General features: G+C 42.0%; 56 protein-coding genes and 1 tRNA gene (2 of these 57 cut by a window edge). 20 read left to right on the forward strand and 37 right to left on the reverse strand.

The annotated features are described in order from the left end of the window. Window positions 1-429 carry the start of an electron transfer flavoprotein subunit alpha/FixB family protein gene (locus PGR74_RS09045; protein WP_041502899.1) on the reverse strand. Its footprint begins 591 nt before the window's first position, so the window shows 429 of its 1,020 coding nt (coding positions 1-429); it begins with the start codon at window positions 427-429; its stop codon lies off the left edge, out of view. Between the two features lie 31 nt (window positions 430-460). Beyond that, window positions 461-1,333, reverse strand: coding sequence for an electron transfer flavoprotein subunit beta/FixA family protein (locus PGR74_RS09050; protein WP_041502898.1), 873 nt, complete (start codon window positions 1,331-1,333; stop codon window positions 461-463). A 381-nt stretch (window positions 1,334-1,714) separates the two neighbouring features. On the opposite strand from PGR74_RS09050, the gene lpdA reads away from it, so the two are divergent. From lpdA to PGR74_RS09075, 5 genes are all read left to right on the forward strand, one after another. Continuing rightward, complete coding sequence (gene lpdA / locus PGR74_RS09055; RefSeq protein WP_041502897.1) at window positions 1,715-3,106, forward strand: dihydrolipoyl dehydrogenase; 1,392 nt, start codon at window positions 1,715-1,717, stop codon at window positions 3,104-3,106. 126 nt (window positions 3,107-3,232) lie between these two features. Beyond that, the gene (locus PGR74_RS09060) at window positions 3,233-4,612 is read left to right on the forward strand and encodes an aminopeptidase C (RefSeq protein ID WP_041502896.1); all 1,380 of its coding nucleotides are present in this window, start codon (window positions 3,233-3,235) and stop codon (window positions 4,610-4,612) included. A 176-nt stretch (window positions 4,613-4,788) separates the two neighbouring features. Further along, a complete protein-coding gene (locus PGR74_RS09065; protein WP_041502895.1) occupies window positions 4,789-6,081 on the forward strand; it encodes a UDP-N-acetylmuramoyl-tripeptide--D-alanyl-D-alanine ligase in 1,293 nt (430 codons plus the stop codon). 10 nt (window positions 6,082-6,091) lie between these two features. Next, a complete protein-coding gene (locus PGR74_RS09070; RefSeq protein WP_041502894.1) occupies window positions 6,092-6,838 on the forward strand; it encodes a polyprenol monophosphomannose synthase in 747 nt (248 codons plus the stop codon). A gap of 21 nt (window positions 6,839-6,859) precedes the next feature. Continuing rightward, window positions 6,860-8,194: a dihydroorotase gene (locus tag PGR74_RS09075; RefSeq protein ID WP_041502893.1), complete on the forward strand. Its 1,335-nt coding sequence runs from the start codon at window positions 6,860-6,862 to the stop codon at window positions 8,192-8,194. Here PGR74_RS09075 and PGR74_RS09080 read toward each other — a convergent pair. Together PGR74_RS09080 and purD are read right to left on the reverse strand one after the other, a co-directional pair. Beyond that, window positions 8,191-9,165, reverse strand: coding sequence for a hypothetical protein (locus tag PGR74_RS09080; RefSeq protein ID WP_041504669.1), 975 nt, complete (start codon window positions 9,163-9,165; stop codon window positions 8,191-8,193). The genes PGR74_RS09075 and PGR74_RS09080 overlap by 4 nt on opposite strands. A gap of 17 nt (window positions 9,166-9,182) precedes the next feature. Next, on the reverse strand, window positions 9,183-10,451 hold the full coding sequence (gene purD, locus PGR74_RS09085) for a phosphoribosylamine--glycine ligase (protein ID WP_041502891.1): 1,269 nt from the start codon (window positions 10,449-10,451) through the stop codon (window positions 9,183-9,185). A gap of 166 nt (window positions 10,452-10,617) precedes the next feature. Between purD and PGR74_RS09090 the strand changes: the two genes are divergently transcribed. Next, on the forward strand, window positions 10,618-11,193 hold the full coding sequence (locus PGR74_RS09090) for a Fic/DOC family protein (RefSeq protein WP_041502890.1): 576 nt from the start codon (window positions 10,618-10,620) through the stop codon (window positions 11,191-11,193). On the opposite strand, the gene PGR74_RS09095 is transcribed toward PGR74_RS09090, so the two are convergent. The 4 genes from PGR74_RS09095 to PGR74_RS09110 all read right to left on the reverse strand — a co-directional run bounded on the left by PGR74_RS09095 (window position 11,174) and on the right by PGR74_RS09110 (window position 13,402). After that, window positions 11,174-11,344 (reverse strand): hypothetical protein, encoded by a 171-nt coding sequence (locus PGR74_RS09095; protein ID WP_154665528.1) that lies wholly within the window; start codon window positions 11,342-11,344, stop codon window positions 11,174-11,176. The two genes, PGR74_RS09090 and PGR74_RS09095, sit on opposite strands and share 20 nt — an antisense overlap. Window positions 11,345-11,481: 137 nt before the next feature. Next, a complete protein-coding gene (locus tag PGR74_RS09100) occupies window positions 11,482-12,165 on the reverse strand; it encodes a DUF2461 domain-containing protein (RefSeq protein ID WP_041502968.1) in 684 nt (227 codons plus the stop codon). 8 nt (window positions 12,166-12,173) lie between these two features. Next, window positions 12,174-12,725 (reverse strand): cob(I)yrinic acid a,c-diamide adenosyltransferase, encoded by a 552-nt coding sequence (locus tag PGR74_RS09105; RefSeq protein ID WP_041502889.1) that lies wholly within the window; start codon window positions 12,723-12,725, stop codon window positions 12,174-12,176. A gap of 59 nt (window positions 12,726-12,784) precedes the next feature. After that, window positions 12,785-13,402, reverse strand: coding sequence for a hypothetical protein (locus tag PGR74_RS09110; RefSeq protein ID WP_041502888.1), 618 nt, complete (start codon window positions 13,400-13,402; stop codon window positions 12,785-12,787). Window positions 13,403-13,547: 145 nt separating this feature from the next. On the opposite strand from PGR74_RS09110, the gene recG reads away from it, so the two are divergent. Then, window positions 13,548-15,659: an ATP-dependent DNA helicase RecG gene (gene recG, locus PGR74_RS09115; RefSeq protein WP_041502887.1), complete on the forward strand. Its 2,112-nt coding sequence runs from the start codon at window positions 13,548-13,550 to the stop codon at window positions 15,657-15,659. A 435-nt stretch (window positions 15,660-16,094) separates the two neighbouring features. Here recG and PGR74_RS09120 read toward each other — a convergent pair whose 3' ends face one another. The 7 genes from PGR74_RS09120 to PGR74_RS09150 all read right to left on the reverse strand — a co-directional run bounded on the left by PGR74_RS09120 (window position 16,095) and on the right by PGR74_RS09150 (window position 21,624). After that, window positions 16,095-16,577, reverse strand: coding sequence for a DUF3332 domain-containing protein (locus tag PGR74_RS09120; RefSeq protein WP_041502886.1), 483 nt, complete (start codon window positions 16,575-16,577; stop codon window positions 16,095-16,097). Window positions 16,578-16,643: 66 nt separating this feature from the next. After that, window positions 16,644-18,056, reverse strand: coding sequence for an aspartate ammonia-lyase (gene aspA / locus PGR74_RS09125; protein ID WP_041502885.1), 1,413 nt, complete (start codon window positions 18,054-18,056; stop codon window positions 16,644-16,646). Between the two features lie 288 nt (window positions 18,057-18,344). Further along, window positions 18,345-18,857, reverse strand: a complete 513-nt coding sequence (locus tag PGR74_RS09130) for a DUF4494 domain-containing protein (RefSeq protein WP_041502884.1) — start codon at window positions 18,855-18,857, stop codon at window positions 18,345-18,347. Between the two features lie 97 nt (window positions 18,858-18,954). Next, window positions 18,955-19,296, reverse strand: coding sequence for an RNA recognition motif domain-containing protein (locus tag PGR74_RS09135; RefSeq protein ID WP_041502883.1), 342 nt, complete (start codon window positions 19,294-19,296; stop codon window positions 18,955-18,957). 219 nt (window positions 19,297-19,515) lie between these two features. Further along, complete coding sequence (locus PGR74_RS09140; protein ID WP_041504664.1) at window positions 19,516-20,622, reverse strand: pyridoxal phosphate-dependent aminotransferase; 1,107 nt, start codon at window positions 20,620-20,622, stop codon at window positions 19,516-19,518. Window positions 20,623-20,640: 18 nt separating this feature from the next. Beyond that, window positions 20,641-21,102: a DUF4268 domain-containing protein gene (locus tag PGR74_RS09145; RefSeq protein ID WP_110688593.1), complete on the reverse strand. Its 462-nt coding sequence runs from the start codon at window positions 21,100-21,102 to the stop codon at window positions 20,641-20,643. A 39-nt stretch (window positions 21,103-21,141) separates the two neighbouring features. Beyond that, the gene (locus PGR74_RS09150) at window positions 21,142-21,624 is read right to left on the reverse strand and encodes a tyrosine-protein phosphatase (protein ID WP_235375047.1); all 483 of its coding nucleotides are present in this window, start codon (window positions 21,622-21,624) and stop codon (window positions 21,142-21,144) included. A 113-nt stretch (window positions 21,625-21,737) separates the two neighbouring features. Here PGR74_RS09150 and PGR74_RS09155 point away from each other — a divergent pair, with 113 nt between their 5' ends. The 3 genes from PGR74_RS09155 to PGR74_RS09165 all read left to right on the forward strand — a co-directional run bounded on the left by PGR74_RS09155 (window position 21,738) and on the right by PGR74_RS09165 (window position 25,022). Then, a complete protein-coding gene (locus tag PGR74_RS09155; protein ID WP_041502879.1) occupies window positions 21,738-22,343 on the forward strand; it encodes a ribonuclease HII in 606 nt (201 codons plus the stop codon). 42 nt (window positions 22,344-22,385) lie between these two features. Then, window positions 22,386-23,903, forward strand: coding sequence for a GH3 auxin-responsive promoter family protein (locus PGR74_RS09160; protein ID WP_041502878.1), 1,518 nt, complete (start codon window positions 22,386-22,388; stop codon window positions 23,901-23,903). Between the two features lie 99 nt (window positions 23,904-24,002). Continuing rightward, a complete protein-coding gene (locus PGR74_RS09165) occupies window positions 24,003-25,022 on the forward strand; it encodes an META domain-containing protein (RefSeq protein WP_041502877.1) in 1,020 nt (339 codons plus the stop codon). A gap of 44 nt (window positions 25,023-25,066) precedes the next feature. On the opposite strand, the gene PGR74_RS09170 is transcribed toward PGR74_RS09165, so the two are convergent. Next, window positions 25,067-27,244 (reverse strand): glutamine synthetase III family protein, encoded by a 2,178-nt coding sequence (locus PGR74_RS09170; RefSeq protein ID WP_041502876.1) that lies wholly within the window; start codon window positions 27,242-27,244, stop codon window positions 25,067-25,069. Between the two features lie 234 nt (window positions 27,245-27,478). On the opposite strand from PGR74_RS09170, the gene PGR74_RS09175 reads away from it, so the two are divergent. Together PGR74_RS09175 and PGR74_RS09180 are read left to right on the forward strand one after the other, a co-directional pair. Further along, window positions 27,479-28,360 carry a pyridoxamine kinase gene (locus tag PGR74_RS09175; RefSeq protein WP_041502967.1) on the forward strand — a complete coding sequence of 294 codons (882 nt, stop codon included), beginning with the start codon at window positions 27,479-27,481 and terminating at the stop codon, window positions 28,358-28,360. Then, window positions 28,357-29,181 carry an HAD-IIB family hydrolase gene (locus tag PGR74_RS09180; RefSeq protein WP_110688592.1) on the forward strand — a complete coding sequence of 275 codons (825 nt, stop codon included), beginning with the start codon at window positions 28,357-28,359 and terminating at the stop codon, window positions 29,179-29,181. Before PGR74_RS09175 ends, PGR74_RS09180 begins: the two co-directional genes overlap by 4 nt. 5 nt (window positions 29,182-29,186) lie before the next feature. Here PGR74_RS09180 and PGR74_RS09185 read toward each other — a convergent pair whose 3' ends face one another. From PGR74_RS09185 to PGR74_RS09215, 7 genes are all read right to left on the reverse strand, one after another. Beyond that, a complete protein-coding gene (locus PGR74_RS09185) occupies window positions 29,187-30,626 on the reverse strand; it encodes a hypothetical protein (protein ID WP_041502874.1) in 1,440 nt (479 codons plus the stop codon). Further along, a complete protein-coding gene (locus tag PGR74_RS09190) occupies window positions 30,626-31,747 on the reverse strand; it encodes a hypothetical protein (RefSeq protein ID WP_146216423.1) in 1,122 nt (373 codons plus the stop codon). Before PGR74_RS09190 ends, PGR74_RS09185 begins: the two co-directional genes overlap by 1 nt. After that, the gene (locus PGR74_RS09195) at window positions 31,692-32,402 is read right to left on the reverse strand and encodes an ABC transporter permease (protein WP_110688591.1); all 711 of its coding nucleotides are present in this window, start codon (window positions 32,400-32,402) and stop codon (window positions 31,692-31,694) included. Before PGR74_RS09195 ends, PGR74_RS09190 begins: the two co-directional genes overlap by 56 nt. A gap of 287 nt (window positions 32,403-32,689) precedes the next feature. After that, window positions 32,690-32,926, reverse strand: a complete 237-nt coding sequence (locus PGR74_RS09200; protein ID WP_041502870.1) for a hypothetical protein — start codon at window positions 32,924-32,926, stop codon at window positions 32,690-32,692. Between the two features lie 237 nt (window positions 32,927-33,163). Then, on the reverse strand, window positions 33,164-33,991 hold the full coding sequence (pyrF, locus tag PGR74_RS09205; protein WP_041502869.1) for an orotidine-5'-phosphate decarboxylase: 828 nt from the start codon (window positions 33,989-33,991) through the stop codon (window positions 33,164-33,166). A 150-nt stretch (window positions 33,992-34,141) separates the two neighbouring features. Next, window positions 34,142-35,227, reverse strand: a complete 1,086-nt coding sequence (prfA, locus tag PGR74_RS09210; protein ID WP_041502966.1) for a peptide chain release factor 1 — start codon at window positions 35,225-35,227, stop codon at window positions 34,142-34,144. A gap of 186 nt (window positions 35,228-35,413) precedes the next feature. Beyond that, window positions 35,414-35,668, reverse strand: a complete 255-nt coding sequence (locus PGR74_RS09215) for a helix-turn-helix domain-containing protein (RefSeq protein WP_052649333.1) — start codon at window positions 35,666-35,668, stop codon at window positions 35,414-35,416. A gap of 85 nt (window positions 35,669-35,753) precedes the next feature. Between PGR74_RS09215 and PGR74_RS09220 the strand changes: the two genes are divergently transcribed. After that, a complete protein-coding gene (locus PGR74_RS09220; protein WP_041502868.1) occupies window positions 35,754-36,371 on the forward strand; it encodes a hypothetical protein in 618 nt (205 codons plus the stop codon). A 185-nt stretch (window positions 36,372-36,556) separates the two neighbouring features. Here the strand turns inward: PGR74_RS09220 and PGR74_RS09225 are convergent, their stop codons facing one another. The 3 genes from PGR74_RS09225 to PGR74_RS09235 form a co-directional block, all read right to left on the reverse strand. Then, complete coding sequence (locus PGR74_RS09225; RefSeq protein WP_041502964.1) at window positions 36,557-37,549, reverse strand: NAD-dependent epimerase/dehydratase family protein; 993 nt, start codon at window positions 37,547-37,549, stop codon at window positions 36,557-36,559. 9 nt (window positions 37,550-37,558) lie between these two features. Further along, entirely contained in the window at window positions 37,559-37,969 is a 411-nt protein-coding gene (locus PGR74_RS09230) for an OsmC family protein (RefSeq protein WP_041502867.1), read from the reverse strand. A gap of 223 nt (window positions 37,970-38,192) precedes the next feature. Next, window positions 38,193-38,543 (reverse strand): YraN family protein, encoded by a 351-nt coding sequence (locus tag PGR74_RS09235; protein WP_041502866.1) that lies wholly within the window; start codon window positions 38,541-38,543, stop codon window positions 38,193-38,195. A gap of 307 nt (window positions 38,544-38,850) precedes the next feature. Here PGR74_RS09235 and PGR74_RS09240 point away from each other — a divergent pair, with 307 nt between their 5' ends. Then, window positions 38,851-39,657 (forward strand): glycogen/starch synthase, encoded by an 807-nt coding sequence (locus PGR74_RS09240; protein WP_041502865.1) that lies wholly within the window; start codon window positions 38,851-38,853, stop codon window positions 39,655-39,657. A 46-nt stretch (window positions 39,658-39,703) separates the two neighbouring features. Further along, on the forward strand, window positions 39,704-41,542 hold the full coding sequence (gene glmS, locus PGR74_RS09245) for a glutamine--fructose-6-phosphate transaminase (isomerizing) (protein ID WP_041502864.1): 1,839 nt from the start codon (window positions 39,704-39,706) through the stop codon (window positions 41,540-41,542). A gap of 405 nt (window positions 41,543-41,947) precedes the next feature. Here the strand turns inward: glmS and PGR74_RS09250 are convergent, their stop codons facing one another. Together PGR74_RS09250 and galE are read right to left on the reverse strand one after the other, a co-directional pair. Then, on the reverse strand, window positions 41,948-42,766 hold the full coding sequence (locus PGR74_RS09250; protein WP_041502963.1) for an EFR1 family ferrodoxin: 819 nt from the start codon (window positions 42,764-42,766) through the stop codon (window positions 41,948-41,950). Beyond that, a complete protein-coding gene (galE, locus tag PGR74_RS09255) occupies window positions 42,763-43,788 on the reverse strand; it encodes a UDP-glucose 4-epimerase GalE (protein ID WP_041502863.1) in 1,026 nt (341 codons plus the stop codon). Before galE ends, PGR74_RS09250 begins: the two co-directional genes overlap by 4 nt. A 126-nt stretch (window positions 43,789-43,914) precedes the next feature. On the opposite strand from galE, the gene PGR74_RS09260 reads away from it, so the two are divergent. Beyond that, complete coding sequence (locus PGR74_RS09260) at window positions 43,915-44,592, forward strand: hypothetical protein (RefSeq protein WP_041502862.1); 678 nt, start codon at window positions 43,915-43,917, stop codon at window positions 44,590-44,592. Here PGR74_RS09260 and pssA read toward each other — a convergent pair. Then, window positions 44,582-45,319 (reverse strand): CDP-diacylglycerol--serine O-phosphatidyltransferase, encoded by a 738-nt coding sequence (gene pssA, locus PGR74_RS09265; RefSeq protein ID WP_041502861.1) that lies wholly within the window; start codon window positions 45,317-45,319, stop codon window positions 44,582-44,584. The genes PGR74_RS09260 and pssA overlap by 11 nt on opposite strands. A 91-nt stretch (window positions 45,320-45,410) precedes the next feature. Between pssA and PGR74_RS09270 the strand changes: the two genes are divergently transcribed. After that, complete coding sequence (locus tag PGR74_RS09270) at window positions 45,411-46,421, forward strand: glycosyltransferase family 9 protein (protein WP_041502860.1); 1,011 nt, start codon at window positions 45,411-45,413, stop codon at window positions 46,419-46,421. 3 nt (window positions 46,422-46,424) lie between these two features. Here PGR74_RS09270 and PGR74_RS09275 read toward each other — a convergent pair whose 3' ends face one another. Together PGR74_RS09275 and rlmH are read right to left on the reverse strand one after the other, a co-directional pair. After that, window positions 46,425-50,063 carry a sensor histidine kinase gene (locus PGR74_RS09275; protein ID WP_110688590.1) on the reverse strand — a complete coding sequence of 1,213 codons (3,639 nt, stop codon included), beginning with the start codon at window positions 50,061-50,063 and terminating at the stop codon, window positions 46,425-46,427. Between the two features lie 11 nt (window positions 50,064-50,074). Continuing rightward, window positions 50,075-50,548 carry a 23S rRNA (pseudouridine(1915)-N(3))-methyltransferase RlmH gene (rlmH, locus tag PGR74_RS09280; protein WP_041502859.1) on the reverse strand — a complete coding sequence of 158 codons (474 nt, stop codon included), beginning with the start codon at window positions 50,546-50,548 and terminating at the stop codon, window positions 50,075-50,077. A 218-nt stretch (window positions 50,549-50,766) separates the two neighbouring features. On the opposite strand from rlmH, the gene PGR74_RS09285 reads away from it, so the two are divergent. Continuing rightward, window positions 50,767-50,840: transfer RNA gene (locus PGR74_RS09285), tRNA-Ile, on the forward strand. A 191-nt stretch (window positions 50,841-51,031) separates the two neighbouring features. Here PGR74_RS09285 and PGR74_RS09290 read toward each other — a convergent pair. From PGR74_RS09290 to PGR74_RS09305, 4 genes are read right to left on the reverse strand one after another with little or no spacing between them, the layout of a single operon-like run. Continuing rightward, on the reverse strand, window positions 51,032-52,141 hold the full coding sequence (locus PGR74_RS09290; RefSeq protein ID WP_041502858.1) for a DUF4595 domain-containing protein: 1,110 nt from the start codon (window positions 52,139-52,141) through the stop codon (window positions 51,032-51,034). Window positions 52,142-52,194: 53 nt separating this feature from the next. Further along, entirely contained in the window at window positions 52,195-52,512 is a 318-nt protein-coding gene (locus PGR74_RS09295) for a hypothetical protein (protein ID WP_041502857.1), read from the reverse strand. Window positions 52,513-52,514: 2 nt separating this feature from the next. Further along, on the reverse strand, window positions 52,515-52,748 hold the full coding sequence (locus tag PGR74_RS09300; protein ID WP_041502856.1) for a hypothetical protein: 234 nt from the start codon (window positions 52,746-52,748) through the stop codon (window positions 52,515-52,517). Window positions 52,749-52,762: 14 nt separating this feature from the next. After that, a complete protein-coding gene (locus tag PGR74_RS09305) occupies window positions 52,763-53,455 on the reverse strand; it encodes a hypothetical protein (RefSeq protein ID WP_041502855.1) in 693 nt (230 codons plus the stop codon). Between the two features lie 275 nt (window positions 53,456-53,730). On the opposite strand from PGR74_RS09305, the gene PGR74_RS09310 reads away from it, so the two are divergent. After that, window positions 53,731-54,924 carry a serine/threonine-protein kinase gene (locus PGR74_RS09310; RefSeq protein WP_041504647.1) on the forward strand — a complete coding sequence of 398 codons (1,194 nt, stop codon included), beginning with the start codon at window positions 53,731-53,733 and terminating at the stop codon, window positions 54,922-54,924. 9 nt (window positions 54,925-54,933) lie between these two features. Here PGR74_RS09310 and PGR74_RS09315 read toward each other — a convergent pair whose 3' ends face one another. Then, window positions 54,934-56,199: an ATP-binding protein gene (locus PGR74_RS09315; RefSeq protein WP_041504646.1), complete on the reverse strand. Its 1,266-nt coding sequence runs from the start codon at window positions 56,197-56,199 to the stop codon at window positions 54,934-54,936. Between the two features lie 144 nt (window positions 56,200-56,343). Next, a complete protein-coding gene (locus PGR74_RS09320) occupies window positions 56,344-56,913 on the reverse strand; it encodes a hypothetical protein (protein ID WP_052634470.1) in 570 nt (189 codons plus the stop codon). 396 nt (window positions 56,914-57,309) lie between these two features. Here PGR74_RS09320 and PGR74_RS09325 point away from each other — a divergent pair, with 396 nt between their 5' ends. Further along, a protein-coding gene (locus PGR74_RS09325) for a carboxypeptidase-like regulatory domain-containing protein (protein ID WP_041502851.1) crosses the window boundary here: on the forward strand, window positions 57,310-57,671 show its 5' portion. It continues 61 nt past the right edge of the window; 362 of the gene's 423 nt are visible here — the first part of the coding sequence; the start codon lies at window positions 57,310-57,312; the stop codon falls past the right edge of the window.

The following is a 57,671-nucleotide window of genomic DNA, read 5'->3' on the forward strand; positions in this document are numbered from 1 at the left end:
CTGATACAGCAGGTTCTCGTATTTCTTGCCGCTCTTGGCATCCGAGTACTCCCCTATCTCCAAGCTGGTACAGTCAGCCGTCAATCCGCTATGCAGGAAAGAAGAGACACGAGGTCCCAAATCGCGCCCCACGCTGGTAGCTCCCATCAAAGCGATCTGCGGTTTTTCCTGCTCGAACAAACGCACCAACATCTTCGTGTGAGGCAACGTCGTGTAAGGAGCCAAACGAGTATCATCGCCAACCCATACCACATCTGCTCCGTAAGGAAATATCTGTTTCTCTATATCTTTTAACCCGTGTCCTAAAGCAATAGCTTCCAGCTTTACACCTAATTTATTGGCAAGAGTCCGTCCCTTCGTCAGCAACTCCAAGCTGACATCGGCAACCGTACTCTCCTCTATCTCGCAATATACAAATACACTATTCATATCTTAGATTTTAGATTTTCAATCTCTTCACTTATCCGATTGTATGGTTGGTAATCAATTCCTTCATCATCTCATCGATTTCTGCATCGCTTCCGGCCAGCACCTTAGCCTCTTTTGCCTGGAATACAACATTCTCGATAGTCTTCACCTTCGTCGGAGATCCGCTCAATCCCAAATCCTCCGCGTTACTGGTAATATCATTAACGCTCCATTCCGTTAACTTCAAGTAAGGACGTTCGTTAACCAACGTGATATAATCCTCTCCGGCTTCCTGGGCCTCCTGAGTAGCTTTCGCGTATTTATATTTCATCACGAAACGAGCATTTCTCGGACGGCAAGGGGCAGCAGAACCGTTTACCGTAACCACGCAAGGCAGCGGACACTCGACCACCTCTATACCTCTTTCCAAACGACGTTTGATTGTCAATTTCCTGCCATCGCATTTTTGAATTTCCTCCGCGTAAGTCACTTGCGGCAACTCTAATTTTTCCGCAACCTGAGGGCCGACCTGAGCCGTATCTCCATCGATAGCCTGACGACCGCAAATAATCAGATCGTACTCCAAATTGTGCAGAGCGCAAGACAGAGCATAAGAAGTAGCCAACGTATCCGAACCGGCAAAAGCCCGATCCGACAACAAATATCCACCATCAGCACCCCTGTACATCGCCTCGCGAATGATCTCCGCAGCGCGTCCCGGTCCCATGGTCAATACATGAACAGTAGTCCCCTCAATTGTATCTTTTAAACGTAAAGCCTGCTCCAAAGCATTCAAATCCTCCGGATTGAAGATGGCAGGTAAAGCTGCCCTGTTTACAGTTCCGTCTGCTTTCATCGCATCTTTTCCCACATTTCTCGTGTCGGGAACCTGCTTAGCAAGAACAACAATTTTTAGTCCTTTCATATAAATCCAATTTTATGTTTAAAGCGACATGAAATATCCTAATCATCTTTTTACCAATAAATTCATACCAATACTATTGACAGAATACTCCATATACAGTTGTATTAACACTATTTCTTTCAAGTGCGTAAAGATAGTATTTCAAGTTATAAATACAAAATTTTAACTCGTTCGCCTCCTATCCCCGTTACCAAAGAATAAAAACGGATACAAGAGCAGCGGACCCCTCTACCGAAACTTATTTTCCCTTTCCGTATTCATCTATTTTTTTGCATTTTTCAGAAAACGAAGTCGTTTATTTTCCGATTTTAAACTATTCCTCTAAATTTGTAGCGCAAATGATTGCGTCAAAAATTATTTACACTATAAACAAACTAAAATATGAAATACGACTTACTCGTAATAGGTAGCGGTCCCGGAGGATACGTGGCTGCCATTCGCGCTTCCCAACTGGGGATGAAAGTGGCCGTTGTCGAACGTGCCGAATTAGGTGGAATCTGTTTGAATTGGGGATGTATCCCGACCAAATCCTTGTTGAAATCGGCACAAGTATTGGAATACGCTCGCCATGCCGCCGATTACGGAATAAAGATCGAACAGGCCGAACCGGATTTTGAAGCCATCATCGCCAGAAGCCGGGGAGTTGCCGACAAAATGAGTAAAGGAATCCAATACCTATTCAAAAAGAATAACATTACCGTTATCGAGGGACACGGTAAACTGACTCCGGATAAAAAGGTAGAAGTAACTCCCCGCGAAGGAGAAAAAAGTATCGTGGAGGCAGACCACATCCTGTTAGCAACAGGAGCCCGCTCCCGTCAGCTTCCCAACATTCCGCAAGACGGCAAACGTATCATCGGTTACCGTCAGGCTTTGACTCTCGACCACAAACCGGCATCGATGATCGTCGTGGGATCCGGAGCGATCGGTTCCGAATTGGCCTTCTTCTACAACGCCATGGGCACCAAAGTAACGTTAGTAGAATTTTTACCTAACATTCTCCCGTTAGAAGACGAAGAGGTATCCAAACAAGTAGGACGTTCGTTTAAAAAAGCAGGTATTGAAGTTATGGTAAAATCTTCAGTAGAAAGCGTCGACACGACCGGCGAACTTTTAAAAGCGAACATCAAAAATAAAAAAGGCGAGATAGAGGTACACGAAGCAGAGATCGTACTCTCGGCTGTCGGCATCTCCCCTAACGTGGAAAATATCGGTTTGGAAGAACTCGGAATCGAAATGGATCGGGGAAAAATAAAAGTAGACGAATATTACCGTACGAATGTCGAAGGGATCTACGCCATCGGAGATATAGTCCCGGGCCCCGCCTTGGCTCACGTATCTTCAGCCGAAGCCATTTGCTGTGTCGAACACATAGCGGGAGTCCATACCGAACCCATCGATTATTCCAATATTCCCGGCTGTACCTACACGACACCGGAAGTTGCCTCGGTAGGATTGAACGAAGCCAAAGCCGTTGAAGCGGGGTATGAAATCAAAATCGGGAAATTCCCATTCAGCGCTTCAGGCAAGGCAAGTGCCGCCGGAGCCAATGAAGGATTCATCAAATTAATATTCAACGCTGCCGACAACACCCTGTTAGGAGCTCATATGGTAGGAACGAACGTAACCGAGATGATTGCCGAAATGGTACTGGCCCGGAAACTGAAAGCCTCCGGACACGACATTATTAAAACCATCCATCCTCATCCGACGATGAGCGAAGCCGTCATGGAGGCCGCTGCCGCTGCCTACGACGAGGTAATACATATATAGAATTGTAGATTAAAAGATTCTGAGATTAGAAGATTATAAGATTAAATGATTTGAATCACTAAATCACAGAATCACTAAATCACAGAATCTCTCTGGCTTAAAATTAAAACGATTAAAAATGATTTTATGAAGATAACACTATTAACAGGTGCTTTATTGATGATCGGAGCCTCATTATGCGCTCAGACGATCACGGAAAAAGAGTTAAAAGAAATTCAGGGAAGTTTCAAAAAAGATCCTTCCACGAAAGCCATTCAAAATATCTTGACAAACGACAAGAATATCCGGGATAATGCCCTTAACCGGGAACTTCAGGGCAAAATAGACCACTATTTCAAGTACCGGGTAGATGTCAAAGGGATCACCGATCAACACAGTTCCGGACGTTGCTGGATGTTTACCTCCATGAACGTATTACGTCCCGACATCATCAAGAAATATCACTTAAATGATTTTGACTTCTCTCATAACTACCTCTATTTCTGGGATATGTTTGAGAAATCCAACCTTTTTTTAGAGAATATCATTGCCACGGCAGGCAAACCGATGGACGACCGGGAAGTGACCTTCTTTTTCTCGGCACCCGTTAACGATGGTGGCGTATGGAATCTGTATTACAATTTAGGAGAAAAATACGGGGTCGTGCCCAAGTCCGTCATGCCCGAGACGGCTCATTCCGATAACACGGCAGCCATGGGGTCTCTTATCAATGAAAGACTTCGCAAAGGGGGCTATACCTTACGGGAAATGGCCGCTCAAGGCAAAAAAACGAAAGCCCTGGAAACAGAAAAAATCTCTATCTTAAAAGATATATATCGTATTCTGGCCCTTTGTCTCGGAGAACCTCCTACCCAATTTACCTGGCGGTACACGGATAAAGACGGGAACATCAAAGAACTGGCCAATTACACGCCGAAGCAGTTCTACGAGGAGATCACCCCGGAAGATTACGATCCGAAAAATTACATTATGATCATGAATGATCCGACTCGGGAATATTACAAACTCTACGAGATTAAAAACTACCGGAACACCGTCGAAGGAATCAACTGGGTATACCTGAATCTCCCGAACGAGGAGATTAAAAAAGCAGCCGTTGCTTCCATTAAAAACAACGAAGCCATGTACTCTTCCTGTGATGTGGGCAAGTTTCTCAACCGGGAAACAGGAATCATGGACCCGGATATGTACGACTACAACTCGTTGATGGGTGTTGACTTCAAAATGGACAAAAAAGCACGGATTCTAACCCGCCAAAGCGGTTCTTCTCACGCGATGACTTTAGTGGGAGTAGATACGGATGCCAACGACCAGCCGTTAAAATGGGAGTTTGAAAATAGCTGGGGACCCTCTACAGGACACAACGGTTACTTGACTTTCACGGACAAATGGTTCGACGAGTATATTTTCCGTATTGTTATCCATAAAAAATACTTAAGTGACAAAGCAATCAATAGCTTAGACCAGAAACCCACGCAATTGCCGGTTTGGGATTATATGTTCTGATAACAGTCCGATAAAGAAGATACAAATGCAGCCTGGTTTTATATTTTCCAGGCTGCATTTTTCTTTTTGTCGCTTATTTCAATCGATTTTTGAAATTACAATATCAAAAAACAACCATCTTTCGGCAGAGAGATTTATATTTTTATAAATTTGTATCTTGGTAAAGACAAACAAGCATGGATACAATTGCAACTGTGTACGAAGCGTTCAGTAAAGGCGGACGAATAGTTACCGACTCCCGGGAAGTGAAGGAAGGAGATATTTTTATCGCGTTAAAAGGAGAAAATCATAATGGCAATGCCTTTGCAGCAACGGCGATCAGGCAAGGAGCCGCTTTCGCGGTAACGGATGAAGCAGAGTACGCCACCGACGAGAAATGTTTATCGGTTCCCGATACGCTTCGGTTTCTTCAGGAATTGGCCCGGTACCACCGCCGGAAACTGCATGTACCGATTCTCGGTATTACCGGTACCAACGGAAAAACGACCACGAAGGAACTTTGTTATGCTGTCCTTTCTAAAAAATTTAAGACGGTGGCCACACAAGGTAATTTCAACAATCACATCGGAGTCCCGTTAACCTTGTTAAGCATGGACACTTCCACGGAATTGGGAATTGTCGAAATGGGTGCCAACCACCCGGGAGAGATCAAAACCTTATGCGACATTGCAGAACCGGATTACGGTATTATTACCAATATCGGATACGCGCATTTGGAAGGCTTCGGATCATACGAGAATATCATACGCACGAAAAACGAATTATACGAGGCGATCGGAGCCCGAAAAGGGACCCTCTTCGTGAATGGCTCCGACAAGTTGCTGATGGGATTGGCCGATAACCAATCGAAAATCACTTACGGCACGTCCGATTGTTTTGCCAACGGAGAGATTTTACAAACCATCCCTTACTTAGTCTACTCCCTAAAGACCCGAAAAGGGCATCTCTACGTGAAAACCAAGTTGATCGGCGGATACAATTTCGACAATGCCATGGCAGCTTCCGCCGTCGGCCTTTATTTCGATATCGATCCGCTACGGATCAAAGAAGCCATTGAAAACTATTCACCATCCAACATGCGTTCTCAGCTTGTAAAAACTAAAGATAATACGCTTATCCTCGATGCTTACAATGCCAACCCCAGCAGTATGAAGGTTTCTGTTTCCAATTTCGCGGAAATGACAGGAGAACATAAACTGGTAATTATCGGACAAATGAGAGAGTTAGGAGACATGTCGGACGGAGCTCACGAAGAAGTTCTCGATTTATTGGCGGCAAAACAGCTTCATCATGCATTTATAGTCGGCGAAAATTTTGAACCGTTCATAAATAAATATACTTTTATAAATTATTTCCCCAACACGGAAACATTAATAGAATATCTCAAAAAGAATAAAGTCACCGCTTCATTCATTTTAATTAAAGGCTCCCGAGGAAATAAATTAGAGAAAATTGTCGAATACCTGTAAAAAGCAACATATGAACGACAGACTTGTCATCATACCCACCTACAACGAAAAAGAGAATATTGAAAATATCCTCCGTTATGTATTTAAACTCGAACCTTCGTTCGATGTCCTGGTGATCGAGGATAACTCTCCGGATGGAACCGCCCTGATTATCAAAAATCTGCAAAAAGAATTCCCTCAACTTTTCATGATCGAAAGAAAAGGGAAATTAGGTCTGGGTACCGCTTACATTACAGGCTTCAAATGGGCATTGGAACACAACTACAACTATATCTTCGAAATGGATGCCGATTTTTCTCATAATCCCGATGACCTGATTAAACTTTACAAAGCCTGTCAAAGCGGAGAAGGGGATATGGCTATCGGTTCCCGTTACGTTACCGGAGTAAACGTGGTCAACTGGCCCATGGGACGAGTTCTAATGTCCTATTTCGCTTCCAAATACGTGAAATTCATTACCGGCATGAGAATAAACGATGCCACGGCCGGTTTCGTATGTTACACTCGTAAAGTACTGGAATCCATAGATCTGGACAATATCCGTTTCAAAGGATACGCCTTTCAGATTGAAATGAAATTCACCGCCTGGACCATGGGATTCAAACTGAAAGAGGTTCCTATTATATTCACCGACCGTACAGAGGGGACATCCAAGATGAACGGTGGAATTTTTAACGAAGCCTTTTGGGGGGTCATCACCATGAAACTCCGCAGTTTAGGAAAAAAGAAAAACGCCAATCGAAACGAAGCACACTAAAATTCCGTAACCTCATTATCTATGAAAACACTTATTCAAAACGGAACATTGGTCAATGAAGGAAGAGTATTCCGGGCCGATATTCTTATCGACAACGATACCATTGAAACCATCGAGGAAAAAGGGATCGCATCCCTTTCCGATGATGTTCAAATCATAGATGCAGAAGGGAAATACGTCATTCCGGGAGTTATCGACGATCAGGTGCATTTTCGCGAACCGGGACTTACCCGGAAAGGAGACATCGGTGAAGGAAGCCGGGCTGCCGCCGCGGGAGGAGTCACCTCCTTCATGGACATGCCCAATGTTATTCCACCCACGACAACAAACGAGTTACTGAAGGAGAAACAACATATTGCCCGTCGAAATTCATTAGTTAACTACTCTTTTTACATAGGAGCGACCTTAGATAACATAGAAGAGATTAAAAAAGTCGATCCGAAAACAACCTGCGGAATAAAAATATTCATGGGTTCCTCTACCGGCAACATGCTTGTGGATAACATAGAAGTTCTCGAGAAAATTTTTGCAGAATCTCCCCTTCTAATCGCCACACACTGCGAAGATACCCCCACGATCAACCGGAACCTGGAACTCTACAAGCAACGTTACGGCGAAGATATTCCTCCGGCCTGCCACCCGCTGATCAGAAGCCGGGAATGTTGCTACATTAGCTCTTCCTTAGCCGCACGTTTGGCCCGGAAACATCATAGCAGACTGCATATTCTCCACTTAAGCACGAAAGAAGAATTGGAGCTGTTAGATCAAGGCTCACGAAAAGAAAAACGCATCACGGGAGAAGTTTGCATCCATCATCTCTGGTTCAACGACGAAGCCTATTCGAGCAAGGGAAACCGGGTAAAATGGAACCCCGCCATCAAGACAGAAGCGGATAGACAGGCTTTGTTACGGGCTCTTAATTCCAATCGGTTAGACATCATTGCTACCGACCACGCACCTCACCTTCCGGAAGAAAAAAACGGAGTATACACGAAAGCCGCCAGCGGAGGCCCGATGGTTCAGCACTCTTTGCCCGTTATGTTACAACTGATGGAAAACGGAGAAATAACCATAGAAAATATCGTGGATAAAATGTGCCACGCACCAGCGGATATTTTTCGTATACAACAACGCGGATATCTTCGCGAAGGATACAAAGCCGATATCGTGATCGTAGAAAAAAATCCATGGACCGTGACGAAAGAGAATCTATTGTATAAATGCGGATGGTCGCCTCTCGAGGGAACGACACTCTCTTACCGGGTAAACACGACCATAGTCAACGGGCATACGGTCTACCAAGAAGGGAAATTCGACGAAACCCATCGGGGAGAACTATTAACCTTCGAGGGTTAACCGAAGATCAACCATCCACAGGCAACCAACAGCAGAAGGAATAGCATATTTCCCGCCCACTTGGTATGATGAGAAATAAAGTATTGCGAAAACAAATAGACTAAAGGAATTGCCACTATATACATTCCCCCGTAACATGAACAGGGAATAATAAACATGGAACCTCCCAAAAAGAAAAGCATCGACAACATGGAAAGCAACCCTCGCCGCTGAGCCACGATTACCGTGGGATAATTGATCAACACGTTACCGAAAGAAGCAAAAATCAATATGCCTATAATAATAAACACGATCGGTTTTGCCGATACGATCTGTATAAAAGAATCTCCTTCCCATATTTTATCCCAAAAAAGGGTGAATAATCCACCCGAATCCCCGGACAGGAAATAATACCCCCAAACTAAAAAAAACATGGTTCCAAATCCCAACAAGAGGGCAACCATATCTTTCAATGTAGCCCTTCCCGAAAAAGGCAATACGACCACGGCCCACGGGACGAGAGCGAACAAATCGGGACAAAGCAATACAGACAGGGCAATAAAAAAACCGAAATTGAATACCGGAGCATTCGTCTTAAAATGCACGATAGCCGATTGCAGGTAGGCCACGGCCAAAGCGACAAAAAATGCCGCAAATAAATAGGCATTTACCCCGTAATGGCATAAAACGCCAACGGTCAATAAAGAGTAGAGAAAAGAAGGCAAAACGGAAACATGGGATAAAAACTTATAACGGTCGGCAATGAAAAAGAGCAAAAAAGCAAGAGATAAAAGCAATAGCAAACCGACCTTATCAAGCCAGAAACTCCCCTCGTACGCTTCCAAAAAAGATAACGATATCAATCCGTCGATGCCACACGGCGTGTACTCTCCTCCCAACCAATAACGAAAAAATGCTATACCTATCACTAAAAACGGTAACAGGTACAGCATATATATACTTTTCGACTTTATTATGGCATTCAGACTCATGCTTTATGGTTTACTATTTAAAGATCCGCCCCTATGTCCCTTCTGAAATTTTTTCCCGCAAAACGAATCTTTTCAACATTCTTATAGGACAATGCCAACGCCTCCTTTTTCGTATGACCGAAAGAGCTGACAGCAATTACCCGCCCTCCGTTCGTCACGATATTCCCTTCCGACACTTTCGTCCCGGCATGAAAAACCAGACTATCATCCGCACTCTCTATTCCGGTAATTACCTCACCTTTTTTATAAGCTCCCGGATAACCTTCGGAGACTAACATCACCGTGGTACAAAACCGGGGATCCAATTCTAAAGCGATGTCCCGTATTCCTCCCTTGGCCGTGGCTTCAAACAGAGTCAATACATCCGTTTTTACCCGGGGCATAACCACTTCCGTTTCAGGATCTCCCATACGTACATTATACTCGATCACGTAAGGCTCACCCCCGACATTCATCAGTCCGAAAAAGATAAACCCGCGATAATCGATTCCGTCCGCTTGCAAACCCTCCACCGTCGGACGAATTATCCGTTCCTCCACTTTACGGTTAAAAGCATCGTCGGCAAAAGGCACCGGAGAGACAGCTCCCATTCCACCCGTGTTCAAACCGGTATCACCCTCTCCTATTCTTTTGTAATCCTTAGCGGATCCCAATATTTTATAATCCTTTCCGTCAGTCAAAACGAAAACCGAAAGCTCGATCCCCTTTAAAAACTCCTCGATAACCACCCGGCTTCCCGCTTTCCCGAATTTCCCGCCTAACATCAAATTCAACTCCCGCACAGCTTCATCCAAATCTTCCAGGATCAACACCCCCTTACCGGCAGCCAGTCCGTCCGCTTTTAAAACATAAGGAGACCTCATCCCTTTCAAAAAAGCAATCCCCTCCTGAAGATTATCCCGTGTTACCGTAAAATAAGCTGCCGTAGGAATGGCATGCTTCATCATAAATTCCTTCGCAAAATCTTTACTTCCCTCCAGTACCGCCCCGGCCTTACCCGGTCCGACAAGCATCAAACCGGTAAAACGTCCGTCTGCTTCAAAATAGTCCCGGATTCCTTCCACCAAAGGATCTTCCGGCCCTACAACAATCATCTCTATCTCTTTCTCCAATACGAATTCGGCCAACGCGGGAAAATCCGTCACTTGAATATCGACATTTTTAGCCAACCTATCCGTCCCCGCGTTCCCTGGGGCTACATATAACTCGGTCAATCTCGGACTTTGATTTATTTTCCAGGCCAATGCATGTTCACGACCTCCGCTACCTAATAGTAATACCTTCATCTTTTGTCTTATTTAACGGTTTATCCTTTAAATAGAAAGCTGTTAAACACATAAACTATTTTAAATTAGCGCAAAGATAGTTCTTAATCAGAAACCGTTAAGCATAAATCATAAATAAATTTGGTTTATTACGGCATTTCCCTACCTTTGTTAAAAATCAACGGCCATGACCAGATACACCACCGATGGTAATGAAAGCGAAATTCTGCAAAATTTGCTTGGTCTTACCGATCAAGAGGCCATTCACAATGCTGAATTTGAAGGTTTTCTAATGGCTGAAATCATTTTCACGGAACAACTCTCACCCCAGACACGCTTTACCGTAAAATACATCCAGAGTATCCATTGCATGGCATTAAAGCACCTCTACCAGTTTGCCGGAAAATTTCGTAGCGTCAATATGTCCAAGGGAGGCTTTGTCTTTCCGGCAGCCCGCTTTATTGCCGAGAACATGGTCCGTTTCGAACAAGAGATATTGTCCGGACTTCCGGATCGCTACCCGAACAAAAAGAGACTGATTAAAGATATAGCCATCGTACACGGGGAGTTGCTTTTTATTCATCCTTTCCGAGAAGGTAATGGCCGTACGGCCCGAATATTGGCCAATCTCATGGCCCGCAAACAAGGCTATCCGGGTTTGGATTTCAATCGCATCGATTTCGAGCAATACATAATCGCCGTTCAGCAAGTAGCCAAGCGGGATTACACTCGGATGGAACAAATTATTTCTTCTGCATTATGAGTTTCCGATCTACCTGTTCCAATATCGTATAGGCTGTTTTTTCCTGAATCTCTATTCCTTCCAAACGAAAGGACGCAATCATGCCTTGTAATATCTCTTCTCTCACGGCAGTTAATGTTTTAACAGGCATCTCTTCTATTACTTTTTCCATGTAACAAATATACGAATTTTTCTACTAACGACCAAAGATTTAAACACAAAAAAATCCATCAAAATCCTCATTATCGGCATATTATACTGTACACGCACGAGTCAGACAGGAAGGTCGCTCCGAGATACGCAAATCGACTAATATATCCGGGGTGTATAACCGCCTTGCATGGACTCGTCGACGGTGTAATTCAGGAATCGATTAAAGGGCAGAAGCAGCTTTAAACGTTCCGCACACCTTTTCACAAGTCGATCCTCCTCCCAGAATCCGTCGGAAATACGGTTCGTTACCGTGTAGGTTTTGTATTTCAATAATTCGGCTTCCGGAAAATCTTTAGGAAAAGGAACAGGCACTTTCTTTAATTTTTCCCCGTCCATATAATAGTACTTCTCGAATTCCGGATTACGGATAATAGCAAGGAATTCTTCCACATTATCATACACATCCCGCCTTAACGCTTTCAGCATCGCCGGAGAAGGACACCAGATTCCCCCCGCAAACAGGGATCCTTCCGGCTCAATATGTACATAATAACCTCCCCTCGGATTCATTTTTCCCCCTTTCACCATAAAAGCACCTATATGCGTCTTATAAGGAGTTTTATCCGCGGCGAAACGCGTATCCCGGTATATTCGAAAAATACAATCCTTTACCAGCAATCCATCGATCTCCGGATCAAATTCGGCTATCTCCTGTATCAACTCTCGAATAAACTCTTCATGAATAGCTTTTATTTTCAAATAACGGGATTTATTCGCCTGAAACCATTCCCGATTATTGTTCTCTTTCAAATCACTCAAAAAACTCAATACCTCTTTCATCGCTTTTCTTATTTTGTCGGCTCCCATTTCATCTCATCGACACGAAGATCGTGTGCCAATTTTCTCGATAAAACAAAAAGATAATCCGATAAACGGTTCATGTAGCGCGTAATCACTTCATCCACCTCTATCGTCTCACTCATATCTAATATCCGACGCTCCACCCGTCGACAAACAGTTCGGGCAATATGACAGGCCGACACTGCCGGGTCTCCCCCGGGTAGCACGAAGAATCTCATGGGGGGCAAAACCTCGTCCATCCGGTCTATTGCCTTTTCCAAAAACTCTATATCCTCCGATGTGCAAGGAAGTTGCTGCTGCAAATCCGAAACCGTCGCATCTGTTGCCAAATTGGCCCCCACGACAAACAATACATTCTGAATGCGAACGATCTCCTCTATACTCTCTTCCGGAATTGAATAAGAACGAATCATTCCCAAATGAGCGTTCAGTTCATCCACGCCCCCATACGCCTCCAATCTCACGTTATTCTTAGGTACCCGCGTGCCTCCGATCAAAGAAGTGGTTCCCTTGTCCCCGGTTTTCGTGTATACTTTCATCTTATATTAAATTTTAGATTCATAACTCCAGACTCCCCCTATCCGGCATGCAGTCCCCTTTAAATAATCATATTGTATCTCCCTCTTTGCAACCGGTTATCGAAGAACAACATTCCGTACCACATCATATCAATCGAAACCGTACACTCTTTCCTCCATTGTCTCCACAATTGAGCATTCAACGGTTTCTTGTAAATATCCGTGATAATAACACAAAGCGGTCCTTCCTTTCTTTCTTTCAACAGAGATTCGCATGCCGCACTCCAAACCCCGTCGAGCTCCCGTCCCAAAAACATCATGTCCAACGGAACTTCGCCGATAGAGGCCGGTTCTACTTTTTCATACCGCTCTCCCTTAAACTCCTTTCCCTTATAAAAAAGACGCATATCCCTGGAAACAGCTTCCAAATAAGAGATAACAAACGGATTCTCCAACCCCAATAACAAGACATTCCGATAAGACAGGTAATCCGACAAGCGGAAAAGCAAACGGCATAATTTCTTTTCGCTGCTTCGTAACTTAGCCCTTGTTTCTATTCGCTCGAAATCATAGTAGAGGTTTCTCTCTTTAATCACATTCGTAATCAAATCGAATACGAAAGGAGAGTGGACGCCGAATCCTCTTTTATGCCTGAAGCGAATGGCATGTTTCACTCGTTGTTTCAAATAATTATACATCTCAATTTTTCCTCATAGTCATCGAATACGACCTTGTCGCTCTTTCATTCAAAACTCCGAACAACGAAATTAAAATTTATTCCCGACTTGCTCAACAAAGTCATCTATTTTTTTTATTTTCGTTCGACAAATAAAGTATAAACACATCTTTTCTGTTTTGGAAATAGCCGGATTAAATATTAAATTTTTACCTGGAGTGGGTCCTAAACGGGCCTCTTTACTCGAACAAGAATTAAATATCTGCAGCTACGAGGATATGCTTTATCATATCCCTTACAAATACATCGATCGTACCCGGTTATACACGATAAGAGAGTTGAATGCTCAACTACCCTATATCCAGATTAAAGCAAAAATATCCCGATTAACCGCCGTCGGAGCCGGGAAACAAAAACGAATGGTGGCGACGGCAAGTGACGGCACGGGAGAACTGGAGCTCGTCTGGTTCAAAGGATACAAATACTTGGATAGTCAAATCTTACCCGATAAAGAATACCTGATATTCGGGAAGCCGAGTGTATTCAACCAACAGCTAAATATCGTTCATCCGGAAATAGATCTCTACGAAGCGAATGCCAAACAACTGGTAGGGTTTCAGGCTGTTTATCCTACCACGGAAAAAATGAAAAAAAGTTTCCTCACGTCGAGAGTCATCAGCAAAATTCAGGCAGGCATATTCAAAAACCTGAACGGACGCATCGCGGAAACTTTACCGGCTTGGTTTATCAAAAAACACAATTTGATCTATCTTCACGATGCCCTTTTCAACATACATTTTCCCGAAAATCCGGAATTACTTCGAAAAGCACAATACCGGTTAAAATTCGAAGAATTATTCTATATCCAACTGAATATTCTTAAACTGAAATTCAACCGCAAAGTTTCATTCAGGGGACATCCGTTCCATGTCGTCGGAGATTACTTCAATAACTTCTATCATAACCTCCTCCCGTTCCCCTTGACGGACGCCCAAAAGCGAGTGATCAAAGAGATCCGGCTGGATTGCGGCTCAGGCAAGCAGATGAATCGCCTCCTGCAAGGAGACGTGGGAAGCGGCAAAACATTGGTAGCCGTCATGTGCATGTTGATCGCCTTAGACAACGGCTATCAAGCCTGTATCATGGCTCCGACCGAAATTTTAGCCGCTCAGCATTACGAAACCATAACACAAATGCTGAAAGACACTCCTATTAGCGTAGCCTTGTTAACAGGCTCCACCAAAAAGAAAGAACGGGACATTATACATGAAGCATTATCCGACGGCCGATTGCAAATTCTCGTCGGCACGCATGCCCTTTTGGAGGATGTCGTATGCTTCAACAACGTCGGATTGGTCGTTATCGACGAACAACACCGTTTCGGTGTAGCGCAACGCGCCAAATTATGGCAAAAAAACAATACCCCTCCCCATATGTTAGTTATGACGGCAACCCCCATTCCCCGCACCCTGGCCATGACCCTCTACGGGGACCTGGATGTTTCCGTCATCGATCAACTTCCCCCGGGAAGAAAACCTATTACTACCTACCATACGTTCGAGAGTAAACGAAACGACGTTTACAAATTCATTCTAAAAGAATTAAAGGCCGGCAGACAAGCTTATATCGTGTATCCGCTGATTTCCGAATCCGAAAAAATGGACTATAGAAACTTAGAGGAGGGATACGAACAGGTATATCAATTTTTCGCACCTCGCGGATACCAATCCGTTATCGTTCACGGGAAACTCAAACCGGCAGAAAAAGAGGCCCAAATGCATTATTTCGTCTCCGGGAAAGCTCAAATACTCGTTGCAACTACCGTAATCGAAGTAGGGGTAAATGTCCCCAATGCCTCCATCATGGTTATCGAAAGTGCAGAACGTTTCGGACTCTCCCAACTACATCAACTTCGGGGACGTGTCGGTAGAGGTGCCGATCAATCCTATTGCATACTGATGACCTCCTACAAACTCTCCAACGATTCCCGCAAACGCATCGAAACCATGACTTCCACGAACGATGGCTTTGAAATAGCCGAAGCAGACTTAAAACTCCGGGGACCGGGAGACATCGAAGGAACCCAACAAAGCGGGCTGAGCTGCAACCTCAGGGTAGCCAACCTCGGAAAAGACGGCATGATACTCAATGAAGCCGCCCAAGCCGCCCATGCCCTCCTTGAAGCCGACCCCAATCTTTCAAAAGAGGAAAACCTGGTTTTCGCTTCCCAAGTCAAACGTCTTTTCAAAACCAAAATCAATTGGAGATACATCAGCTGACAATTGACGATTGTAGATTAAAAGATTTAGGGATTGGGAGATATAATGATTAGGAGATTAGGAGATTAGGTGATTTAGTGATTAAATTTAAATCACGGAATCACTAATTCATTGAATCGCAGAATTTATCGGGTCTACAATTTAAAATTTACAATTGATTAAAGGGAAAGGGATAAAACGAAGGGACATAAATAGTGAATGGCGAGCGTCGTGTTCGATTTTTGGAACGACAGGACGACGGACTGTCCGAGCGTAGCGAGTCCCGGAGGACAGTGAACGAAAAACGTTTACACGACCGACGAGAACGTCCCAGCCCCGGAGAGTTATACCTTGCAATTGTAGATTAAAATAGCACATTGCACCCGTCCCCGGGTGCTACAAAAAAGCCGCCGTCTGAAAAATCAGACGGCGGCTTTGTATGATAGAAACTAAAATTTAGTCTGCCTGTTCTACTACTTTGAACATTTTTTTCGCAGATTTCATCACTTTCACTTTATTTTGACCATCCATCAAATACCAAGCTTTTTCTTCCGGGAAATATTGGAATTCAGCTTTGGCATCCGTATTTTGGCTGGCAACAGACATCTTATTCAAAGATTTAGTTACGGTATAAGAATTTCCGGCATACATAACCTGACTCTCCTCTACCTCTCCCTCATTCATTGCCAACGGATCTTCACCACCCCAGAATTCAATGGAATTAAAGATCAAAACGTCACCCAAACAAGCCAATTCGTAAGCCGGCAAGATGCACAATCCCAAAAATACCAACTCATTCACGAATTTCTTTTGAGACACTTGCTTATTCCAACTATGCAATTTTGTTGTCAAACCAAATGACCCGAAACAACCCGTAAAGGCAACTGAAGACACTCCAATCATCAGAATAGCCACCATTCTTGTAAAATTCTTCTTCATAACTTTTTGTTTAAATTTAGACTGTATTAAAGTATTATATAAAAAAATGTAACAATTATTTCCCTATTACTTCTTCTTATAGAATTTTTTCGGTTTAATCATCAGCTCCGGACGCAACAAATTATCCAGCTCCTCTTTCGTCAACAACCCCTCTTCCAAAACCAGATCGTAAACACTTCTTCTCTCTTGTAAAGCGCGTTTGGCAATACGAGAAGAATTCTCATAACCCAACGTCGGATTCAAGGCGGTCACGATTCCGATACTATTCATAACCAACTCTTTGCAATGTTCGGGATTGGCAGTAATACCGTTAACGCATAAAACTCTCAAACGTTCCATAACCTTGGTCAACATCTGAATAGAGTTAAACAAAGAGAACACGATAATCGGCTCCATAACGTTCAACTGCAACTGACCAGCCTCCGCCGCCATCATTACAGTCGTATCGCTACCGACCACGTTAAAACAAACCTGATTTACCACCTCAGGAATAACCGGGTTGACTTTACCGGGCATAATGGAAGAGCCGGGTTGCATAGGCGGTAAGTTGATTTCGCCCAAACCACATCTCGGACCGCTTGACAACAAACGCAAGTCATTACAAATCTTCGACAATTGAACGGCCAAACGTTTCAATTCGGAAGAATAACTTACACAAGCACCGGTATCCGGAGTAGCAGCAATCAAATTCGGGGCTAAAACAAACTCCTCGCCGCTTATAATACGTAATTCGCGCGTACAAATTTCAGAATATTCCGGCTCTGAATTGATTCCGGTACCAATAGCCGTGGCACCCATATTTTGTTCCAGGAACAATCTGGAAGCATCGTTCAACCTCTCGATATTCTCTTCCAATGTTACGGCAAAAGCTTCAAACTCCTGTCCTAATGTCATAGGTACCGCATCTTGCAACTGAGTACGTCCCATTTTCAATACATCGACAAACTCCCTGCCTTTGGCGCGGAAAGCTTCCACCATCAATTTCAACTCAGCTACCAGATCTTTATTCATCAGAATAATAGCCAAATGGAATGACGTAGGATAAGCATCATTGGTCGATTGAGACAGATTGACATGATTGTTCGGATGGCAATATTGATATTCACCCTTTTGATGTCCTAACAATTCCAAAGCCCGGTTGGCAACCACTTCATTAATATTCATGTTCGTGGAAGTTCCGGCACCACCTTGTACCATATCAACCGGGAATTGATCATGCAATTTGCCATCAATTATCTCTTCGCAAGCCGCGGTAATCACATTTGCAATCTCCTTCGGGATCAAATCCAACTCCAGATTAGCCTTGGCAGCAGCCCATTTTACCATGGCCAATGCCTTCACGTAATTCGGAAAATCACCGATATGACGTCCACTGATTCCCGCAAAGTTTTCAATAGCTCTCAAAGTCTGTACCCCATAATAAGCATCCATGGGCACCTCTTTGTTTCCTAACAAATCATGTTCAATTCTTGTTTTCATAATCCTGTTATAATTAATTATTTCCAATACGTTTATTACTTACTTTAGTTTCATTATGAATGGGAACTCTTTTAATATAGAATCGTATTCCCGATTTTTCATTAAAACGAACCGTAAAAAATTAATCCGGCAAAGGTACAAAAGAGAAACGACAAAACGAATTTTTTTGTAGAAATTATCAAAAGAATGTAACTATTGAAGTATCTATATGTCAACAAAATAGACTCCATTTTAACAAAAAAAAGTCCTTCATAGGACTTTTTTGTATCATCGATGTAAAGATGGGAATCATTCGAACGAACCGGATTCGGATGCTAAATCACCCAGAGGCTTAAAATGATCGGGCACGGTCTGCCCTTCATCATTCGAAAAATAGGGAAACACATCCATAAAAGTCGTATCCGCAAGAGACACAATTTCAAAGGGAACTACATAAGTGGACAAGCTCTTTTCCAAATTCTCCAACGCCCGGTCAATGTTCGCTCCCGCTACTAAAAAATACTGGAAAGCTCTCTTTTCCTTACCGGTGAGCTGATCGGCATCGATAATCGCGATCTTTGCCTTATACCACTTGTCGTCGTTCCCATCGTTCGACTCCACCAATTCCGTAATATTTGATTTTTTCAATCCGGCAATATAGAAATCTCCCTGAATCATAGAGGCTAACGCTTCCGTGATACGACTCTCCGCTTCCGTATAAGAGACTGCATCCAAAAGATACATTTCCGAAACTTTCTTCTCTTTACCGTCTTCCGTTACCTTCGTATACTTAATCTTACATTCAAACCAATTTGCTGTCATATATTCTACTTTAATTTACACAATAATCGACATCAAAGATAACACGAAAAAAAACGAGGAAACCGAAATTTCCTCGTTTTTTTTATGATTGAATCAATCAATATCTTCTTTCTGACCTCTCGGAATTATATCCTCCGCGACGTTCGCGATTAAATCCACCGCGATTTCCACCGCGGTTCCCGAAATTCGGTTTATCCGTTCTCGGTTTAGCCACGTTCACGTTGATTACCTTTCCATCATATTCAGCCTGATTCAATTCGTCGATGGCTTTCTGACCTAACGTATCGTCAGCAAGTTCAACAAATCCGAAACCTCTGGATCTTCCGCTTTCGCGATCCATAATTACTTTTGCAGAAACGATTTCGCCGTAATCTGCAAACAACTCTCTTAAATCAGCATCATCGATGCTGTAACTTAAATTTGAAATGTAAATGTTCATTAAGTAAAACTTTAATAATAAATATTCATTCAATTGAGTGCTTTGGATTGATAAAAAGTTTACTTAACGATACATAATACATGAAAGGCAAGTACTTTAAAAACAACGAACTCAACTCAATCTTGCGACAAAGATACGTCTATATTCCAATAAAACAATGCTTCTCCTAAAATTATTTACTTAAACAACATTAATTATGATCGACTGCCTCTCGGCATGTTACTTGAGGTCATTAAAATAAGTAACAAATTTTTCATGAGGAACCGACACGCATATACGGGAATACGCACTCGCGTACGTTTGCCGCGTCTTGGTAAAGAAATCAAGGGACACGGCTCCTATATAATGACGCAATAACTCCTCTTCACTCCGATTTACAATCACAAAAATTCCCTTGGGAACCGTTCCCTGATAAAATTCATCAGCCAATAGTTTCCTTTGTTTCAGGTAATCGATATTCAACGCGATATCCCGCGTTGTCTTTGCCTTAAAATCCGATACAGCTCTCTTACCCTCCGGAGTCGTTAACAAACGAAGCACCAACTCCTGCGCAAAACCGTTGATCCCATTGGTATTATACATGACCCGAACTTCCAACTCGTCATGCAACTCTTTATTTTTGGTATAAATAAAACCCAATCGCTGCCCGCTCAATCCCACGGATTTACTAAAACTCTCGGTGATAATCACATTCTCCATATCCATCAATCTCACGTAATAATCATCTCGTCCATCCATAAAAAGACGACGGTAGGGACAATCGTAATACACAACAACACCCGCATCATTCAACTGCCGGATGATGTCAAGTTGTTGTTCATCATCATGCTTATCTCCTAACGGGTTACTCGGATCACTGATCAAAACGGCATTACCCTCCAACTCTTCAAGCATCTCGAGGAGATCGGCCTGGCTATTGTATTCGGCATTTTTCACATTCCGGATCGTCAACATCTTATAGTAACACCCCCAATAATAGGCAGGCAAATACAATTTCCCGATACAAACCGTTTGGGCGACCAGATCCAACGCATGCATTCCCCCTGCCGTGATCAAAATACGATCGGAAGAGGATTTCCCCATAAAAAATTCTTCATTTATCGCCGCTCTCAACTCCGGGCGACCGGCGCCGTGCGGATAGACCTGGATCTCCGGGGAGTTAAAATCGATCCCTTTTACGACTTCGGTCAAATCGATCGGGACAACCTGATTTACCCCCCGGTTCAGGGGTAAATACTCTTTTCCGTTTACCCGCGTTAATTCTTTCAGATTCTCTCCTATTTGTACAATTTTAGAAAGAACGGCTCCACTTCTATTTATCTTCATAACTAATACTTATTCGTTTCAGCAATCTTTCAACCGTGCATTGATCAAATCCCGATATTCAAAATACAACTCTTCCAGTAATGGCATCTTCTCGACAAAGAAAGCATATATCTTTTCCCAATCCCCCGCATTATACAAACTCACTCCCGGCAGCTCGAAAAAAATCGCACTCACCCGGCGATCTTTTTCAACCCCTTCATACTCCTCCTCCCATATCAATTCCGAACCGCATACCCCGGCGAACAATTTCCGATAAGCAAGAAAACATTCATAAATTTCAAAACGGCGTAAATCATTCTTATGATCTATTTGAAACATAACCAACGCTTTTCGGTCATCAGCAAAAAATTTCAATTGCACTGATTTTATCTTTACCCCGGTCAACACCCAACGTCGATCGATACGTTTTTTCCGGCAATAGGATTTAAAGCCTTGCCAAAAACCGATTCTTATCGCTTTCGCCTCCTCTTTCGTATACATAACACATTCTACTTTAGGACCGACAAATATACAGGGTTCTCATGAAATACCCAAAGCCTGTTTCATATGTTCGACATCCGTCCCGTGCAACATGTCGATCAATTGATCGAATATCATATGGAATCCGTATTCCCCGTCGACCATCGCATTCACGGCATCTTCCTTGCTGATTCCTAAAAAAAGAATCTGATACATGGCACAAACGGCTCCCGTTCGGTCGGAACCGTGCCAACAATGAATCAGAATCGGTCCTTCCCGGTCCCGAAGGATACGCATGGCTTCCAGAAGATCATCCTGATTCATTTTGGAAGCTTTCATTCTCAAACGATGCAATTTGATGTCGGTTCCTCTCGCTTCATCCTTATCGTTATGACGGTTGCGTAAATTCAGGACCTCCTTGATACCGAATTGCTCAAGAGCCCGGAAATCACGATAAGAAGGTTGGTCCGACCGGTAGACATCCTTATCAATCCGATAACAATTTTTCAGCCGACTCCCGGGAACCGTTATTTTTTCTACCATAACCTTATTTTTATCGAATACAAATTTATGCATTTCCTTATAGCCGAAAAAGAAATATCCTATTAAAGAACAACATTTTTTTATATATTTGCTGGAGATTCAACCACGCGTATATGTTGACATTAAAATATTATTCCGATAAAATTGAAGCTGGTTGCGATGAAGCCGGACGAGGATGCCTGGCGGGTCCCGTTTTCGCTGCTGCCGTAATACTCCCGGACAATTTTTCCAACGAGATGTTGAATGACTCGAAACAGCTTTCCGAAAAAAAAAGAGACGAACTGCGTTTGATTATAGAACGGGAAGCTTTAGCCTGGGCCGTTGCCAGTATGGACAATGAAGAAATCGATAAAATCAACATCTTAAACGCTTCCATCGCGGCAATGCAAAAAGCATTAGGAATGCTCTCCATCCGACCGGAACATATCCTTATCGACGGAAATCGTTTTAAACCGTACGAGGAGATCGAATATCACTGTATCGTAAAAGGGGACGGGAAATACATGTCTATCGCGGCGGCATCGATTTTAGCCAAGACTCACCGGGACGAATACATGAAAAACCTACACAAAGAGTATCCGGTTTACGATTGGCAACGTAATAAAGGTTATCCGACCAAAGAGCACAGGGCTCAAATCCGGATACACGGGATCACCCCTTTCCACCGGAAAACATTCAATTTAACAGACCAGCAATTAGAATTGAATTTTAATGATTGAGAGATAACATATCGTATCAATTTCCTTTTAACTATAAGCATTATGGCCCTCATTAATTCCATCATATCCTTATTTTCATCCAAACGATTATCGCAAATCGATTATTTCAAGGCAAATCCCATACAAGTCCAGGAAGAAACCTTGCAAAATCTTTTGCAAACGGCAAAAGATACGGAATACGGGAAAAAATACGATTTTGCCTCCATTTGGACCTCGGAACAATACCGGGAAAGACTTCCGATCGTTCACTATGAAGAAATCGCACCCTATTCCGAACGCCTAATGAATGGAGAGCAAAATTTGCTATGGCCGGAACCTATTACCTGGTTCGCTAAATCTTCTGGTACCACAGCCGCCAAAAGCAAGTTCATTCCTGTCAGTAAAGAAGCTTTAGAAAACTGTCACTTCCGGGGAGGCAAGGATGTCATCTCGCTTTTTAACCGGAATTATCCAGACGCACAGGCCTTCGGAGGCAAGACGTTAGCTTTAGGGGGAAGCAGTGAGGTCTCTAACGTAAACTCCAATTGCCAATACGGAGATCTTTCCGCCATCCTGATTTCAAACACCCCGTTTTGGGCCAATCTAATGAAAACCCCCGATCAATCCATCATGCTGATGAGCGAATGGGAAGAAAAAATCGAAAAGATCTGCGATGTAACCATAAAAGAGGACGTAAGATGTTTAGCCGGCGTTCCCAGTTGGTTTTTAACCCTGATCAACCGCATTCTGGAACGTACAGGTAAAAATAATCTCCACGAGGTGTGGCCGAACTTAGAGTTGTTTATCCACGGAGGAGTCAGTTTCTCCCCTTACCGGGAACAATACAAACGGCTTCTCCCCAACCCGAAAATGAAATACATGGAGACCTACAATGCCTCCGAAGGATTTTTCGGGATCCAGGACAATCCGAACGATTCATCCATGTTATTGATGCTCGACTACGGGATATATTACGAATTCATGCCTACTGCCGAGTTAGGAAAAACCAACCCACGGAGTCTTTCACTGAAAGAGGTAGAAACAGACGTAAACTATGCCCTGATTATTTCGACGAACGGAGGACTATGGCGTTATATGATCGGAGACACCATCCAGTTTACTTCCCTGAAACCCTACAAATTCCGGATCACGGGACGCACCAAGCTATTTATTAACGCCTTCGGGGAAGAACTAATCATCGACAATGCAACTCAGGCCATAGATGAAGCTTGTCGTCAGATGCAATGCAATATCATCGATTTCACGGCTGCCCCGGTTTTTATGGAGGAAGGAAAAAAAGGGGCGCACGAATGGATTGTCGAATTCGAAACTCCCCCCGGCGACCCGGAAGCTTTTGCCGAGATATTGGATAACGAACTAAAGAAACTCAATTCCGATTACGAGGCAAAGAGATATAAAAACATGTCCCTTCAACGATTGATCCTTCACGTCGCCCGGCCCAATCTATTTAAGGATTGGCTCAAAGAAAAAGGCAAATTAGGAGGCCAGAATAAAGTTCCCCGCCTATGGAACGACCGTACCCATTTGGAAGAATTACTACAATTAAACAACAAAATATAAAACGGAACGTAATTATTCCTTAGCATATTTATAAACTTTTTGTCTATCATTTTTAACGGTGCTACCGTTAAGAATATATTTTTGTAAAAAAAATCATCCATGAAAAAAACAACTATTTTAACAACAATCGCAACAGTATTGGTACTGTTCAGCTGTAAAAGCAACACGGGAAATTTAGCCCAACTAACAGCTAACAAATGGCAACTAAAAGAGATGAGTGTGGAAAACAAAAAGGCGGTACTTCCGGAAAGAGTTCCTTCCGTAGAGTTTGCCGATTCCAACGCTATGTACGGATTTTCCGGTTGCAATCGCTTTTTCGGGAAATACACCACCGAAGGAAATACCATTAAAATCGAACCGGGAGGAAGCACCATGATGGCTTGCCCCAATCTGCAATTCGAGGATCAATTTATGAAAGTATTTGCCCAAATGACCTCTTATTCCATCACGAATAAAGAGTTAAAATTAACGGACAAAGCGAAAAAGCAGATTTTAATCTTTGTTCCGCAAAAAGAGGAACAACGGATAGGAGTGGCGAACGACGAACACGGATGTAACGCTGCAGCCGGGTACACGTGGTCGGAAGTATCCCAAGAGTGTATCCGTCTATTCGAGTCTGGTATCCGCATGCTTTCCAAACAAAATCCGGAAGCCTCGAGCGCCGCTTTTATCGTTTTCGCACCGGACTCCTCTAAAGTAGAACTATTTTTACCCGGAGAGGAGATTCGTCCGATCTTAGACAAAAGAAGTCTTCCCAAGGGAGGAAGCGCCTGGAACATAGAAGACGACGACACCTACAATGTCAGAAGAGTCGACGGCAAATGGATTATCGAGAAGCGGACAGAAACGCTGTTCGTTCAAGATCCGAACGGACCTGTCACCATTACCTACGTGGGAGGAAACGGCAAAAATAAAATGTTGTACCAAATTACGGTAACCTATTTTCCCGATCAGGAAAAAGCAAAGGTTCAATACGACGACCAGATCTTCGAGTTAACCCAGCAAGTCTCTGCTTCCGGGGTCCATTACAAAAACGATCAAGTGGATTTGATCGGTAAAGGCAAAGAGATACAATTCACACTTCCCGACGGAATGATTCTGAAAATGAACGAAAAATAATAAACGAATCCTCCCTTTTCAAAGGGAGGATTCGTTATATAACACTATCGGGAAAACAACAACTCCCGGTACTTAGGCAAAGGCCATATCTCGTCATCTACCAGCAACTCCAATTTATCAATATGATAGCGGATCTTCTCCAAATAAGGACGTACCTCCGCCGTATACACCTCAGCCCGTTTCACCTCATCCGACAGGGCATTAGCCAATTTCCTGGCTTCGGTCATATCAGAGACCATCGTTTGTATTTCCCGGATATGCAAAGAGATCGTCCGAATCATTTCCAATTGGATTTCAGCTATCCCTCCATCCGCAAATGCAGCCTTTAAACCGTTCACGTTATCCAAAAGCGTATTTTGGTATTTTATAGCGATCGGAATAATATGATTCAAAGCCAGATCCCCCAATACTCTCGATTCGATTTGCAGCTTTTTCAGATAAATCTCATTCTTTATCTCGAAACGAGCCTTCAGCTCCCGTTCACTCAACACTCCCGAATTCACAAACAAGCGACGGGCTTTGTCCGACAGATAAGCTTTCAAGGCGGGTATGCAATCCGTATCGGTAGACAAACCTCTCCGGGCAGCCTCCTCTCTCCATTCCTGTCCATAGCCATTTCCCTCGAAACGGATAGATTGCGATTCTATGATGTACTTGCGCAATACTTGAAAAATCGCTTCGTCTTTCTTCACCCCCTTATCGATCAAAGCATCCGTCTCTTTTTTAAACAACACCAACTGCTCCGCCACGGCCGTATTCAAAACAATCATGGGGCCACCGCAATTCGCGGAAGAACCGACAGCCCGAAATTCGAACCGATTACCGGTAAATGCAAAAGGAGACGTTCTGTTCCGGTCCGTATTATCCAACATGATCTCCGGAATCTTTCCCACATTTAACTTTAACTCGGTCTTTTCATCCGGACTCATTTTTTTAGAACTCACTTTCTCCACCAACTCATTCAACACTCCGGACAAATAAGCTCCCAAGAATACGGACATAATCACGGGAGGAGCCTCTTCTCCCCCTAAACGAGCCTCATTCCCCTGCGACACGATACAGGCCTTAAACAAATCCGAATATTCGTGTACCGCCTTTATGGTTGAAACCAAAAAAATCAAGAATTGCATATTGGACTTCGGGTTACGTCCGGGCGACAATAGGTTTACCCCCGTATTGGTCATCAACGACCAATTATTATGTTTTCCGGAACCGTTCACCCCCTTATAGGGCTTTTCATGTAAAAGAACCCGAAAATCATGTCGCCTCGCCACTTTTTTCATGGTAGACATCAACAACTGGTTATGGTCAACCGCCAGATTCGCCTCTTCAAATATCGGAGCACATTCGAATTGATTCGGAGCCACCTCATTGTGTCTGGTCTTAATGGGGATGCCCAAACGATGACACTCGTATTCCAGCTCTTCCATAAATGAAGTCACCCTTGCCGGAATAGCGCCGAAATACTGATCCTCCAACTGCTGATCTTTTGCCGATGAATGTCCCATCAACGTCCGTCCGCACAGCTTCAGGTCGGGACGAGCATTATACAAAGCTTCATCTACCAAAAAATATTCCTGCTCCCATCCCAACGTCGCAATCACCCGACTCACGTCTTTATCAAAATACTGGCAGATATCCACGGCGGCCTTATCAATCAAGGCCAAAGCTTTCAACATCGGAGTCTTAAAATCCAAAGCCTCTCCGGTATAAGCCACAAACACGGTCGGGATACACAAGGTCCGGTTATTAATAAAAGCCGGAGAACCCGGATCCCATGCCGTATACCCCCGAGCCTCAAACGTATTTCGAATCCCCCCGTTCGGAAAACTCGAAGCATCCGGTTCTTGCTGCACCAGAACCCGGCCGTCAAAGGATTCGATCACGTTGCCGTCAGGCAGTACATCCACGAAAGAGTCATGCTTTTCGGCCGTTGCCCCATTCAACGGATGAAACCAATGCGTGTAATGGGTAACACCGCGCTCTACCGCCCATGCCTTCATCGCGGCTGCCACCTGATCCGCTAACCCGCGGTCGATACTGGTTCCATCAAGCATGATTCGTTCCAATTTTTTAAACGCTTCGATAGAAAGATAATGCCTCATTTTTTCCGAAGAAAAAACATCTTCCCCGAAGATCTCCGAACACCTGGGCCAAGATGCTCCCGTTACCGGCTTCCGATCCGCCAATTTTTCCAAAGCCATAAATCTGATTTTTGCCATAATTTGTTTTATTTAGATACCACCCCATATTTTTATGGGGTCAAATATATAAAAAAGTACTTATTTCAAATAATACCCCCTTAATTTTTATTACCATTCCGACAAAAAAAATAATTTCAAACCAGACACCCCCTACTAACAGGTCTCTCTCGTCAAAAATATTTTTATAAATTTCAAAAGTACATGCCTGAATATTCCTCTTTTCACGTAACTTTGTTCTTTAAAATTTCAAACATGAAAAAAATTGCGGCCATACACGATTTATCCGGTTACGGAAGAGCTTCCCTGACGGTAGCCATACCTATACTTTCTCACATGGGGTATCAGGTATGTCCACTTCCGACAGCCATATTATCGGCACATAGCGAATACCCGAACTTTCGTTCTCTCGATCTGACCGACTTCATGGAGGAGTACATCGCCCACTGGAAAACATTAAACCTGCATTTCGACGCGATTTATTCCGGTTACCTCGCCTCCGTAAAACAGATGGAAATCGTATCCGATTTTTTCAACCACTTCCAAAACGAACAAAACTTTATATTGGTGGACCCCGTACTCGGGGATCACGGCTCCCTTTATCCGAACATGAATCAAGCCATGATAGAAGGGATGAGACACCTGTGTACCCAAGCCAAAGTGATCACCCCTAACCTGACGGAAGCTGCATTTCTACTCGGGGAAAACAGCGTCAAAGGAATCTCGGCGGAACAAACGTTAGCCTGGTGTAAAGCCTTATCACAATTCGGGCCGGAACACGTAATCATCACTTCGGCTCCCGGCAATAACCCGCAAGATATCGTAACCATAGCCTACAACCGGACGGATAATCGCTACTGGGAAGTGGTTTGCGACCACATCCCCGCCTCTTATCCGGGCACGGGAGATGCCTTCGCCAGCGTTATCACCGGTTGCCTGTTAAACGGAGACAGTCTTCCCGAAGCCGTAGACCGTGCCGTTCATTTTATCAACATGGGTATCAAAGCCACATTCGGTTACACGCATAATCCTCTCGACGGTATGAATCAGGAGAAAGTGTTGCACTATCTGAACGAACCCATACCTTATTACAGGTATCAACTGATAGAAGAACCGAAAACGACCGACCGGACATGATAAAAGCTATTATTATTGATTTTGACGGTACAACCCTACCCCGCCAATGGCATTCCGTGAGTAAAGAAAACCGGGAGGCTTTGGAAAAAGCGGGCAAGAAAGGCATCATCCGGATTTTGGCAACCGGACGTTCCTTTTTCTCTTTCAATCACGTTCTTCCCGAAGGATTACCCATAGATTATATGGTATTTTCCTCCGGCGCCGGAATCATGCAATGGGACAACCGTCGAATCATGCAATCCCGGGAATTAACGGTAAAAGAGACCCGGGAGATAGCCTCCTATTTATGGAAATACAATGTCAACTTTACGATCCAGAAACGCATTCCGAACAACCACTTTTTTCTTTACAGACATATCGCCCGACAACATGAAGATTTCAGAAGCCGAATAGAAAATTATCCCGGCTTGGGAACCCCTATGCCCCTACCGGAGGATCTGAACGAAGGAGCGACCCAATTCCTGACCATTTTAGGAGCGGATCAAGCCGATCTGCACGAAAAGATACAACAGCAACTCTCTTCCTATTCCGTGATCCGGGCAACCTCCCCCATCGACAATCGAGCCATATGGACCGAAATATTTGCCAAAGACGTGAATAAAGGAAGCAGTTGCGAACTGCTCTTGAATCAACTCGGGATCTCTTTTCCCGAATGCGCGGGGTTAGGAAACGACTACAACGACTTGGATTTTCTGGAACGGTGCGGCATATCCTTTGTCGTGGCCAACGCTCCGGCTCCCCTTACAAAGCGATTCGAAAAGGTTCCCGCCGACACTGACAACGGTCTCGCCGCCTTTATCTATCAAAACATCAATCTATAAAAACATCATTCACCCTTGTATTTCCATTTCACGGCATCGGCAACGATTAAAGTCGGATAGTCCCAACTATTTAACGGAGAATCTTTGGATACCCGGTCGTCCAAAACGACAAGGCTCATCCCGCATTCCATACGATACTCTCCCAAAGATACCCATCCGTCCATATCGTCCTCCAAGGTCAAGGCGACCTCGGTTTCTCTTTCTGCATGCCGAACCGTATAAAAATAAGTTGTACCCGGCTTGCGCATATTAACTATATCGGGTCCATCAGAAATATAGGCAAAGACCTCGTACCTACCGGACTTATCGATAAACGTATGCCACTCCACCCCATTACCCCCGCGTCCCGCCGTTTTACAATACGCACTTCGTATGGAATCCCCGTAAAACCGACCATCGAGAACCGGGGTCCATTGTTTTACTCTTCCTATCAACTTATCTTTAAATTCGTATCTGTTCTTCCTCCCGGACATCAAGGATAAGCTCCACTCCTTTTCCGGATGAATTACACGAAAATTCGTGTCCCGATCGTCCACGATCACCTCGTCTGCCGAAGGGAAAAAATCCGAGACATTACAACTCTTTTCCCCTTCCGAGGCAACCTCCCCGCTTTCCAAAGGCAAATAGAACGTTAACGGTAGATTGCGGGAAAGATATGTCATAAAACTCTGTCGATCAGACCCATTTAACGCCGTACACCGGAGAACCTTGCATTCGCCGGGTTTTAACAGAAAACCGCGTATGATTTGTTTGGTCACATACCTATTTTGAATCCCCCCTACCGGTACCGAGACAATTCCTTCCGTCCGACTATCGTTAAACACTTTAAAACTCAACACGCGATTACCCGGTCCCCGCTCTTCGTGCGGCAGCCTCTCCCCTCTTATCTCCTTCACTTTAAATAAGGGCAGTCCCTTTCGGGAATAGAGCTTAGCGACAATAGCCCCGAGGTCCGCACGATACTTCTCCCCGTATGCTTTACAAAAGCACTCGAAATCAACCGTCTCGAAAAGGTGTCTACATAAAAAATCATCCAAAAAAGAATAAAACGTATCTTCCCCCGTGCAAGCTGTCAGATAAGCCCCAAGATAGCCCGCGCTAAGATAAAGAATACAATCGATCTCCTCCGTCGAAAGTGTTCGATCACGGCAAGCCTCGTCCAAACTCCTCGCGGAAAGATAATCGATACAAGACTTTATCAAAGCTCCGGAAAAGTATTTATCCAGGCCAGGACCTCCTATTTGAGCATATTTTAATAGTATATCCAATGCAGGATAACGTCTGTCCGAAATAAACCCCGTAAAGTCTTGCAACAGAGAAGCTACATTATTCATCTCTCCTTGAAATAGACTCTCGACACATCCTTTCACACGCATGAGTAAATCGTCGTACTCCCCCATCTTCTCCGAATCCAACAGCGCCGTAATATCACCCACCTTAGACATTATCGCAAAACGTTCCGGTAGGAATACCAACCCGGGCTGATTGTAGTTGTTATTGTTATTCCATTTACGCTAATGTGCGGCAAAGGAGACGGGGACTTCCACGACCTTAAACTCTTTAAAAAGATAGGGCTTTTGACAGCAGCGTTCATAAAAGTTCGAACTACTCTCAAAAATCTCTTTTTTTGCTCGAAAGAGAGCGGTAGCTCCCAATCTCCCCAATCCCTGCTCCGAAAGTAATACCACTCCAACTCTATCGAATTGATCTCTATACGCTTCCGTCCTAAATCACCGATACATAAAGCAATGCCCGGCAGGTTATCCCTGCTTCTAAAGATACTCCTCTTTTCCTCTTCTTCCCTTTTACCCTGCGAAACAATCAATAATCCTTCTCTCTTTTCCACGCTTAACGAGTAACGCGCATAATCGAATTGCCTATCCAAAGGATAACCCGGGTTCTCAGGAGCTACAGCCGCCGGATACCATTGACACTCGGGATAAAGTAACGTGAATCTATCCGATAGATAAGAGTAAAGATTACCGTAACGAAAACCAACACCTAACTTTTCGACAGGAGTATCCAATTCCCGATGATCGTATTCCGTATCTCCCAACTCCAAATAACAAAAGGCATCGTCTATCTTTCCGGCATAGTCTATTTCCAAGAAGAGACTCTCCCCGGGAGCTAATGCCCGCTTCACAATAACAATTTGCTTCTCTCGGGTAAAACCGACAGCAATCTCTTTCTCTTTACAAGAAGTGATCGACAAAAAAGGATTCAGATACAATATGAAATCAGCAATCCTCTGATCCGTCGGGTTCCGTATTTCCATGCGACTACTCCCGTACAAACTGTCTTTGACCTGCCTACAAGCTATATCATTGGACAACATTTTCACCACGGGTGAAGAAGAGTATTTTCTATATACCTCCCGGTATGTTTCCCGTCTCACATCCCGCTCCCGAAAACCCTGGTCATACCAATTCCCCGCAAAAACCGCACACACGCACAATAAACATCCCCCCAACAACAAATAAGCAGGCTCTTTTATATCTCCGGACTTTCTTTTACAACAAACGATACCCAATATTCCTAACCCGACACCCGCGAATAAATAAGCCAATCGATGCAATATATAAGGCCATAAAACAAGGATGTCCGGTAATTTCCGAAAAAATATTGGGAATCTCCCGTCCCGCGTAATCCAATAGCCCGTGTCGTATCTCGGGCAGATAAAAACAGGAGATTCCCCAGATCAAAAGTAAGATGAGTAATGTTCCCCCTTTACTTTTCATCAAGCTACCGGTAAACATCGATAATCCCAACCAAAAACAGAGAGTAGGAAATGTCAACGTAACTAAATAAAAAGGATAGATCCACCACCGCAACGGATTTTCACTCCAAAACAGCTGCAAAAACAACCCCATAAACAACACGATCACATTTAACACCATTACCACCGTGATCACCCCCAAAGCCTTTCCGGCAAAATAGTCGAAATTACTCACCGGACGGAAATAGATCACATCCAGTGTTGTTAATTTCAATTTTTCTTTTAATAAATCGTAAGCCATAAAGAGAATAAACAAGGGCTGTATACTATTAAAAAGAAACGAAAATAAAAAAGGATCTGCCGAAGAGAGTCCGGCCGGAGTAAATATCAAATAAATTTTCCCGAAATAAAAAATCACCGGGATCAATAAGACTACCAATAAAAATAGTCTTACCAACCAATCTCGCCGGAGCAATTTTATTTGATAGAGCCAAACTGTAAACATTCGAGTATTCAATATTAGCATTTGAAATTAATTGTCTGTTTATCATTATTCGGATAAGTCACCACAGCAGTAACTGTCAATGTACTTCTATTTATTTTTATCTCTATATAAGTAGGCCCTGCTCTCAATTTACACCGTGCGTCGTAAAACGTCCCTAAGTAATATATATCAATTATTAATTCCCCAACAAGCCCAGACGACGATTGCATAATCTTTTCAGTTTTATATAATTCGCCATTACCCGGGGTGCTACTATTAATTAAACTCCCCCAACCACAAAGTATATCCTAATCAAATATAGAGTAAATCTCATACTTAACCCTCACTCCCACATTAGCAAGCGGAGAACCAATTTCATCTCCCACAAATAGATGTAAATAAACAGGATACTTTAAAGACGACTTGTATGCATTTTGCATCGGGATTCCATTATACTTCGTTTTCTCCTGTGCAAAACCGACATGACACAAACACACCATAAAAGCCATACCTAACAAAACTCTGATAATTGATTTTCTTTTCATAACACTAATATTTAGATTTAACAAAACCCAACTTTAGTCTATCCAAGCACAACTAACATCTATTAAAGCAATAAATATATCAATAATTATTTAATTTACAATATTACAATACAATATTAACACAACAATCCATCATTTACTATAAACGCCCTCTTTGAACAACCTCTTAGAAAAAAAAAAAAGGTTGTCCACTTACTTATGGACAACCCTCCTCCACGCACAATGGCAAATATATTTTTAAATAATTCCTTTCTCTGATAACAACTCTTTCATCTCTTGTTGCAGTTTGATCGCCTCAACCCGGGCTCGAACAGCAAAATTTTCCGTGTTATCGGCGAAGATAATTCCCCGTGAAGAGTTTACGATCAGCCCGCAATGGCCATTCATACCGTATTTGGCCACTTCTTGCAAACTACCGCCTTGTGCTCCGACCCCCGGAACCAACAAAAAGTGATCCGGCACGATTTCACGAATACCGCTCAACATCTCGGCCTTGGTTGCGCCGACCACGTACATCATATTTTGAGCATTGCCCCAATCCTGTGATTTACGTAACACCTTCTCGTATAACTTTTCCCCGTTTTCCTCGAAAAATTGAAAATCATAGGCACCCTTATTCGAAGTCAAAGCCAACAAGATCACCCATTTCCCCTCGTATTTTAAAAACGGAGTTACGGAATCCTCTCCCATATACGGAGCCACTGTTATAGAATCGAAATCCAGCCTCTCCAAGAAAGCATGCGCATACATTTCCGAGGTATTCCCGATATCTCCTCTTTTAGCATCGGCTATGGTCAGCACCTCCGGATAATTCGTCTTTATATATTCGATCGTCTTCCCCAAGCTCTCCCAACCCTCTACTCCGCGACTCTCGTAAAAGGCTATATTCGGCTTATAAGCAATCGTTATATCCGCCGTAGCATCTATTATTGCTTTGTTAAACTCGTATACAGGATCTTCTGCATCCAATAAATGCACCGGGATTTTCTTTATATCGGAATCCAACCCCACGCAAAGGAAGGATTTCTTCCTCTTTATTTGTTCGAACAATTCTTGATACAACATATTTATTGATTTTGTGATTCTGTGATTTAGAGATTCTGTGATTTAGAGATTCTGTGATTTAGGGATTCTGTGATTTAAAGATTCAAATCACTTAATCTCCGAATCATCGAATCTCGCAATCGCTCAATCCATTAGTTTCTTAATTTACAATTAAAACCCGCTTTCCTTCAACTTTTCCGTATTTTCCTCAATTTGCAACTTCTCGATAATCTCGTGTAAATCTCCGTCCATGATAGCGGCCAAATTATACAATGTCAAATTAATCCGATGATCCGTCACCCGTCCCTGAGGATAATTATAGGTACGGATCTTTGCCGAACGGTCCCCGGTAGAAACCATCGTTTTCCGCTTGGAAGCGATCTCGTCCATGTATTTTTGGTGCTCGATGGCATAAATCCGGGAACGTAACTCTTTCATAGCTTTCGCCAGATTCTTGATCTGAGACTTCTCGTCCTGACAGGTCACCACGATTCCCGTGGGGATATGCGTCAAACGAATAGCCGAATAAGTGGTATTCACCGATTGCCCTCCGGGACCGGACGAACAATAAGTATCCTTGCGGATATCCGCCGGGTTCAACTCTACATCCACCTCTTCGGCCTCAGGCAAAACGGCTACGGTTGCGGCAGAAGTATGTACCCGTCCCTGTGTTTCGGTAGCAGGTACGCGTTGTACCCGATGTACTCCGGACTCGTATTTCATGATACCGTATACCCCTTCGCCCGAAATATTGGCCACAATCTCTTTATATCCTCCCGAGGTTCCTTCACTTACGTTAGTCACCTCCATCCTCCAACGTTTAGTCTCGCAAAATTTCGTGTACATACGGAATAAATCTCCCGCAAAAATGCAGGCTTCGTCTCCCCCCGTTCCCGCACGTATTTCCAAAATAACGTTCTTGGAATCTTCCGGATCTGCCGGGATCAACAACATCTTCACCCGGTTTTCCATCTCCGGAATTCTTTCCAACAACTCGTCCAGTTCCAATTGGGCCATCTCCCGTAACTCCTTATCGCTCTCGTGTTCCAGTATCTCCTCTGCCTCTTCACGTAACTTCACTGCATTTTTCAACTCGTTAGCCGCTTCCACAATCTGCTCTAAATCCCGATACTCTTTATTCAACTTTACGAACCGATTGATATCCTGAATCACTTCGGGATCCGTAATCAATTGTCCGATCTCATGGAAACGAATATAAAATGTCTCTAACTTCTCTAAAAGGGCATTATCACTCATATACATTCAATTATAATTCTTGCAAAATTAATAAAAACAAAACAGTTTTCAATCCATTTGATTATAATTCCCCCGTTTATTCCCCGATCTGCAAAACAAAGAAGGATCCGGAGGCGGTTCGAACCACCTCCAGACTTTCCGGTATCTTAATAAAATAATAGAAATATCAATAGATCAAACATACATCTATTCTCCCGACGGCTCCTCCAGACTTTTCCCAACCAAGTCACTCAACTCGATTTCCAAAGCACTACAAATCAAACAAAGCGTTTTCACGGTAACATTACTTTTTCCAGCTTCAATCCGGCTCATATTCGAACGCTCGATGTCACATTTATAAGCAAGTTCTTGTATCGTAAGATTTCTACTCATTCTTATTCGTTTGATATTCAATGCTATTCGATGTATTTCCTCGTCATAATCCATTTTATTACGTATCATATTTGATACGCAAATTTTTTACTTTATATTTGCAACATGCGTATCATAAATGATACGCAGTGATTTACATCAATAACGTTATAGCATGAAAAAAGTTATTCTACTCATTATTACGATCGTGGCTGTATTTATGATTACTCCCATTCGCGGCTCTTCACAAAATATAAAGGATTTTTTCTTTCAGGAAAAACATATATATACGCTCACGGATGGAAAAAATCAGACAGAAACCTACCAGATACAACGTTACGATAAACATACGGTTTATCTGGTTTATACCTTGTCGATAAAACACCAGACAATTCGAACAATTTCAATCAAACTTCAATTTCAAAAGAACCGTATTACCTCCGAATTCATTCGAATGACTGGAATCAGCGGAAGTATAAATCAAAAAAGCAAAATAACCGTTTTAGCGTTACCGGGAAAAAAGGGGAACAATTGTTGGACCAACCGAACATCTAAAGAACGTACAGAATACACATGCAAATACATCGAATTAACCCTAAACGGACAACACTCGTATAAAGCTTTACAGGTAAGCCGGAAGAGTCTCGACCTATCGAGTAATAAAACGGTTGCGCCTGAAGAAATCTCATTTTACGTGAAAGAGATGGGACTGATATTAAAAACAGACGGAAAAAATATTTTAAGCTATTCGACCGCATTAAATTATATACCCAACCAAATAGAGGTAAAATGACCACGCGTATACAAAAATGGATGCCTGTTATCCCGGCTTGTACACTATTAATCGTATGTGTTACCCTACTGATTTTACTTCATGCGTATCGTGCCGATACAGCTTCTTATTCCTTTCCTGTTAAAGAGGAAAACAGACACATCACCCCATCGCAAGACTCTATGCCTGCAGATTCAGCGTCCGAACTAATCTTTAAAGAATGTTGCGGTATCTTCTAAAGAATGGAAACAAAAATCAGGCAATACGCTTAACAATTTAGCACTCGAAAAACAGACCCGATGCTGAGAGGAACGTGCTGTTTCCCGTGTAAAAGCGGGTTTAGTTCCCTGCAATAAAGCAAAAAATGCCATCATCCGCCACAACGCGGAGGTCATCCAAGGATACAAAGCCACCCGAGGAGGCCTCTTTCCCGCAACGCGGGCAATCGTTGAAAACAAATGTTTATAAGAGTAATTTCCACCGCATAATACAAAACGTTCGGAACGAACTGCCGGACGATTTGCCAAAGCAATCATCGCCACGCATACGTCGCGAACATCGACATAGCCATTTATCCCGAAGGTATAGACGGGCATTCCCCGCAACGCTCGTTCCATAAGCAGAGCGCTGCTCCTTCCCTTCAGCCCTCCTCCCAGTATAATAGCCGGATTTACAATGACGGCATTCAAACCCTTATGAATAAAATTCCATACCGTCTTTTCCGCCCTTCCCTTGCTTTCCGAATACATAGAATGCACGGAACCGGGAATAACCGGCGTCTTCTCATCAATACACTCCCCCTCCTCGGCATCTCCCAACGCCGCAACAGAACTGACAAAACACAAACGTACGCCAAAACGAAGGCATAAACGGCAAATGATCTCCGTCCCTTTTATATTTGTTTCCAGTAATTTGTTCCTATCGCTCCCGTGAAAAGAGACCACGGCTGCACAATGGTACACGATAGCAGCTTCTTTCACGTAAACAGCCAACGACTCTTCATCCAAGACATCTCCCGTAACCCATCTTACCCGCTTCCCGGCGGACTCGGGCAGATCGGAATAACGAGAAAAGAGAGCCATCGTCTCGTCTGTTCGACTCTCTTTCCTTTTTAAAGCTATAATATCTTCTTCAGTTTTCGCCAGATGACATAACAAATGACTTCCCAGCAGGCCTGTAGCCCCAGTTACAAAAACCATGGCCAAAACCTACTCCGCCCAATCAAAAACAAAGTTCTGTTTTACGTCCGGGTGCAAACTCAGATGCACGGGACAAGTATGAGCAACCCGCTCCAATACCGTTTTATCTTTTTTAGAAAAAGCACGAGCCGGCATATGAAAGATAACATCAATCCCGGCTATGCGACGCGGTTCAGCCGCCATTGTTTTCGTGATCTCTATTTCCGTCCCCGATAAATCGATTCCATTGTTTTTCGCGTATATTCCCATGATCGTCATAGCGCAAGCCGCCAAGGAGGTTGCGCACAAATCCGTAGGAGAAAAAGCCTCTCCCTTACCGTTATTATCCGTCGGCGCATCTGTAACAATCGTCGTTCCACTCTGTAAATGAGTACATTCTAATCGAAGATCTCCTAAATATTTTGCTTTTACCGTTGTCATAACCTCTATCTTTAATTTTAACTTTCAAAGATAACAAATTATTTATATCCGAAACAATGTCATTTGTTTGATTTTTTTTACTTCCATAGACAGTTTTAGCATAGTTTTTGATATTTATTGAGTATCCCTTTTGACACTTTAGAATGCCGGGGAACTGACTTATCCTTTACATCACACACACTAAAAACAGAAGATACCCGGCATTCTACTCTTCCTGTACCGACTAAAACAAATCTATGGCATCGGGAATATGTTCTATTCTCATCTCCCTGCCGATCACTAATATCAGATCAAAACGAATTTCCCGTCGAATATTATTACACGTGAGATAAGCAGCTCCGGCAGCTAATAAATTCTTTTTCTTCTTTAACGACAACAACTCTTCCGGATAAGATTCCGGCACCATCCGGGATTTTACTTCTATCACCACGAGCACGTCACCGTCGAGTGCAACGAAATCCAACTCTCTGCGCCCGATACGCCAGTTCCTTTCTAACACGACATACCCCTGTTCGAGAAGAAAGCGATAAACCTCCTCCTCCCCGACCTTGCCATAATCGTTGTGCCGTGCCATATTGAAAAAATTCAATAGACCGAACCACCGTTTCCATCCCCTCGAATCATCGGCCTATATATGGATATAAAAGCAATCGTCCCATGGTAATGCCCGTATTATCAGATAAATACATACCACTCCCAATTTACAGGCTAAAAAGAGTTTTGCAATGATATATAAAACCATTGAAAACACAAAATTTTTACTACTAATTTATAATATATCTCTAATTCAAGAGTTTGATTTAAAGGATTGATTGTTTATTTGTTTTGGAATCTCGCCCTAAATCATTATCTTTGTATGATTTTTGGGAAAAGTAGTAGTTATGGCTAAAAAAAGAGTTTTATTTATCTCCCAAGAGATAGTTCCGTATCTTCCGGAGTCGGAAATGGCAAATATCGGCAGGTATCTACCTCAAGGGATTCAAGACAAAGGAAAAGAGATCAGAACATTTATGCCTCGTTACGGTTGCATAAACGAACGACGCAATCAACTGCATGAAGTGATTAGACTTTCCGGTATGAATTTGATCATTAATGACACGGATCACCCCCTCATCATCAAAGTTGCCTCCATACAAGCAGCAAGAATGCAAGTTTATTTTATCGATAACGATGATTATTTCCAAAGAAAACACGTGATTACAGACAGTGAAGGAAATTTTTTTGACGATAATGACGAAAGGGCCATATTTTTCGCACGCGGGGTATTCGAAACCGTCCGAAAATTGAGGTGGGCTCCGGATTTAATCTATTGCCAAGGCTGGTTGACATCACTCGTACCTCTCTATTTAAAGAAAGAATACCATGATGATCCGGTATTCTCAAAAGCAAAAGTAGTATTCTCGACGTATAATGATAAATTCGAAGGAAGTTTAAATCATAAATTTGCAGAAAAAGCGATCACGGAAGGTGTATTCCCTAAAGATTTGACACTCGTGAAAGAGCCGACTCATACGAATATCAATAAATTAGCATTTCAATATTCCGACGGAATCATTTTCAATCAACCCGATATCGAAGACGAATTGAAGAGATTCGCGGAGGCATCCGGGAAACCGATTTTAGAGTACCCCGGAGAGGAGTCGTACGTCGACCAATATTCCGATTTCTTCGACAAAATTATAGGATAATGTTATATGCAAACGTCACTTTCGTTTGTCTAAAAAAAATAAATATATGTGTGGTATCGTAGGTTATATTGGGTCGAGAGAGGCCTATCCAATCTTAATTAACGGCTTAAAACGATTAGAGTACAGAGGATATGATTCTGCCGGCATAGCCTTAATGAACGACGAACAGATCAACATTTACAAATGCAAGGGACGGGTTATCGATCTGGAAAATCATATCGCGGGTCAACTGCCAAAAGCGACCATCGGAATGGGACATACCCGTTGGGCCACCCATGGCGAACCGAATGATGCGAATGCACACCCGCAAACATCCATGAATCGTATTTTCTCTGTCATCCATAACGGGATCATTGAAAACCACGCTTTATTGAAAGAAAAATTAATAGCAAGGGGATATGCTTTTACCAGCGAGACCGACACGGAGATATTAGCCAATTTGATCGAATACATCTACCTGAAAGGAAAAGTTTCGGCAGAAATAGCAGTACGCCTCGCTTTAACGAAAGTCATCGGAGCCTACGGTTTAGTCGTTATGTGTAAAAACGAAAAAGACAAGCTTATCGTAGCAAGAAAAGGCAGTCCGCTTGTAATAGGAGTTGGACAAAATGAATATTTCGTGGCTTCCGACGCGACACCCATCGTCGAATATACCAAAAACGTGATTTATCTGAATGACGATGATATCGCGGTATTGAAAAAGGACGAGATGCTCCTAAAAAATTTACAGAACAATCTTCTGACACCCAATATCCAACAAATCGACATCGATATCGAAAAGATCGAAAAAGGAGGTTTCCCTCATTTCATGTTGAAAGAGATTTACGAACAGGTAAATTCTATTTACGACACCATCCGGGGACGGGTTAACGTGGAGGCCTCCGAAATTTACTTAGGTGGTATTTCCGAAATTATTCCGCAGATGATTCGGGCTCAACGTATCATCATCATCGGATGTGGAACTTCCTGGCATGCCGGATTAGTCGGAGAATATCTATTGGAAGAGTTTGCCCGGATTCCCGTGGAGGTAGAATACGCCTCTGAATTCCGTTACCGGAACCCGGTAGTCACCCCGGACGACATCGTGATCGCCATCTCTCAAAGCGGGGAAACGGCAGACACGCTGGCGGCCATTAAATTCGCCAAACAAAAGGGAGCCACCGTTATGGGCATATGCAACGTGGTCGGTTCCAGTATCGCCAGAGAAACTCATGCCGGAGTATATACGCATGCCGGCCCCGAAATCGGAGTTGCCTCGACAAAAGCATTCACGGCCCAAATCTCCGTTTTAACGATGATGGCCCTGCAAATCGGCTACCGGAAAGGAACGTTGTCCATCGAAAGTTATCACAAATACATTCACGAACTATACAATCTGCCCGATAAGGTAAAAGAAATTCTGCTTCAAAACGAACAAATCAAAAAAATTGCAGAAGCCTATAAAGACTCTACAAATGCCATCTATTTAGGAAGAGGCTGTCAGTTCCCCGTTGCCCTGGAAGGAGCCCTGAAACTGAAAGAGATCTCGTACATTCATGCAGAAGGTTATCCCGCGGCGGAAATGAAGCATGGTCCTATCGCTCTTATTGACGAAAACATGCCGGTATTTGCCATCGCAACAAAAGACAACTTTTATGAAAAGATCGTATCGAATATAAAAGAAGTACAATCCCGTAAAGGGCACGTGATCGCATTAGTCAACAACAATGATGTACAAGTTAAGAATATGGCGGAACACGTGATCGAAATCCCGGAGACCCTTGAATACCTCTCTCCTCTTTTAAACGTAATCCCGTTACAATTGATCTCCTACCATATCGCTGTGATGCGGGGATGCAACGTGGATATGCCACGCAATTTAGCAAAATCCGTAACGGTAGAATAACAGAACAAGATGATTCTGTGATTGGGTAATTCAATGATTCCGTGATTTGAAGTTCGAATCTCGGAATCATCGAATCTCTTATCCTGTTATCATCAAGAAATAATCCCTCGGGGCTTGGACGTTCTCGTCGGTCGTGTAAACGATTTTTGTTCACTACCCTCCGGGATTCGCTTCGCTCAGACCGTCCGTCGGGCAGCCGTTCCGAAAACCGAACACGACGCTCACCGTTCGCTATTGATGCCCCTTCGTTTTTATCCCTTTCCCTTCAATCAATTGTAAATTTTAATGTAGATTGTAAATTAATTTTTGATTTTAGATTTATGATTAAGATTCTGATCTTACCCTCTTCAAATCGTCAATCTAAAATCCAAAATCGTAAATCTTTTTATCTCTTAATCTCTATATTCATAGAAATAATTCCGGTTCCCGTCTTTCCGTTAATCCCTCTTCCAACTCCTGTTTATGGTAAAGATAGCCCGCATCCTCATAATATTTGGCTCCCATCGGGCATCTCTTTATACAAGCCCCGCATTTAATGCAGATTCCCGTATATTCCCGCACATCATCATAAGAAATTGATCCCATCGGACAAATTTCTACACAGAGTTTACAATCAATGCATCTATCGTTCGTGACAGGCATCACCTTACGAATGTCAACGGCATTTCCTTTGCGATCCCGGGGAGTATAATAACCGCGATAAGGATAAGGAGTTCCTTTTACCTTTACCGTAATCTTTCTATCGTCACTCTCTTTATATTTTTCCGCAACCCGGGCAGCAAACGCGTTAAGGGCTTCCGCATCCCTTCCATCCGGTCGTCCCTTGGCCAACACCCGCGAAAAGGAGTGCTCTCCGATAAACGCAGCCGCAGCTGTCACATGAAAACCCGCTCTTTCCATGATATCCCTGAGTTCTATCAACGCATCGTCATAATCCCGGTTACCGAACAAAACAACCGGAACTCCAATCGCCTCGTTTCCTTGTAAAGTTGCCAGATACTTCAACAAAACATTAGGTACCCGTCCGGCATATACCGGAGTACCCAACACCACCATATCCGTTCTTTTAAAAGCGAGAACCGTCGATCTGGCCGAAGGTAATGTGAAGTCGTAACTTTCAACCGTCACCTTCAAGATCCGGGCCATTTCCGCGGCAATAGCAGACACACTCCTCCGGGTCGTACCTGTCGGACTGAAATAAACAGCAACAACTCGATCTATCATTCCGATTTCTTTTCCAAGCTCTTTTGCCATTTCCAGGCGTTCACCATCGTCTCTTCGATCGGAGTCCCGGCCATCCAACCCAACTCCTTATTCGCTAATGTGGTATCGGCCCATACCTTCTCTACATCGCCGGCACGGCGCCCTACAATTTTATAATTAACTTTCACCCCGGTAGCACTCTCGAAAGCATGTATGACTTCCAGCACGGAAAGAGCCTTTCCCGTACCGATATTAAAATACTCGTAATTCTCTCGATTCTTTTTTTCCAATAATCGCCGGATGGCCACGACATGCGCCCCAGCCAAATCGACAACGTCAATATAATCCCTCAAGGGAGAACCGTCAGGAGTATTGTAATCATCACCGAAAACACTTAATTCTTTCCGTATCCCGATTGCTGTTTGCGTCAAATAAGGAATCAAATTATTAGGGACACCATTGGGCAACTCTCCGATAAATGCCGTCGGGTGAGCCCCGATCGGATTGAAATAACGCAGGGACAATGCACTCATGGAAGGTTCTACCCGCATAAAATCCCGAATGATATCTTCACTCATTACTTTCGTATTTCCATAAGGAGATTCCGCCTCCTTTCGAGGCGTATGCTCCGTCACGGGCAATACATCAGCCTGTCCGTACACGGTACAAGAGGAAGAAAACACGAAGTATTTCACCCCGAACTCCCGCATACAAAACAAAACATTCATCAAAGAGTTCAAATTATTATAATAATATTCCAAAGGCTTATCCACCGACTCTCCCACCGCCTTTAAAGCGGCAAAGTGAATAACGGCCTCGATATCCCTATGACGGGCAAAGAAATCGCGCGTTTCGGCCAAATTTGTCAACTCGATCTGTTCGAACTCCGGTCGAATACCTGTGATTTTCTGGATACCATCCAACACCTGAAGAGTAGAATTGACAAGGTTATCCGCAATGACAACCTCAAATCCCTTTTGTTGAAGCTCAACAACCGTATGCGACCCGATATATCCCGTTCCGCCCGTTACAAAAACCTTCATAACACATTATTTTTTTCAATTTATAACTTTCTGAGCCTCTGCTTCAGACATTACAAAGTAAATAATAATAATTCAAAATGCCCAAAAATACCTTGTGTTCGTATTCTTTTTTCTTACCTTTGCCGTATGTACAAATGCATTGAACACATAGAAGACCTTCTCTATCTACATGATTGCGTGATAGTTCCCGGATTCGGCGGTTTTATCGGTAATTACACCGAGGCCACCATTCATCCGAAAACAGGAATTTTAACGCCCCCTTCCAAAAAGGTGGTATTCAACAAGCATTTAAAGCAAAATGACGGACTATTAATCCATTGGATCGCCCGGAAAGAAAAAATCGATTACGAAAAAGCAGAACGTCGTCTATCGTTTTTTTGCGAAGAGCTAAAAGTTCGATTAAACCAAAATCAAAAAATAATATTCGGTTCTATCGGTACTTTCTACATGGATCGTCGTTTTAATATCGTATTCGAACCCGGGAAGCAAAATTTCTTAGCCGATACGATCGGCATGCACGACATAGAGGTATTCCCTTCCGGTAAAAAAAGCATCCCCGCGGAATACATTAACACGGACTCCGGAAATATAGTTACTCGCCTATTCAAATACGGACTTTCAGCCGCCATGATCACGGGTATCATAATCATTTCGCAACAAGATATATTCAAAGCGGACCATCGGGCTGAGACGAGCAACCTGCAACCAACGACTATTCAAACGCAGACAAAATCCGTTCATGTCCCCGTCATTATTTCACCCGATTGCGATTTTGTAGAATTCGATCCACTCTCTACTTTGTAGTCCATCCGGCCCAATAACCGACCAGAGAAAAAAGGATATAAAGAGGTATCAGAAAAGTTAAAAAGCCGATCTGAAACAAGATTGCCAAGAGTATGGCCGTACCGAAATAAAGATAACGCACCCGGTTGGACTTCCATGAAAAATCGGTTATTTTCAGAGAGAACATAGGCAATTCAACGACCAGCAATACGGACAAAACGACAACACACCCGAAAAGTACCCAAACATTTCCCCACAGACAAGGGAAAAGCTCATTGTTCCAATAATAAGACAGTACCAGACAAACCCAGAACAAAGCATTTGCAGGGGTCGGCATCCCGATAAACGAATAGGTCTGACGAGTATCCAAATTAAATTTAGCTAAACGAAAAGCAGAAAAAGCAGGGATAAGCAAAGGGGAATACATCAAAACATATTCAACCCACGAATAGGAGGAGTCCGGAGAATATTGAGCACCGGACAACAAGGACAGTTTGATCAACAAATGAGCCATAACAGCCGGCACCACGCCGAAACTTACCATATCGGCCATCGAATCCAACTCCTTTCCCATCTCCGACTTCACATGTAATAATCTCGCAGCAAATCCATCAAAAAAATCAAAAACCATAGCCAACAAAACCAATAAAGCAGCCACCAACAAATTATCGTACATCGCCATAAAAACGGCCATCGTTCCGGAAATAACATTCATGCAGGTGATCAGGTTCGGAATTTGTTTTCTCATAAGCTCAGGGTATTTAATACGAGTACGAAAGTAGTGCTTTTTACCCTAAATAAATCACATTTTTATTACTTTTGTCATAAAATTATCGGGCATGACTAAATTTCTTATCATTAGATTCAGCTCCATCGGAGACATCATTCAATGTATGGATATCGTCCATGGCATTAAAAATCATTTCCCTGATTCAGAAATACATTGGATTGCGCGAAAAGACATGGCCTCTTTTCTTCATATGGACAAAAGAATCGATAAGGTTTGGGAATTCGATAAGAAAAGCGGCTTAAAAGGGCTTTTAAAGATTGCCCGACAACTCAAAGCCGAACAATTCGACTACCTCTACGATGCACACAGTAATATCCGGTCAAATTTATTGAAGATGATTTTATTGCCCCCCGGCCGGAAATTACTACGCCGGAAACCCAATTACGTGCTAAGAAAAAAAGAACGCTGGAAACGATTTTTATTATTCAAGTTAGGGATCAATACATTCGACAAGCCTTTCAAAGGAATTATCTCTTACCGGAAGCCCTTGGCCCGATGGGGGATTACCCGTTTCGACTCAAACTATTCCGACTGGTATTTCCCGGCCGATTTCGAAAAACGCTTCTCTTCCTTGATCAACAAGCAAACCGTCACCCTCGTTCCATCGGCCAACTGGGAGATGAAACGCTGGCCCATCGGCTACTGGCAACAAATCATACAACTTCTTCCGGAACACAACTTCCTTATTCTTGCCGGACCGACAGATTCTTTCTGCGAAACCATTCGGGCAATCGCACCGGAACGAGTTAACAACATGGCAGGAAAAACCTCCTTGTTGGAATCTTGTTACTTAGTTAAGCAATCCAATCTGGTTATCAGTGGAGATACCGGATTCTTGCACGCCGCAGATCTTTTTCATACACCGGGTATCGCCCTGATGGGACCCACGGCTTTCGGATTCCCGACGGGAAAAGAGATCAACGTAATGGAAGTTCCCCTTCCCTGCCGCCCTTGCACAAAAGACGGACATGGCAGATGCAAACAATCGGTTTGGCAAAAATGCATGGTCGACATTACTCCCGACAGGGTAGTAAAACAAGTAGAACGAATGTTTAAATAAAATTTATATCTTCTCACTTTTCAGGCTGACCCGGAACACGGTTCCCACCCCCTCTTCACTCTCGAAAGTAATGGTTCCTCCCATGCTCTCTATGATCTTATAAGACATGGCTAATCCCAACCCCATACCTCCGGATTTCGTGGTAAAATTCGGTTCTGATATGTGATTCCGTATACCTTCAGGTATTCCCGCGCCATTATCCCTCACCGCCAACACGCCCCCCTGCTCTTCATGAGTCAAAGTAACCGTGATCAATCCCTCCCGGCCTTCCGGAATACTTTGTGTCGCATTTTTTAACAGATTTACAATCACCCGGTTAACCTGATCCTTATCTCCATATACTAAAATATCAGGCTCTATATCGCAAATCATCCGATCCACATTATTTTCGAACAAAGTGGTACATCCTTGAACCAGTTCGCTTAAATTAAACCACTCGCTGTTAGCTACCGGCATTTTAGCGAAATCAGAAAAAGCAGAAGCGATGGATGCCATATGATCGATCTGTTCCACTAAAATAGAAGATATATCTTTAAAACGTTGCCTTACCTCTTCCACATTACCTCCCTGCAAAGTTCGCTGTAAAAACTGAATATTCAATTTCATCGGAGTCAACGGATTTTTAATCTCATGAGCTATCTGGCGAGCCATCTCACGCCAAGCCGTCTCCCGTTCCGATTTGGCCAATTTTTTTACACTATCTTCCAGTTTATCCACCATCCCGTTATATTCCCTCACCAACATTCCGACTTCATCCCGCTGGTTATAAACAATCTTCTCATTCTTCCCTCCTACCCGCATCAGACGCAACTTTTCATTTACCATTTGTAAAGGTTTGGTTACCCGCTCTGCAACAATTCCCGAAAAAATGAACGCCAATACCATCACGATCATGGCAATATTTATGGCAATGATCACGAATAACATGATATCCACGTTCAACTCGTCACTCTTGGTGAAATAAGGAATGTTCAACACGTAAGCTTCACCATTCTCCAACATCATCGGAACATAGGCCGCCATATAATCCAGCTCTCCAATCTTCTCCTCTTGAACGAAACTCGTCGCCTTTTCTTTCACTAATTTCCGGTAAGCGATAGGGTTCAGCAAGGTTCCCCTGAATCCCTTTTCAAAGATAACGGGTTGAGAAGTTGCCACCAACGTCCCCGTCTGATCGTATATATTAATATCCACCCACAACATACTGGCAATCTTGTATAAAATATCTTGAATCTGAGGACACACCTGTACATCGATACAATCATATTTTTCCAATTCTTTACTGATGTATTTGGATATCTGAACTACCTTCATACTCTGTTTTCTTTCCACACTATCGGTGTTCACAACGATACTCATCACCGTCATAATAATGAAGAGGGCGCTTATCAATGAAATGATATTGTTCTTAATCCGTCTCTTCAAGGTCTCCCGCCTGAAATTTATCCATTCTTGTTCCTCGAAACGGAAAAACAAACCATACGAAGAGAACAATACGCACACGAAAATAGCGTAAAGCACATTCAGGTAGTAAAGGGCAAAAACATCGTCTCCTAAACTGATCACGAAAACCCCGCTTTTACCGACCGGAATAATCATATGCGAATAGTGGTCTTTTGTCAGAATCTCCACGTGTTCGAAATCAGTCTCCCCGAATTGTTCCAGCCGTTTATAATAATTGAACTCTCCATGGGAAGTCAACAAAACCCCATCTTTATATTTTGCATACGAATAAGGATAAACAACTTTCCTATCCTCCGACGCCTCTTTTGACAGTACCTGTGAATACCCGATGGCCTCCCCCTCATCTTTTGAATCGAATCGCAGGTACAATTTATCCGGCCCCGCAGGGGTATTAAAATCAAAAAGTCCTACATACGAGATCACTCCATCGAAGTCATCGATATTATAAAAGGAGGTATTCTGTATTCGTACTCCCGTACTATCGATCAATGTACGGAAATAGGAGCTACAGTCTTCTAACGTAAAACCGGGTTCCACCAACAAACTATCCTTGTCGGTACATAAAAATACCCGGCAATCGAAATAGAAACCGGAAAGATCGGTCAACTCATTCAAGATTTTACGGGTAATCCCCTCTTCATCCCGAAGACCGACCAAGGAATCCAACTCTCTCGAATTTTTGATCACCTGATCTATCTCCATCAATTTTTTTTCGAACTGCGAATCCCGTTCTCCAATAATTTCCGTCGCACACCTTGCCCTGATCGTTATCTCCCGGTGTACCTCACTACTTTTAGATAAAAAGATAACATATACAGAAACAACGACTAACGCTATCATAAAAATACTCTTTTGAGCGTCAGGTTTTACAAGGTACACGTTTAAAATAAACAGTATGTATAAAGATAACGTGAACAGACACTCTAAAGGAGTAAGAGAAAAATCAAAAAAATAACACAAAGCCGCACAGAACGCCAATACGCAAACCACTCCGATAGTAACCTCTCTCAAAGAAAAAATATTGTAAAAATAACGCACTGACCCGTTGATCAATACAAATAATCCCATTCCTCCAAGAATCAGGGTGATAAAAGCCACCACCGAAGAAAAATCGATATTTAAAAAACGAGCGATATTCAAACTGACCTGCGTATTCTCGATCAAAGAGTTAATAGAGAAGTGCAAAAAATTCGTATACAAAAAAGCAGAGAAAACAAATCCCAACAAAAAAAGATACCTGTATCGTATTAACCGGGGCTCCTGATACTTTATCCGCAATTTATTGAGCGTTATATACAGAAAATGGGTCAGACAAAACATCGTTAAAAACAGGTCCCCTACCGGCAAAACCAGATTCCACTCGGAATTATCTGCCTGAAAAATGGCAAAATGGTACAAGGTGTAAGGAATCTGATACTGCACCATCAATACCCGAAGTACAACCAGACACACGAAGAAACTGAAAACCGCAATCAATTGAACACGAAAAAACCGGACTCGATCCAACACCACTTCGTAAGCATAAAACAATAAATACAAAAAAACAAGGTAGAGAATCAATACAAAATAATTGGGCAGGAAATTTTCATAAGCGACGTGACGTTCTACTTGAAACAATCTCTCCCCCTCCCGATTATACACGGTAGGTTCGTTCTGTACCTGAGGGATATGAAGGATCACGCTTTCAGCATCTTCCACGTTGACGCCAAAAACGGAATTAAAATTATTCTTGATATAATTGTTCGTATAGGGATAATCATCTTTTAAAAAAATCAAAGCGAAAAAATCGATATCCCCCACCGAGTGCCGTCTTATATCATAATAAATATTATTGATCTTAACCAGATTGCCGGCTTCTTTCAACTTGTTATACAGATCTGTTTCTCCGACCTGCTCGCTACTCCAATACCTTAATTCTCCACGTTCAAAGGCGACTAAAATAACATTCTCATCCTTCCATTCTATATTACTGATGTCCTTTGAGATAACAATTTTTCTCAACTGTTCGTCGACATGACGTTCTTCCCGATGCAACCGCTTTTCAAAAATAGCCAACTGTTCCTCTTCGGTTTGTGTCCTGATGATGTATTCCCAAGACAAAGCCGCAAAAAGGCACACAAACATCAATAATATAACGATCCAAAATTTCTTCATTTCATTCTCCTTTAACCATGCCATTCGGTATTTTATTATTCATGATGATAAGGTTCACCCCTTTGTATCGTCATAGCCCTATATAACTGCTCCACAAAGATCATTCTCACCATCTGATGAGAATAGGTCATTCTGGATAGCGAAATCTTCGCGTAAGCCTCCTTGTATACCTGTTCCGAAAATCCATAAGGCCCCCCGATAACAAAAACCAAACGCTTTGTACCAACCAGCATCTTTTGTGCCAAAAATTCGGAAAACCCTTTTGAAGTGTACTCATGCCCTTTTTCGTCCAATAAAACAACGATATCCGAGGTCTCCAACTGCCCCAAGATGAGCTCACCCTCCTTCTCCTTCTGTTGATTCTCCGTTAAATTCCTCGCATTTTTTATATCCGGAATCACCTTCATCTCGTAAGGAATATAAAACTTCAAACGCCTCTCGTACTCCTCAATCCCCGCTTTCAAATAAGCCGTATCCGTTTTACCGATAACTAATAGACATACTTTCATAAATCATGTATTATTAAACACCTCTCCGGCTCGATTATAACTTTCACCCACCCGATTCACCCTCCATTTTGACTCCATATCAATGTATTTCTATCCTATCTCCCACGTACACCCGAGCGAAAGTAATATTTTTTTCGGTTTCCCCTTGCAAAAACCCAAAAATTATCCCTATATTTGCAGCCGTTAACAAGAAGCCAGAGTTAACACACGCAAGTGTAGGTCCTATAGCTCAGCTGGTTAGAGCACCTGACTCATAATCAGGGGGTCCTTGGTTCAAGCCCAAGTGGGACCACTTTTTCAAAGAGCCAATTAGTTAAAAATCAACTAATTAGCTCTTTTTTCTTTTTGTAATTATGAAACATTTATGAAATATGAAACGAAAAAAGCGGCTTTTTTAGAGCCGCTTGTGGCATCTACACATCAGATTACACCCAATCATTTTTACAACATAAAACCGGTTGAATTCAACCGGTTTTTCTTTAGTTAATCTTCATAGTAAATTTCATACTCACATTTCTCCCCATCTTCCTCTATAATGATTTTGGTTATGTAATTATCTTTAACTTCATATTCGAAAGAAACCGGATATTTGTATTCACCCTCGTCATCATCTATCCCACTAACCGTTATTGTTTTCGGCAAATACATAGAACGTTTTCCTGTTATCCCATGAAGAAAAAGGTCTTCAATATATACCCCATCCGATAGAACCATTATTCCGAACAAGTCCAGATTCAAATTATTAAGTTGTTGACCGTATGTAAAATTAAGTGTTGCATTATTCAATTCATCATCTATCCATTTATGCTGAATCAGCTTACCTCCAGTAAAAACAAAATTTTCAGTAATTGGATATTCACTTTCACTGACACCTTTCATTTGACTTAAATAATCCCCCTCATACTTGAAGTCAAATTCATCGAATTCACTCAAAGGAGCAGGATATGTTTTCTTGTAATGCGTTGCTTTCCCGTTTTCTAAAGTATATGTTTCAGTCTGGTTATCACCTCCGATTTCTTCAATAACCAACTGATTAAATGAATAGGTATATATTGACCTCCAAGGTTCTTCTTCTCCATCTTCGGTCACCTTTAAAGATGCAATTCGTCCTTTGTCATCATAAGAAAATTCATAGATATTTTTTCCTATTCCATTAAGTGCATCCTCATCTTCCCAAGATTCGATTATTTTGACGATTTTTTTCGGTAAAATTTCAACATCTCCACTTTCTTCCGGTTGTTCCTCAAAGGTCATTTTCCCAAGTTCGTATTCTTTACCGTTTTCTTTAAGAAGTACGGATTGATTACCATAAACCTCCGGAGCAGTAAAAGTAATACCGGTCGAATTAACCTCGGTAACAACAGCTTTAACATCTTCGTCTCCTGCTACTTTAGAAATGATTCGTCTAAACCAGATTTCACTTGCTTTGGTAAAACCCTCTCCCTTAATTGTAATAGATTCTCCGGGTTTTACAGGATTCTCGAACTTGGGAATTTCAAGTCCTTTAATTGGTAACTCGTTGTCTTTGTCATCATCATCACTACAAGCCACAAAAAGGGCCAACATCGTGAATAGAAATAATAATTTTCTCATAATTAACAATAATTAGTTATTTATTCTCTTTAATTCCAACACATCCACATGAACTATTCTCCTATAAAAAGACCTGCAATCTGCTCATTACCTAACCATACAACAACAATCACAAGAAGAGCAAATGTCATCAATGCACCATTATTAGCCCACACTATTTTTTTCAGAAAAAGCCCCCACTCGCTATTGCGATAACGATCCCGCCGGGAAACCATCATGGATTCACTCAATTTGTACCCAATAACAAACACACCGGAACTTACAAGAATAATTCCTCCAAACAACCATTGTTTCGTGAATATAAAAAACAAGGCAAAAAAAACATATAAACATAAATTCAGGATATATACTACTTTTTTAAGAAATTCCATAATTATTCCATTGACTTCATTCTTAGTTTTAACCTAAATTGCTCTATTTTCATTTGAAAATATTTTTGATAATAAGTCCATTTCTCCTCGGGAAGAAAGACGATTGCCACTAAAGCCACCAAGATAAATATACCAATCCCATACATCATGACTGAAATGATCACCTCCAACAGCATATTAAGAAAAACAACCGCCAGAAATCCAAGTATACCTATAATTCCTATTCTCAAAAACATAAGCAATGCTATTATTAATCAACAATATATTTCCTAACGATCAAAAATTCAGAAACTCCCGTCAATATTCCGATACTCCCCAAATAAACATGGAAACCGTCGTCACTCCGATACATATCCCAAGACCAGTTGGTCAATGAATTCCAGGTACTTTGAAATATATTTCGATCCTCTATCGAAAAAATTAATAACGTGAATACCAATGATATGACCGGCAGCAACAACACCCACTTCCCGTATTGTTTTACCTCTCCCCAAAGTCTGATCATCTGAAAGAGAATAAATACGGGTAAAAAGATTTTAAATATGGACAAAATCAACTGTACCGTTCCAAAAACATTTCCCCCTCCAAAAAGGAAAAAAGCCAACACATACCCCATCACTAACCACACGCCTTTAGTTGAACGCATACGCGGGGGCAATAAGCCGAAAAAGAGCAAAGCACTCCAAATCGTGTTTTGTTTCCAATTTGCACTTTCCAGTAAAGCGGGATCGATCAAATTAATCCCGGTTAAAACAATAAAACCTATTGCGATAAGATAACAAGGAAAAAATAACGGAATCAATTTTTCATTATCCTTAGCCATTAAAGCTATCAATTTTATCGGTTTATCGCTTTCCGATTGAATTACAACATTTGGTTCTTCTCGTAAAACCTCATCCATATCCTCGTATTTTTCTGTTGTGGTTACCTTCGTTTCTTCCATTTCCGATTCAAAAAGATTGAAAATAGGATGGAACCCGGATCGCCAATGTACGATAGAATATCAAGGAAATTCAACATACTCTGTCATCGAATCTTTTAACACACGAATCAATAAAGGAGACACTTTTCAAGTCGAACATTTTCATTTACACCAACCTTTGATCCTAACAAATTTATGCCGTAGAATTACAGCTACTTCTTTTTCCGAACCGGCAAATTACGCCATAGGTTATCAAACCGGCTTAACATCAATTCAACTCCTGGAATAATAACAACATGACCTTACTAAATTCTAATTCAGGTATCATTACCGATATAAAACCGGAGACTACCTCATATTTTACCAACATCACGCTATGGTATGAATCCGACAACGGCTATTGTTGCCTATACAAAGCTCAAAAATTAGGGAAATACCATATACTGAAAACGTTAAAATCTATATATAAAGACAATCCCCTTTATCAAGAATTATTACAAAAGGAATTTCAGATCTCCTATCCGTTATCTCATCCCCATATCGTACAAACGATCGGATTCGAAGAAATCCCCGGTATCGGATCAAGTATTATCATGGAATATATCGACGGAATCCATTTACGTGAATATCTGAATTCTAAAAACTATAACAGCCATGTCATTCTAAAAATACTGGACGAATTCTGTCAAGCCTTAAGCTATATCCATTCTTTACAAATCATACACCGTGATTTAAAACCGGAAAATATCCTTATCACACGCAATGGTTCCAATGTCAAATTAATTGATTTCGGCTTATCGGATACAGATTCCTATTCCATTTTAAAACATCCCGCAGGTACCTTAAAATATGCCTCCCCGGAACAGCAAGTTCCTCAAACTGCCATAGACAATAAAGCGGATATATATTCTATCGGGGTAATCTTAGAAGAAATCATACAAACGACTCATGTAAAACTTCCACACGTACACAAGATAATAAGACGTTGTACCTCTGAACTTCCAACCCAACGTTACACAAGCACAGAGGAAATCATTCATTTGCTCCATTCGAAGAATAAATATTTACCCTATTTATCCGTTCTTTTAATTACAATTCTAACTACGGGTGTTTTGCTACTCGGATATCACTGGGGATTAAAACAAAACGTCAATCGATATTCCCAATCAACCAATATTTATAACAAAATCGTCCAACAGGCTCAGCATATAACAGAACTTCGTTGTCAAAAATTATACGATTGGTATGACGCCATTACAACACAAGATTCATTATCACTCTGGCTAAATGAATACAGTAACTTAGTTCGGGAAGTCAATCAGCAAGTTGATTCCATTCTTAAACAAAATATTTCGCCCAGTGCCCCGGAATATCATCTATACAAGACAAGCTTAAACAAACTTACAGAAAATATTTGGATCGATTATTTTTACAAAAATCAAAACAAATTCCTGACCTCTCCACCTGCTTTAAAAATATATAATGAGTAATATACCATTTCATAAATTCAAGAGCCACTTCCAAACCGGAATAATCTCGATGACTTTATGGTCTATCTCCAGTACTTGTTCGGAATCACGCGTGATCACCATTAATTTTTTACATTCCAATACATTCGATAGCTTCAATAAAGCACTTATTTCCCTGTCAAAAGTACCATCACTATTATCAAGATTATAGCAAACCTGAATGGCTATCGCTTCATCCGGAATATAAAAATCAACTTCAACTGCCTGATTATAAAAAAACACTGCATCATTTCGGCCATATTTACGTAATAAATTGATGGCAACGAGATTTTCCAGCAATGAAGTTTCCCCGTCAAGTAAAAAAAGATTCAAAATCCCGTTATCTGTGAAATAATACTTAGGATTAGTTTCCTTATCAACAAGCTTTCCCGCTATATTTTGGATGGAAAAAATCAACCAGGCATCTTTCGCGTATTCAATATAATTGATAATAGTTGTTTTACCGACTTTTACCCCTGTTGAGGAGACGATATTAGCAACCCGAGTAAATGACATGGGTTGTTTTACACTTTCAGCCAACTTTTTAAACAATACACGCAATGCAAAAATATTACCAACCGAATGGCGGGCTGCAATATCTCCCAAATAAATTTTTTGATAAACACTGGTCAGATAATCACGCTTGGCTGAAAATTCTGCTCCTTCAGGAAATCCACCATAATAAAAATAATCCTTGAATTTTCTCAATATCTCTGCTCTCGTTTCAGTTGCGAACAAAGAATTATCATCAACCCTGATATGATTTACATTCAAGAACTCCTTAAAACTATACGGGTAAACATTAATCGGAATATAACGTCCGCCTAAAGTAGTTTGTATGTCCTGACTCAACATTTTAGCGTTACTTCCGGTAATATAAACCCGGTGTTTGGTGTCAGCCAGACGACGGGCGAATTTCCCCCAACCTGCAATATTTTGAATTTCATCCAAAAAAAGGATGGGCTTCTTTCCATACATTTCCAAATGTACTTCCAAAAGCAAATTCAAATCTTCCAAAGACATTCCGACAAGACGCTCATCTTCAAAATTAACGTAAAGCATCTCATCCCAATGAATCCCTTGCGCTAATAATTGTTGCATTCGTTGATAAAGCAAGAAAGATTTTCCTGCCCTCCGAATACCCACAAAAACATAATTACCAAACTCCTCAAAAGTGAAACTTCGAGGTATAACCTGATATTTCGGTACCTCTACCTGATTATCTGTAATGACTGATTTTAAAATATTTTTGTCCATTCGCTATGTTTGTCTTGTTGACAGGACAAATGTAGGCTATTTTTGTCTTACCAGCAAGACAATATCCGAATATATGAGATATAAAAAAATTTAACATAAAATAAATCTCTATTTAACTCATAGAAATCTGTAAATAACTATTTATCAAAAAGGTAAATCATCAGCATTCAAATCAATAAAATTTTCAGCTTTCTGAGGTTCTCTTAAATCAAATAATTCAGTATTCTTTAAAACAAAATTTACCCCTTCCTGTGTCAAACGACATACTGGATACTCATTTCCATTATAATCACTCCCAAGTTGAGTTTGTATATAGTTTTTACGTTTTAATTGCCGTAACCCAATACTTACGGCAATATCATTATAACCAGCTTTAGTCATTCGATTACAGATATCATACACTGCAATAGACTCATCATCTGTCATTTGCCTTCCAATAATAAAAGCTAATAAAGCCAATTCATAAGATTGTAAACCTTCTGTTTCTTTTATCGGGTTATCCAAAATTTTTTGGGTAGTTTTTTGAGTCGACAAATAAGCATTTATCTTATCAGTAATCTTAGTTTTCAATAATTCAAAATCACTAGCAGATTCTGTTTTATACGTAATTATATTTTTATGCCTAATATCAAAAGGAAAAATCGAACGACTTTCATCACAAACCATAATTACATCCTTCTCTATAGCAAAAGCATATCCTAGTTCATACCACAAATCCTTTTCATACGCTTATTAATCCGCCTGGTAAGATCTTTAGTCAAATGCTTATGTTTGATCGGATCATCAACTTCTTCAAGATATGAGAAGATCAAATTATCAGACAACGGTTCATTTCCCCACCTTTTAATCATAGTCTCCATTTCGGAAACGATCGGCATACCAATTTCCTTTATTGACTTATTCGTTCGCTCCGTTTTTTGACGCACAAAACAAATCCCTTCATCATCGATGTGCTTATATTTCGTTACGCTCTTGGTGAATTCAAAATTAAATAAAGTATACGACATTTTTAGAATTAAAAAAGTTTAGTATATTTTGTTTTTCCACGAAAAAAATACAATATTGCAATAATATTTATCCTTATAATAATAACTTTTAAGACTATCAACCATGAAAATCTTAAAACAAAAATTATTTTTTCTTTTTTTTCTATTTGTAATAGGAGGAAATACATTCGCTGCAGAATATGCACATGTATGTGGAGATGTCGTAGATAAATATGGACGACTTCCAATAGTCGGTGCTACTGTCAGAGCCGGAAATATCGAAACAATAACAGATAAAAACGGAAGATACCTATTAGATCTTCCTGCAGGATATTATCAGATAGAAGTTATTGCACTTGGCTATAACACTTATAAAGGGGATCTAACGATAAACGTTAGCACGTTAGGAGAATCCATTATATTGAGTGATATTGTGTTAACACCGGAAGATTTTAGGCCATGGCCATCTTCATCATCATTTTATCT

It is taken from the genome of Sanguibacteroides sp. AM78-02pH3A, from assembly GCF_027666085.1.
Classification (GTDB): domain Bacteria; phylum Bacteroidota; class Bacteroidia; order Bacteroidales; family Marinifilaceae; genus Gabonibacter; species Gabonibacter massiliensis.

Coding starts and splice junctions, on each gene's coding strand:
- rlmH (WP_041502859.1), bottom strand. CDS start 50,548: ATGAAAGTATGTCTATTAGTTATCGGTAAAACGGATACGGCTTATTTG.
- PGR74_RS09315 (WP_041504646.1), bottom strand. CDS start 56,199: ATGGACAAAAATATTTTAAAATCAGTCATTACAGATAATCAGGTAGAG.
- PGR74_RS09160 (WP_041502878.1), top strand. CDS start 22,386: ATGGCCCTCATTAATTCCATCATATCCTTATTTTCATCCAAACGATTA.
- PGR74_RS09170 (WP_041502876.1), bottom strand. CDS start 27,244: ATGGCAAAAATCAGATTTATGGCTTTGGAAAAATTGGCGGATCGGAAG.
- PGR74_RS09105 (WP_041502889.1), bottom strand. CDS start 12,725: ATGAAAGTATACACGAAAACCGGGGACAAGGGAACCACTTCTTTGATC.
- lpdA (WP_041502897.1), top strand. CDS start 1,715: ATGAAATACGACTTACTCGTAATAGGTAGCGGTCCCGGAGGATACGTG.
- PGR74_RS09070 (WP_041502894.1), top strand. CDS start 6,092: ATGAACGACAGACTTGTCATCATACCCACCTACAACGAAAAAGAGAAT.
- PGR74_RS09300 (WP_041502856.1), bottom strand. CDS start 52,748: ATGTTTTTGAGAATAGGAATTATAGGTATACTTGGATTTCTGGCGGTT.
- PGR74_RS09165 (WP_041502877.1), top strand. CDS start 24,003: ATGAAAAAAACAACTATTTTAACAACAATCGCAACAGTATTGGTACTG.
- PGR74_RS09145 (WP_110688593.1), bottom strand. CDS start 21,102: ATGTATACGAAAGAGGAGGCGAAAGCGATAAGAATCGGTTTTTGGCAA.
- PGR74_RS09090 (WP_041502890.1), top strand. CDS start 10,618: ATGACCAGATACACCACCGATGGTAATGAAAGCGAAATTCTGCAAAAT.
- PGR74_RS09155 (WP_041502879.1), top strand. CDS start 21,738: ATGTTGACATTAAAATATTATTCCGATAAAATTGAAGCTGGTTGCGAT.
- PGR74_RS09295 (WP_041502857.1), bottom strand. CDS start 52,512: ATGGAATTTCTTAAAAAAGTAGTATATATCCTGAATTTATGTTTATAT.
- PGR74_RS09100 (WP_041502968.1), bottom strand. CDS start 12,165: ATGAAAGAGGTATTGAGTTTTTTGAGTGATTTGAAAGAGAACAATAAT.
- galE (WP_041502863.1), bottom strand. CDS start 43,788: ATGAAGGTTTTTGTAACGGGCGGAACGGGATATATCGGGTCGCATACG.
- PGR74_RS09225 (WP_041502964.1), bottom strand. CDS start 37,549: ATGGTTTTTGTAACTGGGGCTACAGGCCTGCTGGGAAGTCATTTGTTA.
- PGR74_RS09310 (WP_041504647.1), top strand. CDS start 53,731: ATGACCTTACTAAATTCTAATTCAGGTATCATTACCGATATAAAACCG.
- PGR74_RS09270 (WP_041502860.1), top strand. CDS start 45,411: ATGACTAAATTTCTTATCATTAGATTCAGCTCCATCGGAGACATCATT.
- PGR74_RS09060 (WP_041502896.1), top strand. CDS start 3,233: ATGAAGATAACACTATTAACAGGTGCTTTATTGATGATCGGAGCCTCA.
- PGR74_RS09215 (WP_052649333.1), bottom strand. CDS start 35,668: ATGATACGTAATAAAATGGATTATGACGAGGAAATACATCGAATAGCA.
- PGR74_RS09175 (WP_041502967.1), top strand. CDS start 27,479: ATGAAAAAAATTGCGGCCATACACGATTTATCCGGTTACGGAAGAGCT.
- PGR74_RS09250 (WP_041502963.1), bottom strand. CDS start 42,766: ATGATAGATCGAGTTGTTGCTGTTTATTTCAGTCCGACAGGTACGACC.
- PGR74_RS09220 (WP_041502868.1), top strand. CDS start 35,754: ATGAAAAAAGTTATTCTACTCATTATTACGATCGTGGCTGTATTTATG.
- PGR74_RS09230 (WP_041502867.1), bottom strand. CDS start 37,969: ATGACAACGGTAAAAGCAAAATATTTAGGAGATCTTCGATTAGAATGT.
- PGR74_RS09195 (WP_110688591.1), bottom strand. CDS start 32,402: ATGTTTACAGTTTGGCTCTATCAAATAAAATTGCTCCGGCGAGATTGG.
- PGR74_RS09110 (WP_041502888.1), bottom strand. CDS start 13,402: ATGTATAATTATTTGAAACAACGAGTGAAACATGCCATTCGCTTCAGG.
- PGR74_RS09290 (WP_041502858.1), bottom strand. CDS start 52,141: ATGAGAAAATTATTATTTCTATTCACGATGTTGGCCCTTTTTGTGGCT.
- PGR74_RS09200 (WP_041502870.1), bottom strand. CDS start 32,926: ATGAAAAGAAAATCAATTATCAGAGTTTTGTTAGGTATGGCTTTTATG.
- glmS (WP_041502864.1), top strand. CDS start 39,704: ATGTGTGGTATCGTAGGTTATATTGGGTCGAGAGAGGCCTATCCAATC.
- PGR74_RS09140 (WP_041504664.1), bottom strand. CDS start 20,622: ATGAAGATAAATAGAAGTGGAGCCGTTCTTTCTAAAATTGTACAAATA.
- PGR74_RS09130 (WP_041502884.1), bottom strand. CDS start 18,857: ATGACAGCAAATTGGTTTGAATGTAAGATTAAGTATACGAAGGTAACG.
- PGR74_RS09240 (WP_041502865.1), top strand. CDS start 38,851: ATGGCTAAAAAAAGAGTTTTATTTATCTCCCAAGAGATAGTTCCGTAT.
- PGR74_RS09260 (WP_041502862.1), top strand. CDS start 43,915: ATGTACAAATGCATTGAACACATAGAAGACCTTCTCTATCTACATGAT.
- PGR74_RS09075 (WP_041502893.1), top strand. CDS start 6,860: ATGAAAACACTTATTCAAAACGGAACATTGGTCAATGAAGGAAGAGTA.
- pyrF (WP_041502869.1), bottom strand. CDS start 33,991: ATGTTGTATCAAGAATTGTTCGAACAAATAAAGAGGAAGAAATCCTTC.
- PGR74_RS09135 (WP_041502883.1), bottom strand. CDS start 19,296: ATGAACATTTACATTTCAAATTTAAGTTACAGCATCGATGATGCTGAT.
- PGR74_RS09305 (WP_041502855.1), bottom strand. CDS start 53,455: ATGGAAGAAACGAAGGTAACCACAACAGAAAAATACGAGGATATGGAT.
- PGR74_RS09180 (WP_110688592.1), top strand. CDS start 28,357: ATGATAAAAGCTATTATTATTGATTTTGACGGTACAACCCTACCCCGC.
- prfA (WP_041502966.1), bottom strand. CDS start 35,227: ATGAGTGATAATGCCCTTTTAGAGAAGTTAGAGACATTTTATATTCGT.
- PGR74_RS09120 (WP_041502886.1), bottom strand. CDS start 16,577: ATGAAGAAGAATTTTACAAGAATGGTGGCTATTCTGATGATTGGAGTG.
- pssA (WP_041502861.1), bottom strand. CDS start 45,319: ATGAGAAAACAAATTCCGAACCTGATCACCTGCATGAATGTTATTTCC.
- PGR74_RS09095 (WP_154665528.1), bottom strand. CDS start 11,344: ATGGAAAAAGTAATAGAAGAGATGCCTGTTAAAACATTAACTGCCGTG.
- PGR74_RS09235 (WP_041502866.1), bottom strand. CDS start 38,543: ATGGCACGGCACAACGATTATGGCAAGGTCGGGGAGGAGGAGGTTTAT.
- purD (WP_041502891.1), bottom strand. CDS start 10,451: ATGAAGGTATTACTATTAGGTAGCGGAGGTCGTGAACATGCATTGGCC.
- PGR74_RS09065 (WP_041502895.1), top strand. CDS start 4,789: ATGGATACAATTGCAACTGTGTACGAAGCGTTCAGTAAAGGCGGACGA.
- PGR74_RS09150 (WP_235375047.1), bottom strand. CDS start 21,624: ATGGTAGAAAAAATAACGGTTCCCGGGAGTCGGCTGAAAAATTGTTAT.
- aspA (WP_041502885.1), bottom strand. CDS start 18,056: ATGAAAACAAGAATTGAACATGATTTGTTAGGAAACAAAGAGGTGCCC.
- PGR74_RS09050 (WP_041502898.1), bottom strand. CDS start 1,333: ATGAAAGGACTAAAAATTGTTGTTCTTGCTAAGCAGGTTCCCGACACG.
- PGR74_RS09080 (WP_041504669.1), bottom strand. CDS start 9,165: ATGAGTCTGAATGCCATAATAAAGTCGAAAAGTATATATATGCTGTAC.
- PGR74_RS09185 (WP_041502874.1), bottom strand. CDS start 30,626: ATGTCTAAGGTGGGTGATATTACGGCGCTGTTGGATTCGGAGAAGATG.
- PGR74_RS09275 (WP_110688590.1), bottom strand. CDS start 50,063: ATGGCATGGTTAAAGGAGAATGAAATGAAGAAATTTTGGATCGTTATA.